Source organism: Psychrobacter submarinus, from assembly GCF_904846685.1.
GTDB classification, from domain to species: Bacteria; Pseudomonadota; Gammaproteobacteria; order Pseudomonadales; family Moraxellaceae; genus Psychrobacter; species Psychrobacter submarinus.
In genome coordinates, this window is record NZ_CAJHBQ010000004.1 from 173,014 (window position 1) to 230,684 (window position 57,671).

The window sequence follows — 57,671 nt, forward strand, 5'->3', positions numbered from 1 at the left end:
TAGCTGATTTTATTTAAACAGTCGCAACGACTAGGGCGATTTTAGCATCAGCCCTCACGACAACAACAGGGACAGGACTATTTTTTGCCGCTTTATTGATAAAAATAGACGCTTAGAACGACTAAACTTACCATTTTTATCTGCAAATCGCCTAAAAAATAGTCTCTGTCAGTGCCATGGTCGAATGTTTAACACGCCCTAATAATCGGTAAACTTTAGATAATGTTAACGCCTACAGACTAGGCGTTTTTTTGGGCGTTTTTTTACGCATTTTATTGGTTATACCGTAGGCTTTACTTTACAATAATGTCCTAAATATCACGACTTACTCTTCTTTTCTTATCATTCGGTGCGAAACGTCTATGCATATTCATATTCTTGGTATTTGTGGCACTTTTATGGGCTCACTAGCCTTATTGGCCCGCGAGCTTGGGCATGAAGTGACGGGCTCAGATGCCAATGTCTATCCGCCGATGTCCACTCAGTTACAAGAGGCTGGCGTGACGATTATGGAAGGCTATCATATCGAGCATCTACAGCCTGCGCCTGAGTTGGTCGTTGTCGGTAATGCGATGAAGCGCGGGATGGATGTGGTCGAGTATATGCTCAATCAAGGACTGCGCTATACCTCAGGGCCGCAGTTCTTATCGGAGCAAGTACTACAATCGCGCCATGTGATAGCAGTGGCGGGCACGCATGGTAAGACCACAACAACGACGATGCTCGCTTGGATATTACAATATGCTGGGATTGATAGCGGGTTTTTGATTGGCGGCGTGCCGTTAGTCGATACTGATGATAAGCGTCTACAACAAGTCTTCGCTCATAGTAGCTACTTAGGCGCTGATTTTACAAATACCTCGGATTTAGGTTACTTTGTTATTGAAGCCGACGAATATGATTCAGCGTTTTTTGATAAGCGCTCAAAGTTCGTACATTATCGCCCGCGTACCGCTATTTTGAATAATTTGGAGTTTGATCACGCTGACATTTTTGCTGATCTAGGAGCGATTCAGACGCAGTTTCATCATATGCTGCGTATGATTCCGAGTAGCGGACAAATTATTATGCCAGTCAATACGCCAAGTCTCGAAGATACCTTAGCTAAAGGCGTTTGGACGCCCGTTTGGCGCACCTCTATTGTCGATAATACTGATAAGAATCCGGCGCAAGCTCAAACCGCGGCAGCTGAGAGCGAGTGGCAAGCCCGACTTATCAGCGCTGATGGTAGCCAGTTTGAAGTGAGCTTTCATGGCGATAAAAGCGCTAAAAATACAACTGGTAATGAAGCGGCTAGTACCGATACGGCCGTAGTCGATTGGGCGATGAACGGCTTGCATAATGTCAATAATGCGCTAGTCGCTATTGCAGCGGCGTATGATATCGGCGTCGATATCGCAAGTGCCTGCGCCGCACTATCTGAGTTTGCCGGTATCAAACGGCGTATGGAGCTGATCGGTGAGGTGGGGGATATCTTAGTCTTTGATGATTTCGCTCATCATCCGACCGCGATTACCACCACGTTGGATGGTGCCAAAAAGAAAATGGCTAATCAAAAGGTTTGGGCCGTTATCGAACCGCGCAGCAACACGATGAAGATGGGTATTCATCAAGACAGCCTAGCGTCTTCGGCCGCGCTTGCCGATCAGACACTTTGGTACGAGCCTACAGGCCTTGAGTGGGGCCTCAAAGACGTCATAGCGCAAGCGCAGCAGCATAATAGCAACTTAAGCAGTCAGCAAGTGCTTGGTAGTACCGACGCTATAATCGAGCATCTCACTACTCATGCTAGAGCGGGTGATGCTATTATTATCATGTCTAACGGCGGTTTTGAAGGTATTCACCAACGTCTATTGGCAGCATTGGCAACGACTCAGCGCTAATAACCCTACTCTTAGCTCATGCCATAGTCTATGTAGCGCCCTCAGATTCCGAGTGGCGCTTTTTTATCGTTTTTACAAGCCCTTTACGCATTCAATTCAAATGATAGCAAATCAGGACTTTTTATCACACAGCCCCTACACTACTAACATTTCGTGCTTACTCTTCTGGCGAAGGAGTGACTACAATGTACTCATTCAATCAATTAGGAGAATAATAATGGGTTTTATATGGATGATTATTGTCGGTTTAGTCGCAGGTCTATTAGCGCGCGCTATTAAGCCAGGTAACGATGCGATGGGCTGGATTATGACTATTGTACTCGGTATTGTAGGTGCAATGCTTGGTGGCTTTATTGCCGGTCTAATCGGTATCGATGCTGATGGCGGCTTTATCGGTCTGATATTCTCAGTGATTGGCGCTATTATCTTACTCTTCTTGTATGAGATGATCGTCAATAAACGCCGCGTATAATATAAGCACTTTTATAACAGGTGTTTAGCTATACTCTCGATTTAAAAAAACCTTATTATTATAAGGTCTTTTTTTATGAAGGCTTTAGTTGCTGCCCATAAATCTACTAATACGAAATCGACCTCAAGTTGTTGATAATCGTTACTTTTGCCCCCATTTACCTTATAATAACGCCAATTCTATTTGCATGACTGAGGTAAGCCACTATGGCAGTACTCCCTATTTTAAGCTACCCTGATCCGCGCTTGCGCACTATCGCCGCCCCTGTAAAAGAGGTCGATGCTGAGATAAAAACATTAATCAGTGACATGATTGAAACTATGTATGCCGCTGATGGTATCGGTCTTGCCGCCTCGCAAGTGGATCGCCATATTCAACTGATCGTGATGGACTTATCTGAAAACAGAGATACTCCCATGGTCTTTATCAATCCTAAAGTGACGCCACTAGTCGAAGAAAAGCAGCCTTATGAAGAAGGCTGTCTGTCGGTTCCTGATGTCTATGATAAAGTTGAGCGCCCAAGCAAAGTGCGTATCGAAGCTTTAGACGCTGATGGTGAGGCTATTGACGAGATAGCAGAAGGCTTACTCGCTGTTTGTATTCAGCACGAAATGGACCATCTCAATGGGGTTATCTTTGTCGATTATCTATCACGCCTAAAACAAACTCGCGCCCGCGATAAAGTCAAAAAAGTGCTTAAGATACGCGAAAAGCAAAGCCAACAAGCCGCAAAACAGCCTGAAGCTACAAATGTCTAAATAGCGAACCTTTGAGTGCATGTCAAAACCTTCATGTTGACATGCATTTTTATGCCTCCTTTCTAAAAACCCCTTTCCTCTTTTTTATCTTTACTAAAGGCTTATTGCTATGACTATGATCAAAATTGACCAATATTTTGACCCTGCTGCTTGGGGCAAATTCACCAAAGCCGCTGAGGGTCGCGACACGCCTTTTTTGATCGTTGATCTGAATCGTATCAAACTGAAATTCAATGAAATGATTGGCCTGTTTCCCGAAGCAAAAGTCCATTATGCAATGAAAGCTAGCCCTGCGGTGCAAGTGATTGAGCTATTAGCAGAGCTAGGTTCAAACTTTGACTGCGCTTCCATCTATGAGCTGGATCGGGTGCTCGACTGCGGCGTTGCGCCCTCGCGTATCTCTTATGGCAATACCATCAAAAAAGCAAAGCATGTAAAATACGCCTTTGATAAAGGTATCGATCTGTATGCAACCGACTCAGAAGCAGATCTCAAAAATATCGCTGAGCAGGCTCCTGGCTCAAAGGTGTTTGTACGTATTTTGGTAGAAGGCTCAGACACTGCTGAATGGCCCTTATCGCGTAAGTTTGGTTGCCATCCTGATATGGCCGTTGATCTGCTCATCCAAGCTAAAGAGCTTGGCTTAGTGCCTTATGGAGTTTCGTTCCACGTGGGCAGTCAGCAAAAATCAGTGACCGTCTGGCACGATGCCCTAGTCATGGTCAAAGATATCTTTGATAAGCTTATGAGTGAGCAAGGCATTAAGCTACAAATGATTAACCTCGGCGGCGGCTTCCCTGCTCGGTATCTCAACCAAATCAATACCATACAAGACTACGCCGGATCGGTAAAACAATACTTAGTCGATAGCTACGGTATAGACGATATGCCAGAGATTATCCTGGAGCCCGGCCGCTCGCTGGTGGCAAGCTCTGGGGTCTTAGTCAGTGAAGTGGTGCTGATTTCTCGCAAATCGCATGAGGAGGAGACGCGCTGGGTTTATACTGATGTGGGGCTGTTCCAAGGGTTAATTGAAACGTTAGGTGAAGCGATTAAATATCCCGTTTATACTCCAAAAATGGCAACATCGACCACGTCAGGTACAGTGGTTTTAGCAGGGCCGACTTGTGACTCTGCTGATATCATGTATGAAGAGACCGACTATCAGCTACCCCAAGAGCTGGAGATTGGCGATAAAATTTATTGGCTCGCGACGGGGGCTTATACCAACTCTTATTCGTCTGTCGAGTTCAATGGCTTTCCGCCATTAGAAGTGGTTTATCTTGATTAATACTTGATTAGTTAGTTCATAAAAAAAGCGTAATACTGAAATTTAAAGTATTGCGCTTTTTTTATGACTTATATTTGGCGTAGGGTGCGCCCCGCGTACTTGAAAGTCGTTAAAACAAGGCAATTACTCGTTAACTTACTAAGATAACTTTTGATTAGAATGTTTAATAGACCTCTTGCAAAAGTCATAGTCTAAGCTCGGAATTAATGATACCAGCAAACAGCTTCATTCTAAGATCATAGCGCTGACGACGGTTGCGATATTTATGAGCCACGATTTTAAACAACTTGATTAAGCCTATTTTGTGCTCAACCACAATACGGAACTTTGCCAGATAGTGATTGGCCTGTTTGCATATCTCCAATAACTGACCACCACGAGGTTTCTTAAAAGGGGTGAAGGTTTGCTTATGTAGCTTTGCTATACCTTGATAGCCACTATCTGCTAGTAATTTAGCATTGTCAGGAAGCCAATCAGGACAAGTATCTTTATAGAGCTTAAAATCGTGGATTGACCCTTTGCAGGTTTGCACATCAAGTATCAAGCCGGTTTGCCAATGGACGATAACCTGCGCTTTTAAGGTGTGTTGTTTTTTCTTGCCGCTGTAGTAGTCGCTTTGGTTTTTTTTGGACGCTCAATAGGGGTTTCGGTGGCATCGACGATGACGACTGACCAATTGATGTCCTCATCGACACGACTAGGCAGCTTTTTAGGCAATTCAAACTTGCCAGAGTCAATCAGTGTGTCTTCTACTTTACGAATGATACGGCTAGCAGAAGACTCATGAATACCAAAGTCCATACTGATATGATAAAGCGTGCGGTATTCACGCCAATAAGTCAGGGCTAGTAGTATCTGCTCCTTAAGACTGAGCACACTTGGTCTGCCTGATTTGGTCTTAGATGCTTCATGCTCTTGCATGGCATCAAGCATCTCATAAAAGGTGGCTTTATGAATGCCAGTGTAGCGTTTAAAACCAGCGTTACTTTGTTTGAGTAGCTTATTTATGTTTGGCATATCTATTAAGTAAGTAGAGTTCAATAATATACGTTGTGTCTTACAACTACTTTTGCAAGAGGTCTAATCATCATATTTAAGTTAATGGTGTGCATGGCGCATCCTACAACATCTTAGTTCTGGAGAACTCAACTACTGAACCAATAGCTGAATCGGGGCACTGGTGCTAGTCATACTACGACGATTGCCAGCAAAGCCTGAGCTTTGGTTTTGAGCGCTTTGTATAACTTGTCCGATAGTGACCCATTGCCCGCGCGGTACGATAACTGTGCTATTTAGCCTTTGTGATTCAATAGCGTTTTTTTGGTAATATCGAGAATGGCTAGTGAGTAGCTTCTCTTCTGCTTGCGACAACTGCACTTCCACTTGTCCATTGGGCAGTAGTCTTGGGGTGACGGCAATGCTTCTCGTTGTCGGCAATAACACTTGCTGCTGAATAATAATCTGAGCTGACGGACTATGATAAGACGGATAGCGATTATTTCGATAAGCCGTCGCCTGATAGTTTTGCGTTAAGGAATATAGCGTATTGGTGCTAATGCTGGCAGCGCTACCTGAGAGCGTTTGCACTTGATATAAGCTATTGCTCTGCTGCTGACTATCGCTTTGGTTCACTATACCTGTCCCTTGAATACCACGCTTGCTGATAATCACTTGGCCTTGGCGGATATTACTTTGTATATTACCACTACTGCCTACTCGTACTGCGACTAGCAGCGGCTGCGGCTGAGTGTCTATTTGCGCAAGGAGCTGTTGCACCGCCTTGTAATTCGCCGCGCTGGTTTGTAGCACAAGCTTATCTTGATAACTACTTACTGTGCCGCCGTCACGGCTACTGTTTAGCTGTTGGCGTACGGCTGGCAGTAGAGCATCACCGCCGTAAGTATCGATGACATAGGTTTGGGCGCTTTTGTGAGCAGAGGCGGCTTGCGCAGGTACAATAAAGCTAGTACCTACACTTAAAAACAAAAGCGTCATCAGTGAGCGGTTCATCTTATAGCTATCCTAATTATTTAAAACTCGCTTATCCAACTCTACTCATTCAGCCTTACTCATTTAACCCAAGTACATCTTGCATATTATACTGCCCTGCTTTTTGCTGAATGACCCAAGTGGTAGCGCGTACCGCCCCTGCTGCAAAGGTCATGCGCGCACGTGCTCTGTGAGTAATCTCCACCACTTCGCCATCAGCGATAAACATTACCGTGTGATCGCCAATGATTTCGCCGCCGCGTATCGCATGAATGCCTATGCTACCTGCTTCGCGCGCGCCTGTTTGTCCTTCACGGCCATAGACTGCAACCTCTTTTAGGTTTTGACCTCGAGCTTCAGCGACGGCTTGGGCCATCATGTAAGCAGTGCCTGATGGCGCGTCAATCTTGTGTTTATGATGCGCTTCGATGACCTCAACGTCAGCCTCATTGCCAAAGGCTTTAGCAGCCATACCTAATAGCTTGAGCGATAGGTTGACCCCAGTTGAATAGTTGCCCGCATAGACGATAGGAATGTGTTTGCTGGCCTCGGTAAGCACTTGCTCCTGCTGCTCATTAAAGCCTGTTGTACCGATGACCATCGCGACTTTATGCTCAGCGCAAGTCTGCATATTTTGCTCAGTGGCATCCGGCAAGCTAAAGTCAATGAGCACATCGATATCATCGATCACTGAGACTAAATCATCGACGATTTTGATATTTAAGCGCTCGATAGCGGCGACCTCACCGGCGTCAGCGCCAATCAGACTTGATCCTTCACGCTCGATAGCAGCGCTGAGAGACGTTTGCGGATTGTCCTGTACCGCCTCAATCAACATACGTCCCATACGGCCACCGGCTCCGATAACGCCGATATTTATCATCTCTTTTGTTTGTGTCTTACTCATACTTTTGTCCTAAAGCTCATGGTCTATATTTATAGGTTAGCAGTGCCTTGTTAGCACGCGTTATGTTAATTATCATAGCATGAATTGTTTTTGCTGCGACTAACAAGCAGACATAAAAAAGCCTAATAGTTTCACATGAAACTATTAGGCCTGTTGATAACGTCAAAAAGCTCAAAAGTTAACGCTTAGTCGAATAGTTCGCCAATCTTTTTAAAGAAAGATTTTTTGTGTGGCGATTGTTGATGCTTGCTATCACCGTCCAAGGTATCTTGAAACTCACGTAACAGATCTTTTTGTTCGCGAGTGAGATTGACTGGCGTTTCGATAATGACGCGGCAAATCAGATCGCCTTTCATCGTCGTACGCACTGGCGTCACACCTTTACCGCGTACTCGCAGCAGCTTACCGCTTTGCGTGCCTTCGGCGACTTTGATTTTGACTTTGCCATCTAAAGTTGGGATTTCAACTTCTTTACCTAAAGCGGCATCGGTGATGCTCACTGGCACATCCATATACAGATCTGCACCTTGACGAGTAAAGACCTCATGCGGTTTCACGCGTACTTCAACATATAGATCGCCGTTTTGCACGCCAGCACCGCCCGCTTCGCCTTCACCTGCTAAACGCACGCGGTCGCCATCATCGACGCCGGCTGGGATAGAGACTTCAAGGGTGCGAGATTTTTCTTGGACGCCATTACCATGACAGTCTGGGCATGGGTTCTTGATTTGTTTACCGCTACCGCCGCACTGTGGACACGCTTGCTGCACAGCAAAGAAGCCTTGCTGCATACGCACTTGGCCTTGCCCATGACAAGTCTGGCACGTGACGATATCAGAGGCGTCTTTGGCCCCTTTACCATCGCAAGTATCACAAGGTGCAGGCGCGGTGAAGCTGATCTCTTTTTGGCAGCCGCGCACCGCTTCCTCAAGCGTTAGCTCGATGACATAACGAAGATCAGAGCCGCGGCGCGTACGACTACCACCGCCGCGAGCTTGACCGAAGATATCACCGAAGTTACCAAAAATATCACCAAAGATGTCTTGGAAGTTACCGCCGCCGCCGAAGCCGCCACCGCCGCCCATGCCATTCTCAAACGCAGCGTGACCCATACGGTCGTAGGCTGAGCGCTTATCTTCGTCGCTAAGCACCTCATAAGCCATCGACGCTTCTTTGAATTTTTCTTCGGCATCAGGGTCATCAGAGTTGCGATCGGGATGGTATTTCATTGCCAGCTTGCGGTAGGCTCTTTTTATCTCTTTGCTATCAGCCGTTTTGCTGACCCCTAACACTTCATAAAAATCACGCTTACTCATGAGCTCTCCTATCGTCATCACAGTGATGCTTGCTAATAGCCTTACGTCTACTACGCCTCAATCATCAAAAGTGTTTCATGTGAAACACAAAATCAATATCATAGCGTATCGGTAAAATCAGCAACGTACTGCGCTAACCAAATCAATTAATAAATAAAGGTATAAAGATATAAAAGTTTGGCCTGTTAATGGAGGTGGCTCAGCGATTTATCAAGCTTAATAATTGTGAAATTATTATCTGCGTAGTTTTATTCTGCAGATAATCGTACCTATAGTCAGTTTAAAGTAAAATTGTTATGAGATTAAGTGCGCTACAGGTATAAATTTTACTTGCGTGCTGCGTTCCTTCGATGCTGCATAAAATTCATCCCAGCAGCGCTATGTCATTTTTAGAGTGAATCGACTATATATCCTCTTAGCTTGATTATTCTCTAGTTTTTCATAACATCAAGCGCTAAAGTCGTGCTAATATTTAGCGCTCTATAAGCAGGCGTTCATACTTGAAATTCGGTGTAAGAGAGCATTGATTATGAAAAAACTAACGGCCTTTATCTTATTGATCATCGTTATGGCAGTCGTGGTCTATGCCGGCTCGCCCTATTACAGCGCTTATCAACTAAAGAACGCTTATGATGCTAAAGATGGCGCGACTATCGCAGCAGCCATCGATTACGAGCAAGTCCGTCCTAGCGTCTATAGACAGCTGACGGATAAATTTGCGCTGACCATGAGCAAGTATCCACTAGTCGCTGAGCTTGGCGGCGCGCCCTTAGAGCAAGCGGCTGATAGTTTTATCAGTCAAGCAGTGGCAGGCGCGATTACCCCTGACAATGTCAAAACCCTCATCAATACGCAAGGTCAAGCCAATACCGCGACCAAAGAGCTGGCTGCGGCTTGGGCCATCGCTAGTAATCAAGTCGATCTCAAAAACCTCATTCAAGATCTCATCATTCAGCGCGGTGATATCAATGCGGTAGTCAAAAACCAAATACAGCTGGTCATGCAAAAACAAGCCAGCGAGCTTGAGGAGCAAGCGGCGCAAGGAGAAGATAGCGAACCTAGTCTGAGCTATTGCGGTATCAATTGCTTTACCATTAGCGGGCAAGTCAAAGGCTATCCGATCACTGTTGAGATGCAACGTCAGGGCTTTATTGACTGGCAAATCGTCGATGTGGTATTGCCTTAAATCAAGATTCTCTATGAACTTTAAAGGCATAAGTGCTATTTAAGTTCTAAAACCAATTCGCACAAAAAGCGCGCTATAACTTGATAGTTTATAGCGCGCTTTTGCTATGGGGTTTTAGATTTTAAAATAGCTGTGAGTGAGCTAACTACTGAACGCCCAAAAACTCTAAGAATTCAGGACTCTCAAAGCTCGCTTGATATAAAACGCCATCCTCACGATATATCGCTGGCGTCGCTATCACTGCAAGTCCTGCCGCCCTTTCACGATTAGGTGTCACGTAATCCATATTACAACTGGCAGGCGCTGGCGTCATCTGGCCTTGTAGCATTGCCTTGTCTAGAGCGTTACGGCGACTGCCCTCATCCGCTTGACACCAGATCCCGCGCATCTGCGCAGGTGACGCTTCATATATAGGATAACCGATAGTCTTGACGGTGACGCCTTTGGCATTGAGATCTGCCATTTGCTTATGTAGCATTCGGCAGTACGGGCAATTCACATCAGTTGCAACATAAATAACGGCGCGCTCGGTAGTCGTTGCCGGATAAGTAATCAGCTGCGACTCATCTAGTGAGGCAAAGACAGATTTGTTTTTATTCGCCTCAAAGGTCTCATCAAGTCCTGTGAATTGACCATTCTCTATCACCGATATCTCGCCATCAGTAATGTATTGCGCATCATCTGAGAGTAAAAACGGCACGCCTTCTAATGTTGCGCCCCAAATCACGCCCGGCACTGCGGTATAAAAAAACGGCGTTTTAGCGCTCATGTTTTTCAGCGCACTCATATTCTCTAGTAGTGAGGATTTCACCGCCGCGCTGACATATTCGCCTGCTTGCGCACTAGTGGCTCGCGTTGGGGTTTGCTTCACTTTACGTGGGCTTGGATTTTTTTGTAGCTCGCCTTGGATGACATATTTGCCATCAGTGGTGATATGGAGTGGCGGCTGTCCTGCTAGATTGACCTGATACATATTAGGCAAATTAGAGGGTTCGATAGATAAGATTTGCGCTTTGATACCAACCTCGGTCAATACTTGGCGCAGATGGCTATCAGTGTCAGCACTGACGTTGTCCGCTGCCGCACTTTGCGTCATCTTAATATTCTCATCGGTTGAAGTTGCAGGCTGGGCGCAAGCCGTCGCCGTTAATAGCAGCGCACTAATAAAACTAATAGGTTTAAGTAGAGGTGGTTTCACAGCAGTCATCCTAGCAAGTAGCGTTTATATACCAATAGCAATCAGCATTTCGTCTTAAAACACTATCTAAAAAAGTAGAGTGAAAAGATATCAGGACTTTAGCACATTAGCTAAGTTTACGGAGGGTTTGCCAGTTACTTTTGCAATTCGCTACTTGAGCTTAAGGGAGGCGCAATAGAGAGCGATAAAACAAGTGATAAAGCTCAACTTAGACGTCAGGTGCGCGAGGCGCACCCTACCGTAAACCTAAAAATATACTTGTAAATATCCCTAAAACTTCTCTACTTCCTCGGGCGTTAAAAAGCGACTATCGCCACGCTCTAACCCGTCTAAAGTAATATGGCCAATGCTAGCGCGATGCAGCTCGACGACTTTATTACCGAAGTAGCCCATCATACGTTTGACCTGATGATATTTGCCTTGCTCCAAAGTTAGACGCGCATGTTTCTCATCGATAAACTCAAGGGTAGCCGGTTTGGTCGGCTCATAATCGCCCTCTAACAAGATACCTTCGCCCACCTTTTTGATTGCGCGGGCTTGCTCCTCCTCATTCATAGGATCAGCAAGCGTTAGCTCATAGACTTTGGCGTGCTCGTGCTTGGGACTTGTGACGCGGTGTAGCCAGCCGCCATCATCGCTAAGCAGCAGTGCACCTGTGGTATCGACATCCAAGCGGCCTGCGATACGTAAACTGCCTAGCTCTGGTACGGCAATCAATTCGGTGACGATAGGATACTCTTTGGCCTTTAACGTACACTCAAAGCCTTCAGGCTTATGCAGCAAGATATAACGATTACCCGTCGCCACCGAGAGCGGCTCGCCTGCCCACAGCACTTCATCATTGATAATATCGACATGTAGGCCAGGGTCTTTGACCACCTCATCATTGACGGTGACCTCAGAGGCGTGGAGGATTTTTTTGGACTCTTTGCGTGACAGCTCAGTGGCTTTACTGATAAATTTATCGAGACGCATACTTTTTACTACCTTTAGTCATATAGGGTTTTGTTATAGTGGTGTCAGTTTAACATATCCCATCTAACCCTAAGTGTACCATCGATGCAATATGAGCTATCAAACCTTAAAAAACCCCGTGACCGCACGGCTTGAGATTAAAAAATCCGAGTTTATTGCTTATGCCTATCCTGTAAATTCACGTGAGCAAGCGATGTTTCATGTGGAACAACTACGAGAAAAGTACCCTGATGCTCGGCATTGGTGCTGGGCCTATATCATTGGCGACCCTGATAATACTACGAGCGCAGGTTTCGATGATGATGGCGAGCCGAGTGGTACTGCAGGGCGACCAATACTAGGCGTGCTGCAGCATAAATCTATCGGCAATATTATCATTATCGTGGTGCGCTACTTTGGCGGTATTAAGCTTGGCGCAGGCGGTCTCACTCGTGCCTATGCAGGCTCTGCACAAGCAGCAGTCGATCAGATGATATTGCAACCTTTCGTGCCGATGATGCAAGTGCAAATACTAGCGGACTTCGCGACTGAAACTCAGTGTCGTTATGTGGTTGAGAGCTTAGAGGGCACTATCGAAGATGTCGCCTATAGCAAACAAGTCACCTTAACTGTCACTATTGCTGAGGTTGATATTGAGACCTTAAAAACTGAACTAGCGATGGCAGGTAGAGTAATAAAGCCCACAGATTAGTATGTTCTAAAGAAGTAAACTGAGCTTAATTAAATAATACAGTAATCATCTGTTCACTGAGCCGTTCACCGAAATCTATTGGAAGCTTGCTGCGAGCTTAGTATGATAATAAATTCGTTAAATTAACAATGTATAGACTCAGTCTTATAGAGCTGTTTTGTTTCACGTGAAACTAGCTATTTAAATCACACTCATATTTTTTATTTATACTTTTATTTTACAACTTTAGAAACCCTACTATGACGACCTTTACCTATAACGCATTTAAGCCGCCTTTTTGGCTGACTAATCCGCACTTGCAAAGCATCCTGCCAAAGTTTTTTGCGCCCAAAGCACCCAAATACAGACGAGTGGTGCGCAAAGATTCCTTGGACGAGAGTGATATTGCCTATGACTTTTATGATGCGCATCCTATAGAACATTCAGAAAACTTAGAAAATGGTGAACTTGAACAAACGCCATTAATCGTTTTGTTCCACGGTATGGAAGGCAGTAGCGATAGCCATTATGCCCGCGCTTTGGCTTATCAGATGCACGCGCAAGGGTGGCACTTTGTCGTCGCCCATTTCCGCAGCTGTGGTGGTATTCCAGCTAGTGGACGGGTGTTTTATAACGCGGGTGATACGGGCGAAGTGCACTACATGCTGCAAAACCTAAGCGAAAAATACGCCAATATGTATGCGGTCGGCGTCTCACTGGGTGGTAATGCCTTAGCTAAATACATGGGCGAATACGGCGAGAAAGCGCTCTGTAAAGGCGCGGCTGTCATCTCCGCCCCTGTCGATATGTCATCAGCGGCGCTGAGTATGCACAGCTTTTTGAGTCATCGCATTTATACGCCGTATTTGCTTAATCCGATTATTAAAAAAGCCCTTGCCAACGACATCAGCAAAGAGGAGATCGACTCTATCAAAGCGGTCAATCGTATCAGCGACTTTGACGATATCTTTACCGCGCCGCGTCATGGCTACCGCTCTAACAACGACTACTATCATAGCGCCTCAGCCCTGCCCTACTTGCGCGATGTCAAAAAACCCTTATTGTTGATTAGCGCCAAAGACGATCCGTTTTTGGGCTTTACCGCCACCGCGAACGATGTCTCCGACTGCGTCACTATTATCGATACCAAGCACGGCGGGCACGTCGGCTACATTCGCTATCGCTCGGATAGCAAACAAGCTCAGGGCCGTGATAAAAAATCCAGATTCGATATCAATTGGCTACCCGAAACCGTCAGCGCCTACTTTCAATCCATCGGTGTGGACGCTACCGTCAAGTCAAAATAAGCGTATCACGAGCCTACCCTTAAACTTTTGAGACTCTATTATGTATCCTTACTTGCGTTACACTAAGTCGATCGTTGATGCGTTTATCACTAATAAAAAAGCTCAACCGTTAGCGTTTGAACAGGTCAGCGAAGTCACTGTACGCTGTAGTATTACCGATATCGATCCGATGTTTGAGATGAATAATGGCCGTGTATTGACCGTCTATGATATTGGCCGTACAGATTTTATCATTCGCACGGGGCTTGCCAAGCAGCTGCTAAAGAACCGTTGGGGTATGGTAGTGGCAGGCAGCACCATTCAATACCGTAAGCGTATCCGCCTGTTTGATAAAGTGACCATTAAGACGCAGCTCGTCGGTATAGATGAGCGCTGGCTCTATCTTGAGCATTCGATGTGGGTTAAAGGCAAACCTTGTTCCTCGGTGCTATTACGCACGGGCGTCACCAAAGGCGGCAAAGTCATTGAAACCGCCAAAGTGTTAAAGGCGTTAGGTGAGCCTAATTTAGTCATGTCACCTGAGCCATGGGTGCAAGAGTGGATAGCGTCCAATAAGGATCATCGTTGGCCGCCGATGGCTAAGGACTAAAATACTCTACGATAAGTCTCTGACTACCTTATCCTCCTTTACCTTAAGCTTTGAGAGCAGACCATGTACCCCTTTATTCGTCATACCGTCTCACTTATACAAGCTGTTTCGCAAGTCAAAAAGGGTCAGAGGCTAGCCTTAAATGAGGTCAGTGAAATTGAGTTTCGCTGTCAGTTGACGGAATATCTTCTAAATCATATAGTCTAGACAAAAACGCGGTTTCATCTAATCTTCCAGCCCAATCAATACCTTCTACCTGCATAGCATCGAATATATGACGTCGAGTGATTTGAGTTATTTTGTTCATGAGATTCTAAATTCTTTCAAGTTTATAGGTTTAATTATATCGGTTTGGAACACTCAACTACAAAACCGTAGTCAAACATATTGACTACGGTTTTGTAGTCAAATTCTGTAAAAGTAGTAGAGGTTGACATGGGAAGCAGTTTAGCCTGAGCACCGTTAAAAAATTGCACTGCAATTTTAGGTGAACTTGGAGAGCGGTTTAGCCCCGATTGCAGCGGATATACTTGGCTGCACACTGTGTTGCGGGGACTTGGCTTTTCAGAAAATCATAGATTTTCTCTTGCGTCAGGGTAAGTGTCTCCCAGACACTTACTGTTTCCTTCCTCATATCGAGGCAACAGGAGCACGACTGCCTATTAGTCACCGCCACAGTGGCAGCTAAGATAGTAGCGTAAAGCGGGAATAGCTACTATTTAATCCCCTCCCGAAACCCTTTATAATCCTCAGCCGTTTGCTCTACTGCCTCTATCATCGGTACGTGACCGATATCTTCCATCATAATGACTTGCGCTTGCGGGATGATGTTTTTGATCACATTGACCGTTTCAGGTTTGATGACTTGATCCTTCTCACCCCAAACCACGAGCGTTGGAATATTATAGTCCGCGATGATTTGAGCGCGCTCCTCGACATTATCAGTGACGATTTGCTCAAGGATTTTGGCGTCCAACTCCTTATTATTGATACGCTCTTGCGCGAATACCGCTTTGACTGACTTGGGCAAATAAGGCGGCTTATACATGACAAAATCGTACATCTTATAGAAGTCCTCTTTGCTATTGATCAGCAATGGGTTGTTCTCAAGGGTTGCGCCCTCAAGCGATTTTGGCACGCCTGCTGACCAAAACCCTGCGCTATCGACAAGCCACAGACTCTTGACGTCTTTTGGGTACTTTGCGGCATAAGCCACACTGATCGCGCCGCCCATCGAGTTACCACCGATGTGAATATTGCTTGCTAAACCTTTAGCTTGTAGCAGCTCATGCAAGCGCGTGGCCTGTGCCTGTGAGCGATAGTCTGCGCTCATAGGTTTGCTCGACTCACCAAAACCAAGCAGATCAGGAATGATCAGATGATAGTCCTCTAACTCGTCAGCGATACGGGTGAAGTTGTCCTTATTACCGCCAAAACCGTGAATAAGGAGTAAGGGCTCGCCTGTTAGGTTGGCGTTTTCGGCATAAACTAACTTGTCGCCAGAAGTTAGCGTAAATGATTTGACATCCAGATCAGACTTATTGCGCTCATATTGAATGATTTTTTGGGTGGTGTTAACGGCAAGCGTATTGGGCGCTGTGGTACAGCCTACGATAGAGAGACTAAATAGTGCGGCAAGGCCTAAGCGTTTAAATAGCATGGAGGCATCCTTGTTTAGAATTAAGGTGGAAACAAAATCTGATTTTGATTTTAGCGCTAAACTTGTGCCTAGATTTTTTAATTTATAACTTTCTAGTCAAACCCTTATCTTCTATGTACATATACAAGATTATCGTTAGCTTTTGTTTACCTTTCTAGCCCAGATAGCTTAGGCATTGTTATTTATAATAGGAGCGTTTTATAGCAGTAGTGGTTATAACTACAACCCTAAGCTCACTATCTATTCTTAATTAAACCCAACTGACACTCATCAAAGCCCAATCAAAGTGGCATAAAAGGATGCACCTTGAGCGACACGAGTACGCCCTCCAGTAAATCGCGTGACCTTACCAAAGGGTCTATCGCCAAAACGACGTTTGCCGCTACTCGCTAATATCGTGCCCATCTGTGCCCACTCGCCTTTTGCTTGCAGCTCACCAATCGGCGCAAAGTCTAAGCTATGAATAAGCAGGTCCGCTGAATGCAGGCCACCTAACTCAGCCTTGACCCCTCCATTGATCAGTCGATAATAGCTCTCGGTACTCTCCCAACTCATGCCACCGATGATGCCTAATGTACGTTGTGGTCTAGCCTTATCGTTACTTTTCATAGTCTATTCTTATTGATTGGTCTGGTTTATTTATGCTATCGATATCGTTAACATTTAAAGAACTTGGTGTTTGATAATAACCAATTTACCTAGTTACATATAGGTTATATGATAGCTCTCTATAAAACCTTTAGGACAAAAATGCGTTATGGCACTACCGAAACTAAGAATACGTATGAGCCGCAAACTATATCGCCTAGTATTTACTGGACTGATGGCCATGATGATGTCGCTTATTATTTCAGCGGCGCTGATACTGGTCAAAGCAGGCTATAGTGATCATTTCTTCGCTGACCTACTTAGCTCATGGGGACTAGGCTTTGTATTTGCATGGCCAAGCGCCTATGTCTGCGCATACTTTATCCAAGAGCATGTACTGAGCCGTATTGAGTTTTATTGAACAATAAATGAGGATACTTGTGCGCTTATATGACAACAACAAAAAACTAAAATTGTGTTTTTTATACCATAGAACTTGACGCCTAAAACACCATAAGTAACTAAATTAATATTGCGTCAAACAGGTGGCGCTTGTTACTGTGGCTCACAACTTAACGATGAATAGTACTTTTATAAATAGTACTTTTATAAATAATACCTCCATAAATCAAGGAATATATTATGCGCAGCGCAACTTATAACGAATTTGGCAAACCCACCGAAGTCCTCAGCCTCGGCGATCGCCCTATCCCTGAGCCACAGGCCAATGAAGTCCGTGTCAAAACGGTACTCGCCTCTATCCACAACCATGATCTGTTAACCATTCGCGGTCAGTATGGCTTTAAGCCAGAGATGCCTGCTATTGCAGGCTCCGAGGCGGTCGGCGTGGTCGATGCTGTGGGTAGCGAGGTTAAAAATCTCAAAGTCGGTCAGCGCGTTGCTGCCGCTAGCGTGCAAGCGACTTGGGCGGAGTATTTTGTCGCTGACGAGGACATGGTGTTTGCCATCCCTGAGAGCTTGGATGATAAGATGGCCGCGCAGCTGATCGCTATGCCGCTTAGCGCGCTTATGCTGCTTGAGTTCTTAGAAGTAAAAAGCGGACAATGGATTATCCATAACGCGGCGAACGGCGCAGTCGGTAAATCGCTTGCGATGCTAGCAGCGGCGCGCGGCGTCAACACTATCAATGTGGTACGTAGCAGCGATGCCATAAAAGAGCTAGAAGCAATCGGCGCAGAAAATAACGTCAGCACTGATAATGAGGACTGGAAAGAGCAAGTCAAAGCCATCCTTGGCGAGAATAAAATCAGCGCAGCAGTCGATTCAGTCGGCGGCGACGCCAGTGGCGACTTATTATCACTGCTCGGTCATGGTGGCACCTTGGCGTCCTTTGGCATCATGTCAGGCCAGCCCATGACGCTCAATCCGACGCATCTTATCTTTAAACAAGCCATCGTAAAAGGATTTTGGGGCAGTAAAATCAGCCAAGAGATGAGTGTGGAGAATAAACAGCGCTTAATCGATGAGCTAATCGAACGCGCGACCAGTGGCAAGCTCCATCTGCCCGTTGAAGCGACATTTGATCTAGCAGATATCACAAAGGCCGTCGATGGCAAATTACAATCAGGCAAAAATGGTAAGGTGCTGTTAAAGCCATAAGGGCTATTAAAACCATAAGAATTTGCTACGCGTAAATTACCTGATCTAAAGTCCTTTAACAGCTCACTCAAAACAGTGCTTCTTATGATAGAAGCGCTGTTTTTTTATGCAGAATGTTAATTCTGGTGCAAAAGTAGCACTCGTTAAGAAAGCCTTATGCTTAATCTCGACTCCCTTACAATTCTAAGTCAGCCACAACGTTAAGTAACCAAAATCAAGTTGAGAACGCTTAGTCTGAGTTGTTATCGTTTATAAAAAGCAAATTGTTAAACTTAATTTCTTTGAGTACTCAATAATCTCTTTAAGTGCTCAAACTGATAAATAATAAAAAGGATACTTCTATGCGCACTGCAACTTACCATGAATGTGGCAAACCATCTGACGTGCTTGGCGTGAGTGACAGCCCGACTCCAGACCCCAAAGACAACGAAGTCCGTATCAAGACTGTCTTATCTTCCATTCATAATCACGACCTTGTTACCATCAAAGGCGAGTACGGTAATAAACCTAAACTGCCTGCGACAGGCGGTAGTGAGGCGGTAGGGACTATTGATGCTTTAGGCAGTGAGGTCACAGGCTTTGAAAAAGGTCAGCGCGTCGTAGTCTCAGGCGTACAAGGCACGTGGGCGGAGTATTTTATCGCCCCAGTTTCAAGCCTAATCCCGATACCAGACGCTATCGATGATGAGATGGCCGCTCAATTAATCGCTATGCCGATGAGCGCGCTGTTGCTCATTGAGTTTTTAAACATCAAGCCGGGGCAATGGATCATCCAAAACGCTGCCAATGGCGCGGTTGGTGAATCTATGGCGATGCTCGCCCCTACTCGTAAAATCAATACCATTAATCTAGTACGCAGCAAAAAATCTGAGCAAGAGCTTATCGATTTAGGTATCACTGACAACAACGTCGTGACTGATAATGACGACTGGAAAGAGCAAGTCAAAAAAATCGTTGGCGATGCTCAAATTAGCGGCGCAGTCGATGCCGTTGGTGGTCAGCCAGGCGGCGAGCTAGTATCAATGCTAGGTAAACATGGCGTCATGGCGTCACTCGGCGCAATGTCAGGTAAACCGCTGATGCTGAATCCTAGCAATCTGATTTTTAATTTGGCGCAAGTTAAAGGCTTTTGGGCGAGCGATATGATGCAAACCATCAGTAAAGAAGATATGCAGCGCTTAACTGGTGAGCTAATCGAAAATGCTGCTAATGGCACTCTAAAACTACCGACTGGCGGTGTTTACGATTTAAACGATATCCAAAAAGCGGTCTCTGATGAGGTGCAATCAGACAAAAAAGGTAAGATACTCATTAAGCCTTAATGTATCGCCGTAAAGTTTATTTACCAAAAGAGGAATAGGGTGTGTATAGAATTCAAATCAGGGGCAACCAGATAAAGACACAAGCGAGCATTACCGCCGCTGCATAGCTATCTTTGAGCTTATCATATCGCGTGGCAATGCCCCTAAAATGTTTCAATCTAGCAAAAGCGTTTTCTACCAAATGACGGCAACGATACAAATACCAATCTAGTGTGTCGTTACAGCTTTTAGAGTTCGACTTAACAGGTATGACTGACTGAGCACAGTGCGTGAAGATACACTCTCTAATATCGCTACTATCGTAGCCCCTGTCTGCAATCACCGCTTTAGTCTGGTTATTAATCGTGCTAAATATCAACGCCTTTGCCATCTTAGAGTCATGTACTTGCCCACCTGACAGCTCAACATGTATAGGGTTGCCACAAGCATCGACCACTAAGTGCAGTTTGCTGCTATTACCTGCAACGCTTTTACCAATGGCCTCATCAAGATGACTGGCTGCGCCTGTACTATGCTGATGAGCTTTGACCACGCTACCGTCTATAAATAACCATTCACTATCATAGTTTGCTGTGACTATCTTCATGAGCTTTTGCCATTTACCGGTTTTACGCCAGTAACGGTATTGATGATATATGCTAGACCAATGACCAAAATAAGAAGGTAAGTCTCGCCATGGACAGCCTACTCGTATGCGGTACAACATGCCTTCAACGGTACGTCTTAGATTGGGCTTGTTATATACGTTAATTTGTCGCAATATAATAAATAGCTTGTGCCAATGTTCATCGTTGAGCTTGGTGCGAGCCATAAGTGACGCCTTGTTTCTTTGTTGTGGTAAACATTAGAGTAAGGCGTTGCTTATTTTTTTCAATGTTTTCTCAATTCTATACAGCCCCTAATATTATGTCCAATCAAACAAACTCTGATAATAAAACCTTTAAAGCCTTAGTGGTTGAAGAAACCAGCGAAGGCACGTTCGCAAAAAACATTCAAGAACACCACGTCAGCGACCTGCCTGATAATGATCTATTGATCGAAGTACATTACTCCTCGCTCAACTATAAAGATGCCATGTCGGCCTCAGGCAATAAGAGCATCACCAAAAACTATCCGCACACCCCTGGTATTGACGCGGCAGGCGTGGTGGTCAGCGACAAGTCAGGCACTTTTAGCGAAGGTCAAGAAGTCGTGGTATTCGGCTATGACTTGGGGATGAACACCGCAGGCGGACTCGGGCAAATGATTGCCATCCCTGCCGACTGGGCATTGCCTTGCCCTGAAGCGCTGAGCCTAAAAGAAGCGATGATCTATGGTACAGGCGGCCTAACGGCGGCGCTAAGCATCCAAAAGCTGGAAAAAATGGGCGCAAAACCAAGCGATGGCCCCGTTGCTGTATCAGGCGCGACAGGCGGTGTGGGCACTATCAGTATCGCTATCCTCTCGCAGCTGGGCTACGAGTCTATCGCCTTCTCTGGTAAGCCTGAGCAAAGCGAACACTTGAAAGAGTTGGGCGCCACCGAAGTGCGCCACCGTGACACCATCAATGAAGTCGGCAATCGCCCTGTTGGCCGTCCGCTATGGGCCAATGCCATTGATACCGTCGGCGGTGACTATCTTGCCAACCTACTCAAGCAAACCAAACCAGGTGGCGCAGTGACGACCTGTGGCCTTGCAGCATCAGCATCATTTTCGATGACCGTGTTGCCGTTTATCACGCGTGCGGTATCGCTACTGGGTATCGACTCGGTATTTATCCCACTTGAGGACAAAAAAGCGATTTGGCAGCGCGTGGCAACGGATATGAAACTGCCCAATCTGGAGCAATACGCAGAAGAAATCACCCTTGAACAAACCCCTGAATACCTAGAGCGCTTTATTGATGGTAAGGCTGTGGGACGTTATGTGGTGAATGTGCGGGGTTAGGATTTGGTTTAAAGAATAGTTTTTAGATGATGGTAGCGCTCCTTTTTGGGAGTGTTGCTTTTTTAGAATTCAACATCATAAATATTACTAAGATTTTTAAGGTTAATTTTTTCTATATAATACTATTATCTTTAAATAATACTTCAACTTTAGGCTTAAAGTAAGCATGAGAAACTTTAGTAAGGAAGAAAAAAACATTTTAAACCAGTTAATTAACTCGAACACATTAAAAATTGAAGGTATGATTTTGTTTGAAGTTTTTTTGGAAGATTACTTTTTTGGAGATGAACACGATAGCAACATTTATGTTAATAGTGATACTCGGGAAGTATTTTTATCTATAAAGTCAAATGATGTAGTAAAACGTAGAAAGGAAACTGTTCGCGTGATAGTGATGGTTAACTTGCTAATGGAACTCATGAATTTAGGAATAATTTCTTTTATTGGCAAAGAAAACGAAATAAAAAAATGTAGTGGTCAGCAGTATAACAATGCTTTAGTCAAAATAGATCAACCCATATCAAGTTTTTTACTTGAAAAGCTAGGCAGTTTTATTCTCCCTAGTGAAGAGTTAAGAGTATTAGTAAATAATAATTTTAAAAACTCGGAAGAAATACGCCATCGTCAGACGATGATTTTAGCGATAGTAGCTATAGCGGTTTCTTTATTGATTGGATTGTTAGGTATTTTCTTTTGACTAAAGAGTATCAGCAATATACTTACTAAAATTTTTGAAAACATAATATCCTCTCTTAATTCGAACTCATTAAAAATTGGAGTATTTCATGCCACTTCAAATGGCTAGCGAGCTTAGGTTCCCTATGGGCACAACAGAGTCTTTAAATGACAATATTGTAGATGATTTTATCTCATTGATTAGAAAAGTATCGGGTTCAATAGGGCATCAACAAATAGCAGAGATATTTAAACGCCACTTTTGCAAAGTTTCCAACGATTATTACTCACGTAGTTCTTCTCTAGAATGGGCAGAGTCTGATATGGTTAGGCAGGCATATGATGCTGCAAAAGATGCACCCAATTTTATAGCAGCTGTATATGAGGCTTTAGAAGAACTCGAACATCAAAAAGCTACTGTACCAACAGTGCAGCATATTAATCAGATACTGAAAAATAATAATACTAATTATGAAATCGTTGGAGATCAACTAATCCAAAATGCAGGAAGTGTGGCTACTCCAGAATTAAGTGAATCAGTATCAACTATAGTAATGAGAGCCCTAGGTGATGCAAAAGCTTTAATAGGAACTGTAGACTCATCTAGCGCAATTGATCGTGCTCATACAGCGCTTCATGGTTACTTAGTACAACTCTGTACAGACAGTAGTATAGATCTACCAAATGATCCGACAGTATCTAAAGCTTTTAAAGAACTTAGGAAATATCATCCAGCATTAATAGCTTCTGGTAATCGGTCTGAAGAGATTACTAGAGTTTTGAACTCTTTTGCTGCGTCAATTGACGCTTTTTCTACATTAAGAAATAAAGCAAGCCTTTCACATGTGAATGAGCTTTTGGATGTTCCAGAAGCAACAGCTACAGTTAATGCTATGAATACTATATTTAGATATGTACAGGACTCTATACAGAGAAAAAATAATCAATCTTTTCAATCAAAAAATACTCGATAAGTTAAAGATTTTTGCCATTTTATCTAAAATTTAAATGAGCAATTACTTTTATTCAATTGTAGCAGGTGACTTACTCGAAAAACTCGCTTACTATATTTTAATCTAAGACTTATGAAACGTTTTAGCCTCGATTGCAGCGGTTATCCTTGTTGGATCACTAGATTGCAGCGACTTAGCCCGCTGTGGTATCGCGGTAGCAGAAACACAGCGGGCTTTAGTCGCGGCTCTAGTGGGCAGACAAGATAATAGCGGAAAGCGAGAATAGCTCCAGAAACTCTAAAACAAAAAAAACACCCAACAAGTTGAGTGTTTTACTGTTTTAGCTAAAGAGAAGTACTACTAAAGCAAATTATTTTTTCTTCTTTTTCTGCTTCTCGGCACGTTTTTTCTCAATCAGGGTTTGAGCGGTAGTATTTTCTTCCCACCAATCGCCCATATCTTGCCAGTAGAGATAAGCCTGCTCTTTACCACCAATTTCGATACCATAACTATTGATACCCATACCGCGTGGTCTAGGATGACGCTTTTTAAGAATTTCATGCGCCACTTCAGGCAAGTTATCTTTTGCGATATCCCACTCTTTTTCAGCCTTATCTAATTTATCTTGATAACAGTAAGCCAGCACCTTACCGAAAGCGATATTTGCAAGCATATCCTCTGGATAGTTGCCGCAAATTCGAATTATTTTCTGATACTCTTCGGTAAACATGTACCATTCTATCAGCGCTTCACGCATACCTAGGTTGTCATTAGGGCAAACTTGTAGCAGCCTTTCTCCCTGCTCGCAGGCTTCATCAAAGCTCATATTGTCAGCATAGACATTTGCCAGCTGAAACAGCGCTCGCAAAAAGGGACGGTTCTCCATGATGCCCCATGGCAGCTTACTTTTTTGCCAATTAAAGTTTTTGGGGAAATACTCTAAGTATAGGCGCATACATTCGCGGCTACTCAATAGTGCTAAAAAGCTGTCATCATGCTGCTCACACAAAAATGCTAAGTTAAAGTAAGCATCAGGGTCATTCATATTCTCTAATACTAAAAACTGAGCAATATCACGAGCCACTTCATAACCTTCTTTCTCCAGCGTCATCTGTATCACTTGGAATGAGGTTGGCGGCTGCTCATCAAAGTCTTGCACAATTTCATGCTGAAATTTGGTCATGACTTCATTCATAATATCGTTGATATCACGACCTCTTTTTACCTCGGCATCTACAAAGGCTTTTATTTTAAGATTAAGCGCTCTACCAGCGCCAAGCGCATTTGATCTATTGTCAGCCAACTTATCGCTAACGTCATCTTCAAACATCCACTCGTTTTGTCCCACATGAACCAGTTTCATAGTCCATCACTCCTTTGCGTTGATATTACAATCATAGCATATGAATAATTATTCCCACTCAATCGTCGCAGGCGGCTTGCTCGACACATCATACGTCACGCGTGAGACATCAGCGATTTCATTCATGATGCGATTCGATACTGTCTCAATCAAATCATACGGCAGATGAGCAAAGCGCGCGGTCATAAAGTCTACGGTCTCAACCGCACGTAGCGCGATGACCCACGCATAACGGCGGCCATCACCGACCACGCCGACCGATTTGATTGGTTGGAATACCGCAAAGGCTTGCGCGGTCTTGTCATACCAGCCAGAGCGCTCCAGCTCTTGCATAAATATCGCATCGGCAAGACGCAAGATATCAGCATATTCTTTTTTCACTTCACCAAGGATACGTACGCCTAGACCTGGGCCTGGGAACGGATGACGATAGATCATCTTCTCTGGCAGACCTAAAGTGATACCGAGTTTACGCACTTCATCTTTGAACAAATCACGTAACGGCTCAATCAATTTGAACGCCAAGTCATCTGGTAGACCACCAACGTTATGATGGCTCTTAATGACGTGTGCTTTACCTTGATGTGACTTAGCAGATTCGATCACGTCTGGGTAAATCGTACCCTGTGCTAAGAACTCAATGGTTTTGCCATCTCTTTGTGCGCTGATTTCGCGGGCACTATTGGCAAACACATCGATAAAGGTTTTGCCGATGATTTTACGTTTGGCTTCTGGATCAGACTCGCCTGCTAGAGCGTCTAGGAACAAGTCTTCAGCATCGACACGGATGACTTTGACGCCCATGTTTTCAGCAAACACTTGCATGACCTGATCGCCTTCATGCAGACGCAAGAGGCCATTATCGACAAACACACAAGTCAGCTGATCGCCAATGGCTTTGTGCAATAGTGCTGCAACCACTGAGCTGTCCACGCCGCCTGAGAGACCGAGCAGTACTTGCTTGTCACCGATTTGCTCTTTGAGTTGCGCCACGCGCATATCGACAATGTTGTCTGGTGTCCACTCACCAGCACAATCGCAAATCTGATGGACAAAACGACCTAGCAGCGCCTGACCTTGTAAAGTGTGCGTCACTTCCGGATGGAACTGGAGACCATAGTATTGCTTGTCGTCATTGGCCATAATGGCAATCGGGCAGCTTGGTGTGCTGGCGATGATATCAAAGCCTTCAGGCGCTTCGATGACCTTATCACCGTGGCTCATCCATACATTCAGCTTAGCTGACTTCCCTTCCGTGCTGCTGTCTTCAATACCTTCAGTGAGCTGCGAGTGCCCGTTAACGTCAATCGTCGCCGCACCAAACTCATGAATATGACTGGCATGAACCTGCCCGCCAAAACGATCTGCCATCGCCTGCATACCGTAGCAAATGCCAAGTACTGGCACGCCTAGCTCAAACACAGCGTCATTGATACGTGGGCTGTTTTCCGCATGCACACTCTCAGGGCCGCCCGATAGGATGACACCTTTGGCACCAAAATCTTTGATACGGTCGCTGTCGATATCATAAGGGAACATCTCACAAAAAACGCCAGAATCGCGCACACGGCGAGCGATGAGCTGGCTATATTGCGAGCCAAAATCAAGAATAAGAATACGGTCTTCTTTGATAGTAGGGATAGCAGCGGCAGTGGTCATAAATCGATGTCCATCAATAAGTAAAATTATCAGCCTATTTTAACAAGTTTAAGCCAATCATGGGCGACTAGATAACGTGGATTAGGTAAATAAACAAAAGCGTTTCATCTGCAAATAAATCATAAGCGTACCTACCCAATTAATTACATAAAGTCAAAAAATATTCGCTACTATAGTTAATTCACTTTAAAACCGATACCGTGCTACTGGAATACTTGTTTTGAATAACAGCTGCGTAGCATCGAAAAGTGCGAAGCGCACAGCAAGCAAGGAAAATTTGTACCAGTAGCACGGTATTATTAACGTATCGATTTTATTTCATATTGACTATATAAGCTTAAGTCTGAAAAAATAACGGAGATAAACCATGACTAGCCTACCCAAGCCCAAATTCGACGATCCAAAAGACTATATCCTAACTAAGTCCGATATCGCCGCGATTCCTGAAACCAAGCACGTGCATCAGTTTAACGACAACGCCATTCGTCATACGGTATCTCTAAGCGATATTGTTGGACTAAACGCCTTTGGCTTACACCTAGTACGCGTTGAGCCGGGCGATGAAACCACCCAGCACCACTATCATGAAGAGTCAGATGAGTTTATTTACGTATTATCAGGCGAGCTATCACTGCGCTATGGCGATAAGACTTATCCTTTAAGTGCGGGCGATTTTGTAGCTTTCCCCGCTCACGGCGCCGCGCACTCGATGCGTAACGATAGCGATAACGACGCTACCTACCTCATGGGTGGTAGTCGACCACCGATTGATATTACCCTCTATCCAGATATCAAACGTAAAATGTATAAGATTCACGGCGAAAAAGAGTATGTAGATTTAAAGGATCTAAAAAAGGTTGAGCAGGGTTAAAAACTGGTTCTTATCACCAATAGCTTTTTTACATTTTGACAATTTGAAGCGGTGAGTATGGCAGTCTAGATTATTAGCGTAAATGACTACCACCTTGACCCTGCGCGAACAAAGCTGGAATATAAAACCATATATAGATGCCAAGCAAAAACACAATCATCATTCGACAGGTATGTCCCTATGAGCACACTCAATGCCCTTCGCCGCAAAAATGCTAGTTCCGACAACGCCACATCTAACCATACGGACGCAACCCGTCTTGATATGACTGCAACCACTAATACCCCTATCGAGCAGACGCGCTGGAATGGCTGGGGTAACGTCAATATTAATAAAAAAGTCTCCCCGCACGGTGCAAAGCTGATCAAATCGCATATCGGCAAAACCAAAAAGCTCAAGTCGGTCAGCCTACAACAAGTCCTTAAAACGGTGCCTAAATCACGCTTGCCTAAAGCTATTACCAAGCTAAACATAGTCTCGACCGATCAAGAGATCAGACTCAGACACGCCCGTGGGCAAAGCTTCCCCGATTGGATCGCCATGCACAGCGGCGACTTTGAAGTCTTCCCTGATGGCGTCGCTTTTCCCGAATCGACTAGTGATGTCGAGCAATTACTTAAGCTTGCCTGCGAGCACGATCTGATTGTTATTCCTTTTGGCGGTGGTACTTCCGTAGTCGGACATATCAATCCGCAACAGGGCGCGCGGCCTGTATTGACGGTAGCGATGAGTCAAATGGACCGACTTATTGACTTAGATGATGAGAGCCAAATTGCCACCTTTGGTGCAGGTACACAAGGGCCAGCGGTTGAGGCGCAACTGGACGAGCACGGTTATCGCTTGGGCCATTATCCGCAGTCGTGGGAGCTATCGACGCTTGGCGGCTGGATTGCCGCGCGCTCTAGTGGTCAGCAGTCCTTGGGCTACGGGCGCATCGAGCAGATGTTTGCCGGTGGCACTTTAGTGACCCCGCAAGGCGTGCTAGAGATTGCTGACATCCCTGCATCCTCAGCAGGGCCTGATTTGCGCGAGATGATGATGGGTACTGAGGGCCGCGCCGGTATCTTTACCGAAGTCAAAATGCGCGTGCAACCGCAACCTGAAGAAGAGCTGTTTAAAGTGGCGTTTTTGCCGAATTGGGAAGCGGGCAAAGCGGTACTCAAACAAGCGGTGCAAAACAATGTTCGCCTCTCTATGCTACGCCTAAGCAACGCGGTAGAGACTGATGCACATTTGCATCTAGGTACGACGCCAAGCCAGTTTTTAGCCATTAGCACTTATCTAAAAGCGCGCGGACTCAGCTCAGATAAAGTGATGCTCACTTATGGTTTCTCAGGCGATAAAGCGCAGAATAAACTAGCAGTGACGCAGTTCAATAAATTGTTAAAGCAAAATGGTAGTGTCACGGGTAAAATCACTAATATTATGGGTAGTGTTTGGGCGCACGGGCGTTTTAAATTCCCATATCTGCGCGGTACGCTTTGGGATAAAGGCATTATGGTCGATACCTTTGAGACTGCGACCAACTGGAGCCGTATTGACGAGCAAATGGCGCAAATGCAAGACGCGGTAAAAACCTCGCTCGCTGATGAAGGCGAGGAAGTCATGGCCTTTACCCATATCTCGCACGTCTATAAACAAGGCGCAAGTCTATACACCACTTATTTCTTCCGCGCCGCCAAAGATCATGCCGCGACGTTAAAACGCTGGCAAAAAATCAAACATGCTGCTAGTACTAGCCTTGCGCATGGCAAAGCGACGATATCACATCAGCATGGCGTTGGCCGTGATCATGCCCCGTACCTTGCCGCTGAAAAAGGCGCGCTGGGACTACAAGTGACTCATGATATGCTCAAAAGTCTAGATCCTGAGCAGCGTATGAACCCAGGTGTATTGCTTGAAGATTAATTCTAATTAAGAGCTTTTTTTATAGCCAGTTTAGTGGAAGAGCGCTACAGCGTGACTAATATTTGTTTTGCGCTGCCTCTGTCGGCGTAAGCACAGCACGCAAGAAAAATGAATATCAGTCGCGCGTCATTATTCAACGTATTTATTTCATTGGGTGTCAAAGTAAATTGTTATTAAGAAGAAAATCTTATGAACCAAAGCAAACAACGCCAGCAAGCCCTTGCGCCCTTAACGAAATCTGAACCTTGGGATATGCTCATTATCGGCGGCGGTATCACGGGTGCCGGCATTGCCCGCGAGGCAGCAAGGCGCGGGCTAGCTGTATTATTAATTGAACAAAAAGACTTTGCTTGGGGCACCTCTAGCCGCTCAAGTAAAATGGTGCATGGTGGGCTGCGTTATATTGCATCCGGTGACTACAAAACGACACTGCTTAGCGTACGCGAGCGCGAACGTATGCTTAACGAAGCAGACGGTCTAGTTAACGAGATGCACTATGTCATGCCGCATTATAAAGGTAAGTTTCCGCCGCCGTGGATATTTAATACCTTGCTACGCGTCTATGACAAGATAGCGGGTAAGCGCTATTTTAAATACTTTAAGAAGGATGATTTTCTAAGTTTAAATCCTAATATCAAGCAAGATAAATTTTTGGGTGCCAGCCAGTTTAGCGATGCGATCACCGATGATTCGCGACTGGTCATGCGCGTACTTGACGAAGCCATTCATGACGGCGCGCACGCTATTAATTATCTTAAAGCCGAGTCGCTTATCACCAATGAGCAGGGCTTGGTGGTGGGTGCAACTTTAAAAGACACGGCGTCTAAAGACAGTGACAAGACTTTGGACGTTCACGCCAAAGTGGTGGTTAGTGCGACAGGCGCGTGGGCGGATAACTTGCGTATGCAAGCCAGTAATGAGCCCGAGCAAAGCTTTCATAAGCAAATTCGTCCTTCACGCGGCAGTCACTTAGTCGTCAGTCAAGAGCGCTTACCTACCTCGCAAGCCTATACCTTCTTGCATCCTGCTGATAAAAGAGCGGTGTTTGTCTATCCGTGGGAGAACCGTACGGTACTTGGCACCACTGACTTAGATCATCCGCCACTCAATGACGAAGAAGTCGGTATCACTAGCGCAGAGGTCGATTATCTACTAGCAGCGACTAACTCGTTATTTGATGATACCGATCTCAATCGAGAAGATGTCATCAGCACGTGGGCAGGCGTACGACCGCTGATAGCAGATAGCGGCAATGGCAAACGCGTCAGCCCCAGTAAAGAAAAGCGCGATCATAGCGTTTGGCTTGATAATAACTTAGTGACTGTCAGCGGTGGTAAGCTCACCACCTTTCGCCTGATTGCCCTTGATGTGCTGGCAAAATGTCAAGAAGTGCTCGACCTTGATGACTCTGCTACTCAAAACTTAAACACGAATAGCGATCAAGTCTTTAACAATCCTACGCCGACTCATGCCAAGTTTGTAACACTACCTGCTGACTTACAACAGCGCTTGCAAGGATTCTATGGTCTACAGCTCGATAACTTACTTGAGCTAGCACATGACGATGATCTCGCTTACGTCACCGATAGCAATACCCTTTGGGCGGAGATTCGCTTTGCCGCGCGCTATGAGCAGGTCATCCATTTAGATGATTTGCTGCTACGGCGTACACGCTTAGGCTTAATCCTACCGCACGGTGCGATGACACCACTGATTAGCGCCAGACTGAAGCAAATCTGTCAGCAAGAGCTTGGCTGGGATGAGCAAAAATGGCAACAAGAAGTCGCTCGCTATACCGAGTTATGGCAGCTTTATTATCATTTGCCTGTGGTTTAGAGTTTCTTCGAACTATTATAGGAATCAGTGTTAAGGATTAGTGCTATTGGTGCAAATTTTGCGCAGCCTCTGGAGTGACGGAGTCGCACAGCAAGCAAGGAAAATTTATACCAGTAGCACGTTCTAATGTTGATAAACATCTCACATAGTTAAGGACAACTATGACCACCTCTAACGACTCGATTTATTTCTTAGCCATCGACAATGGCACGCAAAGCGTCAGAGCGCTTATCTTTGATCAATTTGGTACTGAGATCGCTAAAGCCCGCGTACCTATCGAGCCGTATTTCTCTGAACAGCCCAATTATGCCGAGCAGCACGCCGACTACTATTGGCAAAAGCTATGTGAGGCCTACCAAAAGCTCTGGCAGACCTGCGAGATTAAACCTGAACAAATCGCTGGCGTCAGTCTCGCTACCCAGCGCTATACCATGATTTGCCTTGATAAAGACAAGCAGCCGCTACGTCCCGCTATCGTCTGGATGGATTTGCGCCGTGCTGAGACTGGTGATATCGGCTTTCTTGGCCCGCTTACCAAAATCATCGGCATGGGCGAATTAGTCAAGGACGCCCAACAAAAAGCGCGCTGTAATTGGCTCGCGCAAAACGAGCCTGAGATATGGGCAAAGACTGCGCACTACGTTAATCTCTCCGCCTACCTTACCTATCAGCTCACAGGCGAATTAATTGACTCAAACGGTCATGCCGTCGGCTATCTGCCTTACGACTACAAAGCGCAAACATGGCTCAAACCCAACACCCTGAAATGGCGACTGTTTAGCTGTACCCCCGAGCAAATGCCCAAAATCATCCCACCAAGCCAAACTCTTGGTGAGATAAGCGCCAAAGCTGCCAAAGTCACAGGTATCCCAGAGGGCACGCCGATGATTGCCGCCGCCAGTGATAAAGCCTGCGAAGCCCTAGGCGCAGCGGGACTGTCCGCCGATACTGCGTGTCTTAGCTTTGGCACCACCGCCACCATCAACACCATCTCCCCCGATTATGTCGAGATACTCAAACACATGCCCGCCTATACCGCCGCCGCCCCGCATTACTACAATCACGAGTACATGATTTATCGCGGCTTTTGGATGGTCAGCTGGTTTAAAGAGCAATTCGCCCATTTTGAGGCGCAACTTGCCAAAACCCAAGGCATCGACACCGAAAAGCTCCTTGACGCAGCCGTCAAAGGCATTCCAGCCGGCAGCATGGGACTTATCATGCAGCCCTATTGGTCACCGGGCGTGCGTCATCCGGGGCTTGATGGCAAAGGCGCCCTCATCGGTTTTGGCGATGTGCACACCCGCGCACACGTCTACCGCGCTATCTTAGAAGGGCTGGCTTATGAGCTTAAGCTTGGCTTTGATACGATTGAAAAGCGCACCGGCAAACCCATCAAACACCTGCGCGTCTCAGGCGGCGGCTCCCAAAGCGACGCCGCTATGCAGCTCACCGCCGACATCTTTGCCATGCCCGCCTACCGCCCGCACACTTTTGAAGCCACTGGCCTCGGCGCGGCCATCAACTGCGCGGTGGGTCTCGGCGTCTATCCTGACCACGCTGCTGCCAGCGACGCCATGACCCATTTAGGCGACGAATTCTTACCTATTGAAGCCAACGTGCAACTCTACAAGCGCCTGTATAACGAGGTCTATCTGAAGATGTACGAGCGCCTAAAACCCTTATACCAAAGCATTCAAGACATCACGGGATATCCCGCTAAGTAATCGCGCAAGTTTGAGGTGTGGATGTATTGGGAGTGGCCAAAAGGTGGGAGTATTGTGGCTGATAATATTGGGGAGCTAATCGCGCCTTCTGCTTGTCTCTGTACCCCTAAGCGTGGCGGGCACTAAAGCTAGAGGCGTTCCAACATTCGAGCGACCCCCTCTAGCCAAGTGCCCGCAACCCGCTTAGTCGCACAGGATACCGCGTCAGTCACGGCTAAAACGCGCCCCGAGGCGACTATTGTTAGTTTCCTAGAACATGCAATTGTAATCTTGTAGTAAGCACTTTTTGTCCCATTAGACTGCCTTTCGGCTTTTTAGCTTTCGGAACTTTTACTATCTGTACATTATTCAAGGCTTTTAATAAAGTCCGATTTTCTTCACTATTGTTAAACTCAACATCTTCACCTTTAGCTAATTTTTGATAAGGAACTTCTAATAGTTCCAGCACTTTTAGAATTTCATATTTATCTAAATACTTAATTTGTCTTAACAATAATTCTCTTAACTCCTTAAAGTTAGCATGTTTAAGAAGCTGCTCGTAAACAGGTAAAGACATTCTCTCATTTTCGTATATTTCAATAATTTTCTTACGAACAGTCTCATTACTTTCTATAAGATTAATAGCTTTAGACTCAGCTAAGACTTTTTTGTGTGCGTTACTAACTTCATTAGAGCAAAATAATTCTTCGATATCTTCTGGACGAAGCTCGATAGTATCCAAATCATGTATTAATGTATAATGATATTTAACTAAAAAAGCCAGCACAACCTCTTTAGATGCGTGTTCTTTGACTTGTTCCCAGTTTTCAGAAGTTAAACTTAGCTTTCCTAGAGATATTAGAGTCTGAACTTTCTCTTGACTGATATCCTCTAAGTTTGAGTTGTCCCAATTGTTGTCAGTGATATCGATTAGCTTTTTGTATGCTTCATCACTTAACTCACTACATAAAAAAAGATTTTTATCGAACTCAGCCTTAGTATCTTCCCAGTCTTCGATGTCTATAACAACTGACTCTGTATAATCAACTATTTGTAAGTAGTCTTGTCCATTTTCCAAGAATTTGATAAGCGAACCGTCTATCTCCCGATAAGCACCTTGATCATCCTGATCTTCATAAGACTCAGAAAAATACTTAAAAACGTTTGACCATGAGTATTGGACTTTTAAGCTGCCGATGAGATATTGTTGAATTTGATAGTTTTTGACTGCACCTATATCTTTGATCTTAGTAGAATTGAGGTCAATAAATTTTTCTGTTATCGAATTGCGACTATCAAGACCGTTGAGAGCTTTAATATAGATATCTTCATCTTCATGATATGAAGTATTATCATCCGCGTCTAATAAAATAACTCTTATATATTCTGATAGATTTTCAGACCAAATATCTTCAACTAAATAGTTGATTTCAGAATCACATATTGTTGTTAATGGTGCGTTTTTAAGCCTATTATCTAGTTCATCTGGTGATAGTGATAAATTACCCATCAAGGCAGCCTTGATTACATCCAACTCGACAGAAAAAAATCCTTGTTCACCAAGCCAGTTGAATAAATCAAGGTTTGTAGCATCTAGGCGAGAGAACTTAGGTTGTATGGAAAGACTGAGCTGTTTGAATTTTCCTTCATTCTTTGAAAGGGAGTTCATTACAAAATCAATATAATCGTTCCTTTGTGATAAAAATATATTAATTTTTTCAGATAGATAGCTAGACGTATCTAGAATATCAATACCATATCTGATAATTTTTGAGTAATTATTAGTTGTCTGTTCGTCTTCAATATCATCTAGTATCTCATCAAAAACAGTATCATCTTGCTTTATAAGTATAGGAATGAGTAAGCTTAGATAACTGACGTCCTTATTGAACAAAATAGCTAAAAACTCAATTGAGATATCTGATTTATCACATATTTTTTGTATGGAATTTTGCTTATGCTTTATAAAACTAGTAGTTTCTAACAAATATCCCAACATGCTAATATTTAAAACACTAGATGTACTCATCTCATCTTCTGATAAGTAACTTAATAACAGTTCGCCTTGATGAGTTAACTCTAGTTCAAACTTAGGCATTTGACGTCCATTGACAACCATCGCATAGTTCTTATCTGATCTCGATATAGAAGACTCAAAAAACAAAGAAATATAATCAGGATAGTTCTCGTTAATATAGCCATTTATAATAAAAAACATCAACTGTTCAGGAATATCTGGTATTTCTTCATCTTGAAGTAACTGCTTTATATCTATATCTTGAAGCAGTCTTTTTATCGTCTTATTTTTAATAGTGTAAAGCTCATCCTTGAGTCTGCTTAAATTATTAGATATCTGTTTTTTCTCCTCGTTGGTTTTAGCTCTTATAATAGCTAATCGCTCACTATAGATAAGCTGCGAATTAATTGAATCCTCAACATCCGAAAAAGACACACCACTAGAATCAAACCAGTAATGGCTACTATTTTCGGCGCTAAATTCAATTTTTTTATTTTTTAAACTTTCAAGCTTTAAAAATAAATCTTCGTCATATTTGTCAATATCAACCGGCTCACCATCTACCTTTATGTATTTAACCACATCATGTTTCTTGCGAATCAAACTATTTAAATAGTAGCTATAAACAGCATTAAGCTCATCAATAGACAATAGCATCTCATTTGAAAGCTCTAACTTTCTTCGTTCTAGTTCATGGATCTTTTCAGTAATTCCCGCTATCTTTTTATCTATTAAACTGTTTTTTACATTATTAAATATATCGTATATCAGACCTCTGTTTGAATTCAGTTTTGAAAAATCATTTGGATAGTAGTTTTTATATACAATTATAGCAAAAACTTGGTTCTTATCTAGCTGTAAATATTTTAAATGATTATCATAATCTTGATACTCATTTAAAATGTTTTTCACCAGTCTCATATCATCAAAATATAAACAAGTATTCCTTAAAAAACGTTTATCTATATCTTTTACCACTTCTTTATAGTTCTTTTGGATTAAGTCATACGCATTTGTTGGATTAATGATCGGAATAATAGGTATAATATATTCAAAGAATTTACTTCTTTCATTGTCAGTAAACATATCGTCTTTAATAGCATATATAAAAACCACTCTATCCTCACAATACTTGTTTATCATAGAGTTGAGTTCGCGTAGCCTTACAAAAATTTCGTTATTATTGAACCGATCTAAATCTTCGATAATGACAACATTTTTTCCAGTAGCCTCAAAAAAATATAAAATTTCATCTAAATGATCGTTAAGAATAGACTTATCTTTTTCATTCTTTATATTAAATTCTGAGTTATGAAAGCTAAGCTTAATCTCAGATAATTCAAAAGAGATATTCAACAGCTTGTAAAGTAATAGTATAGAACATACTAAAAAAAACCAAAATGCCAATTCTGGTAGCCAAGTAGGTAGAGAGTATATAGCTTCAATATAACCAACCTTATCAAAAACTATTAATCCACTTATAACTAGTATTATCACTGATAAGGCTGTAATCCTGTTGGTTAAGGCATTACCAGTAATTCTTTTAAATCTTGATAAGGGAATTTTATTTTGAGGTACAGCATAAAAGAACTGTTGTAGTATGCTTCTTTCTATAAGCTGAATCTGCTCAGGCGTTAAATCCTCTTTTATTTTTATATTATTATCGTTTTCATCAATAGTATTTAAGTCTTTGTTATCCGATAAGGTATCCTTATTAACCTGAAAAGAAGAAAGAGAAATATCTAAAAATTCCCATTGACTATTTTCTTTATATTTTTTCTTAAAGGTATTTAAGACACTACTTTTCCCTGAACCATATATTCCTGTTACAGCTATATTGAAGACACTTTCTTCATTCAGTGCAGATATTAATCTATTTTCATACCTTTCATAGCTCTCTTTTCCTTCTCCTTCATCTAAGTTATTTAAAGGAGATAGAGAATGAATTTGATGTTCATTCTCTACTTTAGAATTACTGATTTTTTCTAATTTTACTCTATGGTTGAGTATTATTTTTTCCACTAATTGAATTTCCTTTTTCAGGGGTTTGCTATAGAATTTCAAAGAAAGGTTTAATTTCACTGCGTTACAAACTTAGCCTTATAAAAACAGTAAGACTAAACCCCACCCGCAAACGCTGCATAAACCCGATTTAATCCCTCACGCAGCAGCGTTTTCGGACACGCCACATTAATACGCATTTTTAGACGTCCCTCGCTACCGTATTTAATACCCGCGTTTAGCTCAACTTTGGCGTCACGCAGTTTGTCATAAAGCGCCTGATTGTCCTCACCGTATGCCGAGCAATCGAGCCAAATCAAATACGACGCCTCAGGACGCATGACCTTGATATCCGGCAAATGCCCTGCTAAAAAGTCTATTGTGATCTCGATATTGTTCTCAATATAAGCCAGCACCTGTTCCAGCCACTCTCCGCCTTCTTCATAAGCGCTTTGCATCACCGTATAAGCAAATAGATTTAACTCGTATTCATCATTTAGCTGCTGCTGCTGACTGATCTTTTTGATTAAAGCGTCATCTTTGGCGAAGATTATTGAACCTTTGATACCCGCCACGTTAAAGGTTTTGGTCATCGAGGTTAGACTGACGACGTTATGCGCGTAATTTTCGGCTTCTGCTAGCTTTAATAAAGGCGTAAAGGTATGACCAGTCAAGGTTAAATCTTGATGAATCTCATCACTGACGATGGCGACATTGTACTTTTTACATAGCGCAAGTAGTGCTTTAAGCTCGCCTGCAGTCCAAACGCGCCCGCCCGGATTATGCGGATTACAGAATAAAAACAGCTTTACATTATGCTCGATAATTTTAGCTTCGATATCTTTTAGATCGAGTTGGTATTTACCCTCAACTTCCTTTAGCGCTGATGTCACAAGCGTGCGCTTATTTTGCTGCACCTTAGTCATAAACGGCGTATAAATGGGATCATTGACCAGTACTGCATCGCCTACTTCGGTAAATATCTGCATCATCAGCGCAAGACTTGGCACCACGCCTGGCGAAAATAAGATGTTATCCTGTGTCAAATCCAAGCCATAACGATTGCTATGCCAGTTGATAATCGCATCATACAAAGCGTCGGTAGGTTTGGTATAACCCAAAATACCGTGATCGGCCGCGCGCTGTACGCTAGCCAAGATAGGCGGCGCGGCTCTAAAGTCCATATCGGCGACCCATAGCGGAATGGTATCGTCACTATAGTGCCACTTAAGTGATCCCGTCCCGCGTCTATCGATGATTTCGTCGAAGTTATATTGCACTGGTATTGTCCTTGGTCGTACGGTTAAAGAAAGCTTTACATCATGCGTTCGGTAGCGTTACGAGTCTCTACCTACCCTTAAACTCAGGCTCGCGGCGCTCAACCATCGCCATCGCACCCTCCTTTGCGTCTTCTGAATGAAATAAATGCGGCAGATAACCATGAATATTAGCCAGCGCTGACTTTGCGCCATTACGACTGGCATCTTGCGCAGAGGATAGCAGCCCTTGCACGCCAAGCGGGGCGGAGGTGCTGATCTCTTTGGCAATCGTTAGCGCGCGCTCATACTCCTCACCATTGGGTACGACTTCACTGACTAGGTTTAGTCTATCGGCGGTTTGCGCGTCAAAGTTTTTACCTGTCAGCAAGTATGGCATGGCTTTTTGCCAGCCTGCCGCCGCGACAAAGCGTACCGTCGCCCCGCCAAACGGCATGATACCGCGCTGCACTTCCATTTGGGCAAAGTTGCAATTGTCGCTTGCGATAACCACGTCACTGTTAAGCATCAACTCAATTCCCGCGGTAAAGCAGGTGCCTTGTATCGCCACCACGACAGGTTTGGTGCGCAGCTTACCGCCGATACCCCATGGATCGATTTTATCGTCACTAAATTCAAACGCGCCTTTATTCCATTTATCTTGTAGCTCCATCAGATCAAGACCAGCGGTAAAGTGCTCGCCATGTGCGAAGATGAGCGCACAACGTAGATTATTGTCGTTCTCATAATCTGTTAACGCCTCGGATAACTGTTTGATCATATGGCTGTCAAAGGCATTGCGTTTGTCGGCGCGATTAAGCCCGATGAGACAAATGTAGCCGTCAGTTTCATAAGTGATGCGATTGCTTGTATCGTTTTGGGTGGTCATTGTTCAGTCCTTTTTATGTTTGCCGTTGTGTTAGAGTATGATCTCATTTTTTAAAATGACGCTACTGACTTTTAATATAGACAGCCTATCGCAATTACACAAGTGGCCGTACTAAACGCCGTACAAAATGAATAGCAGTTGACCGCGATTCTAATAACTGCCACCATCATGAGACTGTCGACAAAAATGACAATTTACGAGTATCTTATGGAATTTTGGCACGGCTTTTTACTGATCACCAGCGTTCACTTACTGGCGGCTGCCTCCCCTGGCCCTGACTTTGTTTTAGTTTCACGTGAAACGTTAACCAAAGGTCGACGTACAGGTCTGATTTGTAGTTTGGGTATTACCTTAGGTTTAGCTGTCCATATTATTTATTCGGTGCTAGGACTAGCGGCAGTGATAGCGCACTCACAGCCACTATTAACTGCTATCAAATGGTTAGGCGGCGCGTATCTGATTTATCTAGGTTGGCAAGGAATTGGCGCTAAACCTAAACAACCTGTAGACCTGGTTGATCAGTCAGCAAATCAAACTATTGATAGACAATCCCTAACTACAAGCCAAAGCGAATCTACCTTTACCATTCTGCGCCGTGGTTTTTTTTGCAACGTTTTTAATCCCAAAGCGCCAGTCTACTTTGTCGCTATATTTACCTTGGTATTGTCGCCTGATATTCCGCTTTGGCAGCTCTCTATTTACGGCGTATGGATGATGGTATTACAGATGGCCTGGTTTAGCACCGTGGTGATGCTATTGTCGACTCTTGTCATCTTCAAACGTTTTCAGCGTTTTGAGCATTGGATAGATCGCGTACTCGGTACAGCAATGATTGTATTGGGCTTAAACCTGATCTTCCGTAGCCGATAAACCATTTAGCGTTGATGAAATCTGCTAAACTAGACGGTTATCTTCAGACTTTATAGCCTACTACTATGACTAATCCCTCTTCTAGAAATAACCGTCCAAAACATAGAAATAGATCTCCAGCAACCGCGAAAAAACTTGGCAAGCTGCATCCGCGTAATCCGCATCAAGGTCGCTATGATTTTGAGCTATTGACCCGCGCGCTACCTGAACTTGCCGATTACACAATTACCAACCCGAAAGGCGAGCCAACGATTAATTTCTCCGACGCCAAGGCCGTACGCGTGCTTAATCAAGCACTACTCGCACACTATTATGGCGTCAAGTTTTGGGATATCCCTGAAGGTTATTTGTGCCCGCCGATTCCTGGACGCGCCGATTACATTCATTATATTGCCGACTTGTTGGCGCAGACTACTCATGTGAGCGAAGACAATACGCCGCCTACAGGCAAAGATATTCATGCACTTGATATCGGTACTGGTGCCAGTGCTATCTACCCTATTGTTGGCAGCCAAAGCTATGGCTGGCGCTTTACCGCGAGCGACATCGATCCAGTCTCAGTGAATACGGCGACGGTAATTAGCCAAGCCAATCCTAAGCTTAAAGGCGCGATTAAGGTCAAACTGCAACCTGAACCTAAGCATATCTTTAAAAATATTATCGGTCGTCAAGACTATTTTGACGTCGTCATATGTAACCCACCTTTTCATGCCTCATTAGAAGAAGCGATGCAGGCCAATAGCCGTAAACAGCACAACTTGCAGCGCCATCGCGGCAAAAACGAAAGCGCGCAAATCAGTCGTCACTCTACAAAGTCAGGCAATGCCGCGCAAAACTTAAACTTTGGCGGTCAACATAAAGAATTATGGAGTGAGGGCGGTGAGATTGCTTTTTTAAGTAATATGATAAGAGAAAGCCAGCAGTTTGCTGCACATGTAGGCTGGTTTACCAGCTTAGTGTCTAAGTCTGAAAACGTGAAACCGCTACAACTACTACTAAAAGATCTTGATGTGGCGCAAATGCGTATTATCGAGATGAGCCAAGGTCAAAAGAGCACGCGGGTCTTAGCTTGGCGTTTTGATACTGACGAAGCGTAATTATTGCTAAAGCGTACCTTTAGCGTTTCACGTGAAACAAAAAACCGCTTTGGCTATCAAAGCAGTTTTTTTTAATCCATTTAGATAACTATATAGATTGAATTGAGGGCATACCCTAGCCAACAAACATGACCTTTAAGCCAATGAGTATAAGTACAAAGCCGCCGAGCGCTTCTGCCTTATCCTCAAGATACGTACCTGATTTTTTGCCCAAGTAGATGCCGATAGCGCTAAAAACAGCTGTGACAATCGCGATGATTACACAAGCAAGCCACGCATTGAGAGCGAGTAAGTTTAAGGTAAAACCAGCGGCCATCGCATCGATGCTGGTGGCAATCGCTAGGGTAAACATGGTGCGATGACTGATGTTTTTCTTTCGGCTATCGTTTATAGAAGCCGCTTCATTATTTACTTGCAGCCCCTTATCTACGCTCTCTTCCTCATCTGCCAAAAAGACTTCATAGAGCATCTTGCTACCCAGTCCGATAAGAATAAATCCACCGATCCAAGGCGCAGCAGTGGCGAGCCAACCTAACAGTGCCGCGCCCAGCAAATAGCCGATAAGTGGCATCACACCTTGCGCCGCGCCAAAATATAACGCCGCATAAATAGCCAAACGCAAGATATAGCGCGGGCTCTGTTGTTGCGACTTAGCGCCCAGTCCTATCGACACCGCAAAAGCATCCATCGCTAGCGCAATAGCGAGTAACAGCACTTCGATCATCTGATGTCCATCAATTATAATTGCCAGCTTATGACAATTTACTTATAAAAGTTTCACGTGAAACAAACTTATTATTAAAAAAATACCGCAATGTGTATCAAAGCGGTATTTTATATTTAATGTAAACGCTAAACCTTAGATATCAAGGTTAGAGACCGTTAATGCGTTTTCTTCGATAAACACGCGGCGCGGCTCGACATGATCACCCATTAGACAGGTGAACATATGATCGGCAGCGATAGCATCTTCGATGGTGACGCGTAGCATACGGCGATTCTCTGGGTCCATCGTCGTGTCCCAAAGCTGATCAGCATTCATCTCACCTAGACCTTTGTAGCGCTGGATAGCTAGGCCGCGGCGCGCATCGAGCATCATTTGCTGCCATAGGTAATCAAAGTCGCGTATCGGAATATCTTTAGTAGTACCACTACCCGCTTCACGGCGAATAAAGGCGCTATCTTCTAACAGAGTATTCCACTCCGCTGATAAACGCAGCAGCTTGCTATACTCACCCGAGTTGATAAAGCTAGCATCGAGCAAGTAATGATGCGCCAGCTGATGTACATACACCGTGATACGCGGTAGCCACTGGGCCTTGGTCGATAAGGCATCGCTATCAGCCGCCTCACTTTCATCAGCAGTCAATGCGGGGGTCATACCCAGCAGATCAGCGGCAGCAGCATCCATATTTTCTGGTTGCGGCTCATGGATATTGACCAGTTCAATCTCAGGGCTTAGCTCATCACCGAATTGATTCAGCTGAGTTTGTAGCTGCGCCTGCCACTCCTGCATCGCTGACTTATCATAAGTCATGTCTGTGCTCAGTTTCGGCGTATGCGTTAGCGCATCTAATAGCGTCGCTGGGAAACGAATTTGCAAACGAGCTTTGATCAGCTGCGTTTGGTTATAGTCGTTAAGCAGTGTCTCAAGCGCTTGACCAGTAATCGCTGGCGCGTCTTCAGAGACGTGCAGCTTGGTATTATCAATCGTTGAGGACAATAGATAAGCTTTTAGTGCTTCATCGTCCTTTAGATACAGCTCTTGACGACCTTTTTTCACTTTATACAATGGTGGCTGTGCGATATAAATATAACCACGCTCAATCAGCTCCGGCGTTTGACGGAAGAAAAAGGTCAGCAGTAGCGTACGAATATGTGACCCATCGACGTCAGCATCAGTCATAATGATGATTTTGTGATAGCGAACTTTATCCGGATCATATTCATCAGGTCCGATACCACAGCCAAGTGCGGTGATTAAGTTACCGACTTCAGCTGACGATAGCATCTTGTCAAAACGTGCGCGCTCGACGTTCAAGATTTTACCTTTAAGCGGCAAGATAGCCTGAGTTTTACGGCTACGACCTTGCTTTGCCGATCCCCCCGCAGAGTCACCCTCCACGATGTAAAGCTCTGATAGTGATGGATCTTTTTCTTGGCAGTCTGCCAATTTACCAGGCAAACCTGCAATATCTAACGTGGTCTTGCGGCGCGTCATCTCACGTGCCTTGCGGGCAGCATCACGAGCTCTAGCGGCATCGATAATCTTATTGGCAATCGCTTTAGCCGCACTTGGGTTTTCAAGCAAATAATCATTAAACTTATCATGCATCGCCGATTCGACTGCTGACTTGACTTCGCTCGATACCAGCTTGTCTTTGGTCTGGCTAGAGAATTTCGGATCAGGCACCTTCACTGAGACAATCGCACTTAACCCTTCTCGTGCATCATCACCGCTGACGGCGACTTTTTCTTTTTTAAACAGATTTTCGCGGTCCATATAACTGTTTAGACCACGCGTGAGCGCTGAGCGAAACCCTGATAAGTGCGTACCGCCATCACGCTGCGGGATGTTATTGGTGAAACAAAACACCTTTTCGTTATAGGTATCCGTCCATTGCAGCGCCACTTCTACCGCGATACCGTCGTCTTGCTCACTGGTAAAATGAAAGACCTCGTTGATGCCTTCTTTGCCTGCGTTGATATAGCTGACAAACTCAGACAGGCCGCCTTTGTGCTCAAACTCATGGCGCTTATCGATACGCTCATCAGTCAAGACGATACGCACGCCAGAGTTAAGAAAAGACAGCTCGCGTAAGCGTTTCGCTAAGATATCATAATCAAAAACAGTACCAGTAAACACATCACTACTGGGATAAAAGCGGATTTGGGTCCCTGTCTTATCCGTAGCTTCCATCTGCTGGATTTCACTGTCCGGCACACCATCAGTATAAGTTTGGCTGTAATGGTAGCCTTCACGCCAAATATTCATTTCAAGCTTTTTTGATAAAGCGTTGACGACTGAAACGCCGACACCATGCAGACCGCCTGAAACTTTATAGCTGTTGTCATCGAACTTTCCGCCCGCGTGCAGCACCGTCATGATGACCTGCGCCGCTGACACGCCTTCTTCAGGGTGAACATCTACGGGTACGCCGCGACCGTTGTCACTGACACTGACCGACTCATCTTCATGAATGATAATATCGATCTGATCACAGTGACCGGCGAGCGCCTCATCGATAGAGTTATCGACAACCTCAAACACCATATGATGTAAGCCAGTACCATCATCGGTATCGCCAATATACATGCCTGGACGCACGCGCACTGCCTCAAGTCCGCGTAAAACACGGATGTCCTTGGAGCTATAATCAGAGGGCAAGCCTTCAGGGGTTACAGTATCAAGCATATCAGTCTCAAGCGTACTGTCTAAACTGGTTGTATCCAACTGCTCGTTATCGATAGGTAATGAATCACTCATGTGCATTCCTTAATCAAGCCGTGATCAGCTAATAATCGTGCGTCAGCTTTATACAAATCAGAATAAAGCCAGCATCTTTACAATATGTCTTAGATTTCAATTTTTAACTGTAGGAATTGACTTCCACGGTCTTATTACCAGTAATTTAGCACCTTATTGGTAATAAAAATTATGAAATAAAAGCTATAGAATAGTCGCTGAAAATAGGGCAAATATAAAGCCTTATTTTAACATTTTTTTGGCTGTAAGTCACTGTTTACTGGTGATTTATAGCACCTTTAGCAGTGTCTTTGACAGCAGCTTTGTCTGTAATTGAGTGATTAGGATTATAATCTACAATTAGTAGTTACTAGCAGGCTGTATAGTTATAAAAACAAGACAATAAACAGATCAAATGAGTAAAGCTCAATTAGGGCGTGTTGAACATTCGACCATGGCACTGACAGAGACTATTTTTTAGGCGATTTGCAGATAAAAATGGTAAGTTTAGTCGTTCTAAGCGTCTATTTTTATCAATAAAGCGGCAAAAAATAGTCCTGTCCCTGTTGTTGTCGTGAGGGCTGATGCTAAAATCGCCCTAGTCGTTGTGAAAATCTATCCAATGCAATAAGCATTATCTGCAATTTTCACTTAGACTAGAACTATTTTAGCGATCAGCAGTGCGCATTTGTGAATGTCCAACACTCCCTAGATCTGTAATTAATAAAACCCATAAGTCATTCAAAAGGTGTCAACTCACCTTGTTTCATGTGAAACATATTAGGAGACGACCAATATTGATCGACTATCGGTAACACATCCGCCGTCAAGCTAGTCATAAACACCTGACAAGGCAGCTTAGCCAAAGTGGATAACAAAATATCTATCGCTCTATCGTCTAGTTCAGCGGTGATATCATCTAATAGTACAACTGGTGTAGTTATGGCTTGGTTATCAGTTTGCAGGTTTTGACTGGCCGATTGTTCAGCAGAGTCATCGTTGAGCAATAGTGGTAATTGCGACAAGCGTAATGCGGTAATAAGTAGCTTCTTTTCGCCGCGAGATAAGACGTTCGCAGCTTGCTCTTTTAACGTAGGTAGCTTTTGCTCTTTTAACGCAGACAGCTCAGTTGTGCTCGTCTGATACTCCGTTACTGATTTAGACTTCTCATCTTTTACACCCATCTCACTCTGGGAGCGCCAATGCACATGAATATCGGCACGGTGGCTACCGATACGAGTATAGCCAAGCTGTAGATCTTGGGCAAGACGCTCGTCTAACTGTAAATCTAGTGGTATCGCGACATCGTAGCCTGCATGGTAGCTTAGACTGATTTGCTGAGCATAAGACGGTAGCAGCTGCGCAATGCTTTTCTCAAAATAAGGCTGCCAAGCTAGAAATACTTGCTCACGATAATGATGAATAAGTGCCGCATGGTTAGCTAGAGCTTTATTCCAGGACTTAATTTCTGCTAATTGCACTTGGGTTAGACTTCTACTTTGCTTAAGTAAACTGTTACGCTGTTTTAATAAGCGCTGATAAGCTATCCACTGGGGATGAAAACTTTGTTTCATGTGAAACACTAACCAATCGAGTAGCTGACGACGACTCGCACTGCCCTGCTCGAGCATGTCCATCGATGAGGGGTCTATCAGTAATGTAGGTAGTTGTTCGGTGAGGATACTTTGGTTATAAACGGTATTTTGATTGAGGCGCAGGACGGTAGTAGCGTCAGTCTGCTTTTGAATCGCTAAACTAGCGCCGTCGGTTAAGACAGCATGGACAATGGCCGATGGCCTATGGTGCTGAACATAGCGTTTAGGCTGACTATGACGAAAGCTCTTACCGCGTGACAATAAGAATATCGCCTCTAACAGCGACGTTTTGCCACTACCGTTTTTTCCGATGATGACATTGCATACTGCTGCTTGCAGTTTGACTTGTTGAAGGTTACGTAAGTCTGTCGCTTGTAAACGTTCAATCATAATGATTACGAAAACCTTATCAAGCTTAGATACGCATCGGCATAATAACGTATTGATGGAACTCATCGCCTAGCTGGTTGACTAGCACCGAGGCGTTAGATTGGCTCATATGCATCTGTACATCGCCTTGTACCACGCCGAGCACATCTTGCAAGTAAGCGGCGTTAAAAGACAGCTCCATAGGCTCGCCTTGATACTTAGCTTGTACCATCTCCACCGCTTCGTCTTGTTCGGCATTGTTAGCTCGTATCTCAACCATACCATCGCTAGCAAAGTTAAATACTACTCCGCGTGACTTCTCATTACTCAAAATCGCCACTCGGCGCAGTACGTCAGTCATCTTTTCTTTACTAAACAAAGCCAGCTTATCAGTATTACTAGGCATAACTCGGCGATAGTCAGGAAACTTACCATCAATCAGACGCGCGGTAAAAGTGACCATCAAGTCCGTGCTAACTTGTCCGGTGCTATCAACCTCACCGAACGGTAGACTAACTTGCAAAAACTCACGACCGAAACTTAAGGTAACATTATTGTCCTTATCTCCTAGCATCTTACCCAGCTCAGTAGCCAAACGCTCAAGCTCAATCACTGCCTTACGCGGCAAAATTGCCTGCATATTCAAATCGCTATCGATATCGATCACACTACGCGCTAGCGCTAACCGGTGACCATCAGTCGCTACGGTGGTTAGCTGCTGCTGCGACACATCAAAAAGCATACCAGTCAAATAGTAGCGAACATCCTGAATCGCCATCGCAAACTGAGTCTTATGAATAAGATCTATCAGTCGGCTACGGCTAATCGTCAAGGCAGTGATATTCTCAGGATTCCCTAAGCTCGGATAGTCCTCGCTTGGTAGAGTCCCTAAAGTAAAGCGGCTTTTACCACTCGTGAGTAAGCAGCGCTCGTTTTCTTGCGTCGTCAGATTGATCTGCGCTTGTGCGGGTAACGATTTGCAGATATCTTTTAGCTTTATCGCTGGCAAAGTCGTTGTACCCGCTTCAATACAAGCACCAGCAGGCAGCTTAAGTTTGGAAGTCAGCTCAACTTCTAGATCCGAAGCGGTCAGTATCAGCTCAGACTCAGAGAGTTGCAGTTTTATATTACCCAAAATCACCATATTATGGCGCTTATCAGCGGCCTTAGCGATTAAGTTAATAGCTTTTAATAACGACTCACGATTAATCGATAATTGCATGCTAGGTACTCTTATTTTAGAAAATCTGTTTTTTAGGAGTTTAGGCTCAAAGTGATATCGCTAAGACATCTATCCTTAGAATGACCTTAAGTTTAAGTGATTAAATAGTACTCATTATAAACTATATTTAGTCGCTAAAATACCGCGCTACTGTTTTGCCTGTTCCTGCTTATTGTGTTATCTAACTCATTCACGTTATCCGGCTTGTAGCATCAGCGCTAGCGCCTTGTAGTCTTTGTCTACCGTAGGATCCTCAGCGCGTAACTGCGCTACTTTTTCGCAGCCATGCATAACCGTTGTATGATCGCGGCCACCAAAAGACTGACCTATATCTGGGTAACTATCACCTGTCAACTCCCGAGACAGTGCCATCGCTATTTGCCGTGGTCTGGCGATACTACGAGTACGTTTGCGGCCCATTAGATCTTTGACGCTGATATCGTAGTATTCAGCGACTACTTTGCGGATATTATCCATATTGACCGCTTGTACGCGCATAGCCACGATATCTTTGAGCGCATACTGTACCATCTCAAGCGTCACTGGAGCTCCAGTCAAATTAGAGTTGGCAAATACCTGATTGAGTGCGCCTTCCAACCTTCTCACATTAGAGACTACATTCTGTGCGATAAACAAAGCGCATTCTTTGGGTAGTATCATCCCAAAAGAAGCAGCCTTTCTTTGTAATATTTGTACGCGAGTATCAATCTCAGGAGGCTCGACAGCGACTGTCAGTCCCCAAGAGAACCTCGAGCGAAAGCGTTCATCAAATTCAGTCATTTGTGACGGATGACGATCCGAGGCCAGAATAAGCTGTTTATCGCCACTAGTGAAATCTGCAAATAATGTCAAAAACTCATTACTACTTTTTGTCTTTCCAGCTAATACATGAATATCATCAACAATTAATAAATCCACTTTTTTTATTTTCTTTTTAAAATCTTCTATTTTATTATTTCTTAAAGAATATACTAATTGATTAATAAACTTCTCAGAAGTGAAATAATAAAAACTTCTATTATTTTTCACATAGCGCTGAGCAACAGAATGCATTAAATGTGTTTTTCCCAGACCTGAAGGGCCATATATGAATAAAGGATTATGCCTATTTTTTGATTGACGCTTGCTCAGCTCGTAGCAAGCCTTGTAGGCGAGGTTATTCGACTTGCCGGTGACAAAGGTTTCAAAGGTGAATTCAGGGTTTAGATAGCTAAGAGACTTTGCATCAGCAGAGTCATTGGACGCTGCATATTGTTGGTTATTTCCAGCATCTACTTTAGGGTCAGAACCAAAGTTACTAGTATTATTTTTTGATGACGCTGGGGTAGGGGAGGGGAGATGAGGGTCGTTATTAAACGAAGTATCTTGAGAGTTGGCATGTTCGCTAGAGTTGATATCTGTAGCGCCTTGTGCATGGTTCTGATCTTCGACTTGAGTGCTCTGGTTGGCATTATCGACACGGACTACCACATCTGAAATACTACCTTGGCTGTGTTTAGCGACCAGTTGACGAATGTCTTCTAAGTGGTTTTTTTTAATATAAGAAACAAAATAATCGTTAGGCGCTCTAATAACAAGGGTTTGCGCTTCCTCATGCGCAGACAAAGGTCTTAACCACATCGTAAAGACGTTATCTTTGACATGATAACGTAAATCGTCCAAGCATTTATCCCAAAGTGTCGCCGTGTCTATCATAAAAAACCAACCTCATTAGCTTGTACTCAACAAGTACCTTAGCGCTTATATTTAAAATAATAGCAGTATTCACAGCCAAAAATCCTAGCTACCACTTCTTGATAAGGACTGATATCTGCAAGCTTAGTAATAACAATTTAAATAGATCTCTTGCTAGAAACCTCGGTAGCCTAAGACGGCTAATTTACCATAAACGGCCTGTGGATAACATCCCATATTTTGGGGATAACTCTGTGGACAGTTTTGGGGATAACTCACAACCTTAACTTACCCACATTTCACCCACAGCTTATCCACAGGGTTACCCATAGCCTATCGTTTTGATAAATAACATTATAGTAGAGTTATCCTCAGAAAAACCGGCTCCCAATAACAACAATACTTATATATATTAATAGTTAATTATTATAGAGAACGCTGAAATCTGTGGATAACTTTTTAAAACAGTGACAAAAGTAACTGTAATAATAACGACTAGAACGACGCAGATAACTAGCAAAGTCTCTTTTGTTAACGTCTTTAACGACACTAAAAGAGCGCTTTGAGCTCTATTGGAATCTATCAACAGCGTAACGATCAAAAGCGCTAGGAAAACAATGCATTAGTTCGTTGACCTGAATTTGTGACAATGGTATAATCTTGCATTATTTTGAATTTAGTCCATTATTTTGATAGGTGAGTTATGAAACGTACATTCCAACCCAGCGTGATCAAGCGTAAACGTACTCACGGTTTCCGTGCACGTATGGCCACGAAAAAAGGCCGTCAAGTATTGGCACGTCGCCGCGCTAAAGGACGTCATCGTCTTACTGTGTAATTGGCAGATAATCTCAGCAGATAACTATAACTGAGAGATAGCCATCTATTAAAAGCGCCTATATTGGCGCTTTTTTTGTCTCTATATTTCGTATCTAATTTATACTTAAGACCCTCATCAAACGCTGCGGTAGTTGCTCATTTCATAACTATCGTAGAGCTCTCATTTTAGGCCTTACTATGTCCAACCCTATTTTAGCTACCGAGACCTTCTGCTTTACTAAAGAGCAGCGCCTACGCACTCCAGCGGCTTTTCGTGAGGTGTTCGATGCTCCTGAGCGTAAACTCCATCAAAGTCATCTTATGGCTTTTGTACGCAGCAACACTCTTGAGCAGCCTCGGGTTGGGATGGCGATTACTAAGCGTAAAGTACCTACTGCGGTGAGTCGTAATCTAGTCAAACGTTTAATTCGAGAAAATTTTCGTAAGCAAGCGGATAACCTAGAAAATAAAGATATCGTTTTCATCGTTAAAAAATCTATAAAAGGATTGGAAAATAAAGAGTTGATAAAAGAGATAAATAATATATTTAAAAAAATCGAAAAAAAATAAAATGATTTGTTTAAAGATTTTAGTTAATAGGGTTTTTTATTTGATTTTATTCAATTTTATTAATATCTATCAAAAAATAATAAGTCCGATGCTACCAGCACGCTGCCGCTATTACCCTACTTGTTCGAATTATGGCAAGCAGGCGCTCGCTTGGCATGGCGTTTGGAAAGGAGGTTGGCTGTTACTAAAACGCCTTGGCCGCTGTCAGCCTTGGGGTGGGCATGGCGTTGATTTTGTTCCTATTCCCTTAGCTAGCTATCACTACAAGCCTCTATGTTCAGCTGTGACAGGAACAGATGAGAAAAATGAGTTAAATGACGCTAATAGTCGTCGACTAACTAGTAGCGTCTATCGCGATAACAGTAGCTATGTCGCACGGCTAAACTACCTTATGCGCTAAAAAAGTCTTAGATATGGATAACTTTTCATCTCAATAACTTGTTATAGTTATCCACAGCTTATCCCAGAGATACTCATATCTCGATAGTTATCCACAATTTATCCAAGTTACTCCCAGTTATGCTCAGTTATCCCCAGCCTATCCACACTCTTGGTATCATTTAGGCTTAATTTTTAGTAAAATAATTCACATTTTATGTTAATGATTGCTAACACTGCTATTGCTAGCATCACGATTTAGTGAGTAATCGTGATGCGTGCTTTAATTTTAGTTCCCTAATATTTAATCTAGGACAGGTTTATGCAAAAGATATTACGGGTAATGATCATCATTGCGATGCTAATTACCGCTTATCTGCTGATTTTGGCATGGCGAGATGATTATGCTGATGCGCCAGCTGTAGAAACGACGCCGAACGCGGCGACTACAGTAGGAGGTGATATCCCCTCTACCACTGGCGCTGCAGGTGACATTCCGGCACAGACGATACCGGTTGACAATGGTCTTGCGACCACTACTCCGGCGCAAGACACCAATCTTATCTCTGTGACCACCGATCGTTATGATCTCAAGATCAATCCTGAAGGCGGCGACATTGTTTATGCTGCACTAAAGCAATACGATGCGACGCTCGATAGCGATGAGCCTTTTGTGTTACTAGAGAATAATAGTAATCGTGTCTATGTTGCTCAGTCAGGCTTAATCGGTCCAAACGGTATCGATACTGCTGATGGCCGAGCCAGTTATCGTTCTACAGCTGATAGCTATACGATGAAAGAGGGGCAACAGACCTTATCAGTACCGTTAACTTATCAACAAGATGGCGTCACGGTAACGAAAACGTATACTTTCACTCATGGCAAATATCCCATCGATGTTAGCTATCAGATTCAAAACAGATCAGAGCAGCCGTGGCAAGGGCAGATGTTTGCTCAGCTCAAACGTGATGATAGCAAAGATCCTGGAATGTCTGATAAAGGCGCGCTGAGTATGGCGACTTATCTAGGCGGTGCTTGGGGTACGCCGGATGATCCGTACAATAAGCTTAAGTTCAACAAGTTTAGTAATGATGAGCTCAATGTTGCTAGTGATGAGGGCTGGGTTGGTATCGTCCAGCATTACTTTGTATCGGCTTGGACACCGGATAACTTCACCGGTCAATTCTTCAGCCGCGAGACAGGTAACGACTATTTCATCGGTTTTAATAGTCAGCCTGTCAATATTGCTGCAAATAAGCAGCTAACTTTAGACGCCACTTTATATGCCGGTCCGAAAGTACAGTCTGAGCTCAAAGAAGTTGCGGTTGGTCTGAATCAAACTGTCGATTATGGTTTATTGTGGCCGATATCGAAGATACTTTTTGCTATTCTTGATGGTATTCATAAAGTATTAGGCAACTGGGGTTGGTCTATTATTGTACTGACTATCTTAGTGAAGATATCGCTGATGTGGTTCTCTAATAAGAGCTACTATTCAATGGCGAAGATGCGCTCGTTGGCACCGCGCTTAGCGGCTCTAAAAGAAGAGCATGGCGACGATCGGATGAAGATGTCGCAAGAGATGATGAGTATTTATAAGGAAGAGAAAGTCAATCCGATGGCGGGTTGCCTGCCGATTTTGATGCAGATGCCTATCTTCTTAGCGCTATATTGGGTACTGGTTGAGAGTGTTGAGCTGCGTCACGCGCCGTGGATTTTATGGATTCAAGATTTATCTGCAATGGATCCTTGGTTCATCTTACCGTTATTAATGGGCGTCTCGATGTACATCCAGCAGCAGTTAAATCCGCAGCCTGCTGATCCAATGCAAGCTAAGGTGATGAAGTTTTTACCCATTATCTTTACCGCCTTTATGTTGTTCTTCCCAGCGGGTCTAGTACTGTACTGGACAGTGAACAACTTGTTTAGTATGACGCAGCAATATATCGTCAATAAGAAAGTGGAAGAAGAACAAAAACGTCGTACCGTTAAGGTGCTAAGTTAATTAAGTTCTGATGATGTAGTCATCTAAAACCATCGCTTAGGCGGTGGTTTTTTTATAGCTGAGTTTATTATGATTGTTTACTAAGCAAAGCGAGAGTACCGAGACGGCCTATTTCAACTTTACTTTGTCAGTATTAGATAAGGCGTCTATAATAGAGGTTTTGGTTATTGAGAGTGGTTGTGAATGCTATGCAAATGCCAGTAAAAGCTCAATCAGGGTTGACTACGATTGCGGCTATCGCTACGCCATTAGGGCGCGGCGGTGTCGGTATTATTCGTCTATCTGGAGCAAAAGCTTATGATATCGCTTGTCAATTAACCGGTAAAAGTAGTTTTACACCGCGTCTAGCGAGTTTTTGCCGCTTTTATCAGGCTGACGGTACTATCATCGATGAAGGCTTGGTCTTATATTTTAAAGCTCCGCACTCATTTACGGGCGAAGATGTCATTGAGCTTCAAGGCCATGGCGGGGTAATACTACAGAGTCTGCTATTAGCTCGAGTGTTTGAGCTAGGCGCTAAGCAGGCGACGGCAGGAGAATTCTCTTACCGCGCTTTTGATAATGATAAGCTAGATTTGGTGCAAGCCGAAGCCATCGCTGACGCTATCGATGCTACTAGTGCTGCCGCTGCAAGCAGCGCTATTCGCTCATTGAGTGGTGAGTTTTCAGGTAAAATCAATCAGCTATTAGAGCAGCTTATTCACCTGCGTCTACACGTCGAGGCGGCGATAGACTTTCCTGATGAAGAGGACGTTGATTTCTTATCTGACGGTGTCATCCAAGACAAGCTTGAACAAACCCAAGCTCAAATACAGCAAGTACTAGCGACCGCTAAGCAAGGCCAAATGCTGCGAGATGGTATTCACGTAGTGTTAGCGGGCAGACCTAATGCCGGTAAATCAAGCCTGCTCAATCGCCTTGCTGGTCAAGAGCGCGCTATCGTCACCGAAGTCGCAGGCACTACGCGTGACACGCTAAGTGAGACTGTAGTACTTAATGGCTTAACCTTGCATTTGACTGATACTGCTGGTCTACGTGACACTGAAGATACGGTCGAGCGTATCGGTATTGAGCGTGCCCGTACGGCTATCATGCAAGCTGATATTTTGCTACTGGTCTATGATGTGACTCGTGATATTGAAGGCGAGAGCACGCCATTACAACTTGCAGAGCAACTGTTCGGCGAGTTACCAGAAGCTAAGCGTCTGTTGATTATTGCTAATAAAAGCGACTTATTAGCGACGTCTAGCAGCGATAGGCTATTAACAGCTGCACAAATTAAGATGCAGGATAAAGGCTATGAGCAGATCGAGGTTTCATGTGAAACAGGTGCGGGTATCGAAGACTTAGTAGACGCGTTATGTGCTAAAGTGGGCTTTCATCCACCTGAGAATAGTCTTATCGCCCGTACTCGGCATCTAGACGCTTTAAGACGTACTGCTAGCTATTTATCAGAAGCTCATGAGCAACTAATAGTATTTAAGGCAGGAGAGTTAGTGGCTGAGAGCCTACGACAAGCACAAGGCAGCTTAGGTGAGATCACCGGTGAGTTTAGCGCCGATGATCTTTTGGGTAAGATATTCGGCAGCTTTTGTATTGGTAAATAAATCCGCATGGGCAGATAAGTTAACGTAACAACCATACCAGTAGCACACCATTATAATCATACTCTTTTGTGTGAAGTCGCTGTAGCTTTCAAGCAAATATAATGGCTAGAATTGGAGAGGATAAATTATGCATTGCCCTTATTGTAACGCCTCAGAGACCAAGGTGATGGACTCACGCTTAGCTGCAGAAGGGGCGCAGGTGCGTCGCCGTAGGCTCTGTAGTAGCTGTCAAGAGCGGTTTACTACCTTTGAGATGGTAGAAGTGGTGATGCCGCGTATTATCAAATCTAGTGGCAAAATAGAGCCCTATGACAATGAAAAACTACGTCGCTCTATTTTATTGCCACTGCAGAAGCGTCCGATTACCACTGATGAGCAAGAGGCGATGATTAGCCGTATCGAAAAGCGCGTCAGACAGATGGGTGAGCGTGAAATCAGTAGTAAAGTGTTGGGCGAGATTATCATGAGTGAGCTAAAAGTTTTAGACGACGTCGCTTATGTGCGTTTCGCTAGTGTCTATCGTGATTTTCAAGACATCGATGCTTTTCAGCAAGAACTGGCTAATATACGTCCTGCTGATAAAAACGATTAGTTAGCTGCTATTCTGTGACTGGCTTTACTATCAGCTTCATGTGCTTTATTTACGTGAAACACTTTTATAGGTTTAACAGCGTCATTATTTATTAACAAACTTATCAACAAGCTTGCCAATACCTTTACCCACTCCAATCACACTAAGCTTTTATTATGTCTATATCCGATCATGCGCAGCATGCCCAAGATAACTACTTTATGATGTTGGCTATTGAACAGGCTAAACAAGGACTGTACACCACTAGGCCTAACCCTGCAGTAGGCTGCATTATAGTGCAGTCAAGGGAGATTGTTGGACAAGGCTTTCACCCAAAAGCTGGCGAGCCGCATGCCGAAGTATTCGCCTTAAGAGCAGCAGGATCGCAGGCAAAAGCAGCAACTGCTTACGTCACTTTAGAGCCTTGTAGTCATACCGGGCTTACGCCGCCTTGTGCGCTTGCGTTGATAAATGCCGGACTCAAGCGTGTCGTCATCGCCGGTCTCGATCCCAATCCTCAAGTGGCGGGACGCGGAGTAGCACTGTTAGAGCAGGCAGGCATAGAGGTCACAATAGGCATATTAGAGGAGCAAGCAGAGCAGCTAAACCTTGGATTCTTAAAAGCGATGCGCACGCAACTGCCTTATGTCCGGCTAAAAATAGCGACGAGCTTAGATGGCCGTACTGCGATGGCAGATGGAGAGTCGAAATGGATAACGGGTGCTGCTGCTCGCGAAGACGTGCAAAGACTTAGAGCGCGAAGCGGCGCCATCATTACCGGTAGTCAAACTATCATCGCCGATAACCCGAAGCTCAATGTGCGCTCATCGCAGTTAGGAGTTGATATCGGGCAAGTTCCTCAGCCTTTAGTTGTCGTGCTCGATAGGCGTCAGCGCTTAATATATGCTGCTGACTCCGCTTATGAGTTATGTCAGCAGCAACAAACGCTATATTGGCGCGAGGATGATCTACTGAATCTGCTTAAGCATTTAGTTAGCGAATATCAGTGCTACGAAGTGTTAGTAGAAGCAGGGGCTAGTGTGGCTGGTAGTTTTCTTAATCAGCGATTGGTCGATGAGTTAGTTGTTTATCAAGCTCCTTGTGTCTTAGGGTCGCAAGCACGAGCTATGGTTGAAGTGAACCCATTGTCCTTGGCTCAGCAGCTACGCTTTCAATATACTGAGTCTAAATTAGTTGGCAGCGACTTAAAGCTGACTTTACAACCTTTATAGCAGCCCCTTAATAAGATGGGGATAAATACTACCAGCCTCACTGTTTCACATGAAACTGATGTAAAGTGTGGATAACTTATGCTGGTTTGTTTCATATGAAACATTGTTTATTAAAAAATGATCATTATTTTGAAAAAATACTAGCTAAATCAATTGGTTGAATACAACTAAAAACGGTTAGAAGTAAATTAAAAAACAGCGCCTTTATTGTGGATAACTTCTTAAATATGCTTAGTTTCACGTGAAAATAGCTGTAACCTTATTAAGTTATCCACAGCTTAGCCTTGTTATCCACAGTATTGAAAATGATATTATTTGCTCAATTAAGGATAACTAAGTCAGTTCTATTTAATGTCATAAACTTATAGAGAAAGAGGGTCATATGTTTACAGGAATTATCGAAAGTGTTGGTCATGTCAAATCTATGCAACCTGTAGGTGGTGACATTCGCCTGACTATAGAGTCTGATGACTTAGACTTCAGTGATGTGAAATTAGGCGATTCTATAGCTTCGAACGGCATTTGTCTGACAGTAGTCGCTATGGGCAGTAATTATTATTCGGTAGATGTTTCACGTGAAACTATCGCTCGTACCGCATTAGAGTCCCTAAAACCCGGTCATATTGTCAATCTAGAAAAGGCTATGCTACCGACAACACGGTTCGGTGGTCATATTGTCGCAGGGCACGTGGATGGTGTTGGCGTCATTAGTAAAGTAGAAAAGGACGCGCGCTCCATCTACATTGAGATCGAGATTCCAAAGGAGCTGGCGCATTATACGGCAACCAAAGGCTCAATTACGGTAGATGGTATTAGCTTAACCACTAATTTAGTCCGCGATAATATCGTCAGTTTAAACATCATTCCGCATACCGCACAAGTGACAAATATTGGCAAACATTGGCTGTTAGGGAATAAAGTAAACATCGAGGTCGATATCGTGGCACGCTATCTAGAGCGCTTAATAAACAAAGACAACCGCTCAGCGAATACTATCTCTAACCCGCAAACGGATATCACTGAGGCTTTTTTGGCAGATAATGGCTTTATGAAATAAATCGTTGCAGTACGTCTTGGAGTTTGTCTCTTTGCACCGGCTTAGTCAAAAACTCGTTCATACCTACTTGTTGGCAGTTCACTCTATCCTCGGCGCTGTCATTAGCAGTTAAGGCGATAATAGCAATATCATCGCCTGCATCTCTGATAGCTTGGGTCGCTTCTAATCCATCCATCACCGGCATACGGCAGTCCATCAAAATAAGCGCAACCTCTTGACGATGCGTCTTTAATAAAGCGAGTGCCTGCTCACCGTTTTCTGCAACCACACTGCGATAGTTGAGCTTAGATAAAAGCTTGCAAGTGACTTTTTGATTGATTGGATTGTCTTCTACGACTAGTATCAGCG

General features: G+C 44.0%; 49 protein-coding genes and 1 pseudogene (1 of these 50 running past the window's edge). 28 read left to right on the forward strand and 22 right to left on the reverse strand.

The features are described from left to right. Nucleotides 1-362: 362 nt before the first annotated feature. From mpl to JMY03_RS11595, 4 genes are all read left to right on the forward strand, one after another. Nucleotides 363-1,883: a UDP-N-acetylmuramate:L-alanyl-gamma-D-glutamyl-meso-diaminopimelate ligase gene (mpl, locus tag JMY03_RS11580; RefSeq protein WP_201603844.1), complete on the forward strand. Its 1,521-nt coding sequence runs from the start codon at nt 363-365 to the stop codon at nt 1,881-1,883. A gap of 217 nt (nt 1,884-2,100) precedes the next feature. Next, nucleotides 2,101-2,355 (forward strand): GlsB/YeaQ/YmgE family stress response membrane protein, encoded by a 255-nt coding sequence (locus JMY03_RS11585; RefSeq protein WP_025645387.1) that lies wholly within the window; start codon nt 2,101-2,103, stop codon nt 2,353-2,355. A 206-nt stretch (nt 2,356-2,561) separates the two neighbouring features. Further along, nucleotides 2,562-3,113 carry a peptide deformylase gene (gene def / locus JMY03_RS11590; RefSeq protein ID WP_025645385.1) on the forward strand — a complete coding sequence of 184 codons (552 nt, stop codon included), beginning with the start codon at nt 2,562-2,564 and terminating at the stop codon, nt 3,111-3,113. 115 nt (nt 3,114-3,228) lie between these two features. Continuing rightward, nucleotides 3,229-4,404 carry a type III PLP-dependent enzyme gene (locus tag JMY03_RS11595; RefSeq protein ID WP_025645383.1) on the forward strand — a complete coding sequence of 392 codons (1,176 nt, stop codon included), beginning with the start codon at nt 3,229-3,231 and terminating at the stop codon, nt 4,402-4,404. Nucleotides 4,405-4,588: 184 nt separating this feature from the next. On the opposite strand, the pseudogene JMY03_RS11600 reads toward JMY03_RS11595, so the two are convergent. The 5 genes and pseudogenes from JMY03_RS11600 to dnaJ form a co-directional block, all read right to left on the reverse strand. Further along, nucleotides 4,589-4,972: pseudogene (locus tag JMY03_RS11600) on the reverse strand (transposase family protein); the annotation flags it as partial. Nucleotides 4,973-4,980: 8 nt separating this feature from the next. Next, on the reverse strand, nt 4,981-5,421 hold the full coding sequence (locus JMY03_RS11605) for a transposase family protein (protein WP_201600943.1): 441 nt from the start codon (nt 5,419-5,421) through the stop codon (nt 4,981-4,983). A 132-nt stretch (nt 5,422-5,553) separates the two neighbouring features. Then, nucleotides 5,554-6,414, reverse strand: a complete 861-nt coding sequence (locus JMY03_RS11610; RefSeq protein WP_201603845.1) for a hypothetical protein — start codon at nt 6,412-6,414, stop codon at nt 5,554-5,556. A gap of 55 nt (nt 6,415-6,469) precedes the next feature. Beyond that, on the reverse strand, nt 6,470-7,300 hold the full coding sequence (gene dapB, locus JMY03_RS11615) for a 4-hydroxy-tetrahydrodipicolinate reductase (protein ID WP_201603847.1): 831 nt from the start codon (nt 7,298-7,300) through the stop codon (nt 6,470-6,472). Between the two features lie 185 nt (nt 7,301-7,485). After that, nucleotides 7,486-8,616, reverse strand: a complete 1,131-nt coding sequence (dnaJ, locus tag JMY03_RS11620; protein ID WP_201559070.1) for a molecular chaperone DnaJ — start codon at nt 8,614-8,616, stop codon at nt 7,486-7,488. A gap of 529 nt (nt 8,617-9,145) precedes the next feature. Between dnaJ and JMY03_RS11625 the strand changes: the two genes are divergently transcribed. Further along, nucleotides 9,146-9,802 carry a DUF2939 domain-containing protein gene (locus tag JMY03_RS11625; RefSeq protein WP_201603849.1) on the forward strand — a complete coding sequence of 219 codons (657 nt, stop codon included), beginning with the start codon at nt 9,146-9,148 and terminating at the stop codon, nt 9,800-9,802. Between the two features lie 145 nt (nt 9,803-9,947). On the opposite strand, the gene JMY03_RS11630 is transcribed toward JMY03_RS11625, so the two are convergent. Further along, nucleotides 9,948-11,000, reverse strand: a complete 1,053-nt coding sequence (locus JMY03_RS11630) for a disulfide isomerase DsbC N-terminal domain-containing protein (RefSeq protein ID WP_201603851.1) — start codon at nt 10,998-11,000, stop codon at nt 9,948-9,950. A gap of 270 nt (nt 11,001-11,270) precedes the next feature. Next, nucleotides 11,271-11,975: a pseudouridine synthase gene (locus tag JMY03_RS11635; protein WP_201559067.1), complete on the reverse strand. Its 705-nt coding sequence runs from the start codon at nt 11,973-11,975 to the stop codon at nt 11,271-11,273. Between the two features lie 91 nt (nt 11,976-12,066). Between JMY03_RS11635 and JMY03_RS11640 the strand changes: the two genes are divergently transcribed. The 3 genes from JMY03_RS11640 to JMY03_RS11650 all read left to right on the forward strand — a co-directional run bounded on the left by JMY03_RS11640 (nt 12,067) and on the right by JMY03_RS11650 (nt 14,541). Further along, complete coding sequence (locus tag JMY03_RS11640) at nt 12,067-12,666, forward strand: YigZ family protein (RefSeq protein WP_201603853.1); 600 nt, start codon at nt 12,067-12,069, stop codon at nt 12,664-12,666. A gap of 239 nt (nt 12,667-12,905) precedes the next feature. Next, a complete protein-coding gene (locus tag JMY03_RS11645) occupies nt 12,906-13,952 on the forward strand; it encodes a YheT family hydrolase (RefSeq protein WP_201603855.1) in 1,047 nt (348 codons plus the stop codon). Between the two features lie 40 nt (nt 13,953-13,992). Further along, nucleotides 13,993-14,541 (forward strand): acyl-CoA thioesterase, encoded by a 549-nt coding sequence (locus JMY03_RS11650; protein WP_201603857.1) that lies wholly within the window; start codon nt 13,993-13,995, stop codon nt 14,539-14,541. Between the two features lie 148 nt (nt 14,542-14,689). Here JMY03_RS11650 and JMY03_RS13470 read toward each other — a convergent pair whose 3' ends face one another. From JMY03_RS13470 to JMY03_RS11665, 3 genes are all read right to left on the reverse strand, one after another. Then, the gene (locus tag JMY03_RS13470; protein WP_201603859.1) at nt 14,690-14,848 is read right to left on the reverse strand and encodes an AbiJ-related protein; all 159 of its coding nucleotides are present in this window, start codon (nt 14,846-14,848) and stop codon (nt 14,690-14,692) included. A gap of 408 nt (nt 14,849-15,256) precedes the next feature. After that, nucleotides 15,257-16,201, reverse strand: a complete 945-nt coding sequence (locus JMY03_RS11660; protein WP_201603861.1) for an alpha/beta hydrolase — start codon at nt 16,199-16,201, stop codon at nt 15,257-15,259. 270 nt (nt 16,202-16,471) lie between these two features. Further along, complete coding sequence (locus JMY03_RS11665) at nt 16,472-16,810, reverse strand: aspartate/glutamate racemase family protein (protein WP_201603863.1); 339 nt, start codon at nt 16,808-16,810, stop codon at nt 16,472-16,474. A gap of 175 nt (nt 16,811-16,985) precedes the next feature. Between JMY03_RS11665 and JMY03_RS11670 the strand changes: the two genes are divergently transcribed. The 3 genes from JMY03_RS11670 (at nt 16,986) to JMY03_RS11680 (ending at nt 19,731) form a co-directional block, all read left to right on the forward strand. After that, nucleotides 16,986-17,210, forward strand: coding sequence for a DUF2798 domain-containing protein (locus JMY03_RS11670; protein WP_227675620.1), 225 nt, complete (start codon nt 16,986-16,988; stop codon nt 17,208-17,210). Between the two features lie 221 nt (nt 17,211-17,431). Beyond that, the gene (locus JMY03_RS11675; RefSeq protein ID WP_201603867.1) at nt 17,432-18,409 is read left to right on the forward strand and encodes a zinc-binding dehydrogenase; all 978 of its coding nucleotides are present in this window, start codon (nt 17,432-17,434) and stop codon (nt 18,407-18,409) included. 341 nt (nt 18,410-18,750) lie between these two features. Continuing rightward, nucleotides 18,751-19,731, forward strand: a complete 981-nt coding sequence (locus JMY03_RS11680) for a zinc-binding dehydrogenase (RefSeq protein WP_201603869.1) — start codon at nt 18,751-18,753, stop codon at nt 19,729-19,731. 52 nt (nt 19,732-19,783) lie between these two features. Here the strand turns inward: JMY03_RS11680 and JMY03_RS11685 are convergent, their stop codons facing one another. Beyond that, the gene (locus tag JMY03_RS11685) at nt 19,784-20,542 is read right to left on the reverse strand and encodes an IS5 family transposase (protein WP_192529359.1); all 759 of its coding nucleotides are present in this window, start codon (nt 20,540-20,542) and stop codon (nt 19,784-19,786) included. 95 nt (nt 20,543-20,637) lie between these two features. Here JMY03_RS11685 and JMY03_RS11690 point away from each other — a divergent pair, with 95 nt between their 5' ends. The 3 genes from JMY03_RS11690 to JMY03_RS11700 all read left to right on the forward strand — a co-directional run bounded on the left by JMY03_RS11690 (nt 20,638) and on the right by JMY03_RS11700 (nt 23,306). Next, complete coding sequence (locus JMY03_RS11690) at nt 20,638-21,657, forward strand: YhdH/YhfP family quinone oxidoreductase (protein ID WP_201603871.1); 1,020 nt, start codon at nt 20,638-20,640, stop codon at nt 21,655-21,657. A 166-nt stretch (nt 21,658-21,823) separates the two neighbouring features. Next, nucleotides 21,824-22,354, forward strand: coding sequence for a hypothetical protein (locus tag JMY03_RS11695; RefSeq protein WP_201603873.1), 531 nt, complete (start codon nt 21,824-21,826; stop codon nt 22,352-22,354). 88 nt (nt 22,355-22,442) lie between these two features. Next, nucleotides 22,443-23,306: an abortive infection family protein gene (locus JMY03_RS11700; RefSeq protein ID WP_201603875.1), complete on the forward strand. Its 864-nt coding sequence runs from the start codon at nt 22,443-22,445 to the stop codon at nt 23,304-23,306. A 349-nt stretch (nt 23,307-23,655) separates the two neighbouring features. Here the strand turns inward: JMY03_RS11700 and JMY03_RS11705 are convergent, their stop codons facing one another. Both JMY03_RS11705 and guaA read right to left on the reverse strand, forming a co-directional pair. Then, nucleotides 23,656-24,648: a tetratricopeptide repeat protein gene (locus JMY03_RS11705; protein ID WP_201603877.1), complete on the reverse strand. Its 993-nt coding sequence runs from the start codon at nt 24,646-24,648 to the stop codon at nt 23,656-23,658. A gap of 48 nt (nt 24,649-24,696) precedes the next feature. Beyond that, nucleotides 24,697-26,307: a glutamine-hydrolyzing GMP synthase gene (gene guaA, locus JMY03_RS11710; protein WP_201603879.1), complete on the reverse strand. Its 1,611-nt coding sequence runs from the start codon at nt 26,305-26,307 to the stop codon at nt 24,697-24,699. A 367-nt stretch (nt 26,308-26,674) separates the two neighbouring features. On the opposite strand from guaA, the gene JMY03_RS11715 reads away from it, so the two are divergent. The 4 genes from JMY03_RS11715 to JMY03_RS11730 all read left to right on the forward strand — a co-directional run bounded on the left by JMY03_RS11715 (nt 26,675) and on the right by JMY03_RS11730 (nt 32,649). Beyond that, nucleotides 26,675-27,178, forward strand: coding sequence for a cupin domain-containing protein (locus JMY03_RS11715; RefSeq protein ID WP_201603881.1), 504 nt, complete (start codon nt 26,675-26,677; stop codon nt 27,176-27,178). Nucleotides 27,179-27,358: 180 nt separating this feature from the next. Beyond that, complete coding sequence (locus tag JMY03_RS11720; RefSeq protein WP_201603883.1) at nt 27,359-29,086, forward strand: FAD-binding oxidoreductase; 1,728 nt, start codon at nt 27,359-27,361, stop codon at nt 29,084-29,086. 189 nt (nt 29,087-29,275) lie between these two features. Then, on the forward strand, nt 29,276-30,922 hold the full coding sequence (locus tag JMY03_RS11725; RefSeq protein ID WP_201603885.1) for a glycerol-3-phosphate dehydrogenase/oxidase: 1,647 nt from the start codon (nt 29,276-29,278) through the stop codon (nt 30,920-30,922). Nucleotides 30,923-31,083: 161 nt separating this feature from the next. Beyond that, nucleotides 31,084-32,649 carry an FGGY-family carbohydrate kinase gene (locus tag JMY03_RS11730; protein ID WP_201603887.1) on the forward strand — a complete coding sequence of 522 codons (1,566 nt, stop codon included), beginning with the start codon at nt 31,084-31,086 and terminating at the stop codon, nt 32,647-32,649. Between the two features lie 241 nt (nt 32,650-32,890). Here the strand turns inward: JMY03_RS11730 and JMY03_RS11735 are convergent, their stop codons facing one another. The 3 genes from JMY03_RS11735 to JMY03_RS11745 all read right to left on the reverse strand — a co-directional run bounded on the left by JMY03_RS11735 (nt 32,891) and on the right by JMY03_RS11745 (nt 38,791). Then, nucleotides 32,891-36,667 (reverse strand): YobI family P-loop NTPase, encoded by a 3,777-nt coding sequence (locus tag JMY03_RS11735; RefSeq protein WP_201603889.1) that lies wholly within the window; start codon nt 36,665-36,667, stop codon nt 32,891-32,893. A gap of 95 nt (nt 36,668-36,762) precedes the next feature. Beyond that, nucleotides 36,763-37,926: a MalY/PatB family protein gene (locus JMY03_RS11740; protein WP_201603891.1), complete on the reverse strand. Its 1,164-nt coding sequence runs from the start codon at nt 37,924-37,926 to the stop codon at nt 36,763-36,765. A 67-nt stretch (nt 37,927-37,993) separates the two neighbouring features. Further along, nucleotides 37,994-38,791, reverse strand: coding sequence for a crotonase/enoyl-CoA hydratase family protein (locus tag JMY03_RS11745; RefSeq protein ID WP_201603893.1), 798 nt, complete (start codon nt 38,789-38,791; stop codon nt 37,994-37,996). Nucleotides 38,792-38,998: 207 nt separating this feature from the next. On the opposite strand from JMY03_RS11745, the gene JMY03_RS11750 reads away from it, so the two are divergent. Together JMY03_RS11750 and rlmF are read left to right on the forward strand one after the other, a co-directional pair. Further along, nucleotides 38,999-39,661, forward strand: coding sequence for a LysE family translocator (locus tag JMY03_RS11750; protein WP_201603895.1), 663 nt, complete (start codon nt 38,999-39,001; stop codon nt 39,659-39,661). Between the two features lie 65 nt (nt 39,662-39,726). Continuing rightward, nucleotides 39,727-40,758, forward strand: coding sequence for a 23S rRNA (adenine(1618)-N(6))-methyltransferase RlmF (gene rlmF / locus JMY03_RS11755; RefSeq protein WP_201603897.1), 1,032 nt, complete (start codon nt 39,727-39,729; stop codon nt 40,756-40,758). Nucleotides 40,759-40,873: 115 nt separating this feature from the next. Here rlmF and JMY03_RS11760 read toward each other — a convergent pair whose 3' ends face one another. The 5 genes from JMY03_RS11760 to dnaA form a co-directional block, all read right to left on the reverse strand. Beyond that, nucleotides 40,874-41,482 (reverse strand): manganese efflux pump MntP, encoded by a 609-nt coding sequence (locus JMY03_RS11760; RefSeq protein WP_201603899.1) that lies wholly within the window; start codon nt 41,480-41,482, stop codon nt 40,874-40,876. Between the two features lie 135 nt (nt 41,483-41,617). After that, nucleotides 41,618-44,173, reverse strand: a complete 2,556-nt coding sequence (gyrB, locus tag JMY03_RS11765) for a DNA topoisomerase (ATP-hydrolyzing) subunit B (RefSeq protein ID WP_201604005.1) — start codon at nt 44,171-44,173, stop codon at nt 41,618-41,620. A 788-nt stretch (nt 44,174-44,961) separates the two neighbouring features. Continuing rightward, nucleotides 44,962-46,209, reverse strand: coding sequence for a DNA replication/repair protein RecF (recF, locus tag JMY03_RS11770; protein ID WP_201603901.1), 1,248 nt, complete (start codon nt 46,207-46,209; stop codon nt 44,962-44,964). 25 nt (nt 46,210-46,234) lie between these two features. Then, a complete protein-coding gene (gene dnaN, locus JMY03_RS11775; protein WP_025645323.1) occupies nt 46,235-47,410 on the reverse strand; it encodes a DNA polymerase III subunit beta in 1,176 nt (391 codons plus the stop codon). Nucleotides 47,411-47,605: 195 nt separating this feature from the next. Further along, complete coding sequence (dnaA, locus tag JMY03_RS11780) at nt 47,606-49,105, reverse strand: chromosomal replication initiator protein DnaA (protein ID WP_201603903.1); 1,500 nt, start codon at nt 49,103-49,105, stop codon at nt 47,606-47,608. A 682-nt stretch (nt 49,106-49,787) separates the two neighbouring features. On the opposite strand from dnaA, the gene rpmH reads away from it, so the two are divergent. The 8 genes from rpmH to JMY03_RS11820 all read left to right on the forward strand — a co-directional run bounded on the left by rpmH (nt 49,788) and on the right by JMY03_RS11820 (nt 57,323). Beyond that, complete coding sequence (gene rpmH, locus JMY03_RS11785) at nt 49,788-49,922, forward strand: 50S ribosomal protein L34 (RefSeq protein WP_007394757.1); 135 nt, start codon at nt 49,788-49,790, stop codon at nt 49,920-49,922. Between the two features lie 179 nt (nt 49,923-50,101). Next, a complete protein-coding gene (gene rnpA, locus JMY03_RS11790; RefSeq protein WP_201603905.1) occupies nt 50,102-50,473 on the forward strand; it encodes a ribonuclease P protein component in 372 nt (123 codons plus the stop codon). A 1-nt stretch (nt 50,474) separates the two neighbouring features. Further along, complete coding sequence (yidD, locus tag JMY03_RS11795) at nt 50,475-50,873, forward strand: membrane protein insertion efficiency factor YidD (protein WP_201603907.1); 399 nt, start codon at nt 50,475-50,477, stop codon at nt 50,871-50,873. Between the two features lie 300 nt (nt 50,874-51,173). After that, nucleotides 51,174-52,856: a membrane protein insertase YidC gene (yidC, locus tag JMY03_RS11800; RefSeq protein ID WP_201603909.1), complete on the forward strand. Its 1,683-nt coding sequence runs from the start codon at nt 51,174-51,176 to the stop codon at nt 52,854-52,856. Between the two features lie 188 nt (nt 52,857-53,044). Next, a complete protein-coding gene (gene mnmE / locus JMY03_RS11805) occupies nt 53,045-54,463 on the forward strand; it encodes a tRNA uridine-5-carboxymethylaminomethyl(34) synthesis GTPase MnmE (RefSeq protein WP_227675623.1) in 1,419 nt (472 codons plus the stop codon). 127 nt (nt 54,464-54,590) lie between these two features. Continuing rightward, the gene (gene nrdR / locus JMY03_RS11810; RefSeq protein ID WP_025645312.1) at nt 54,591-55,055 is read left to right on the forward strand and encodes a transcriptional regulator NrdR; all 465 of its coding nucleotides are present in this window, start codon (nt 54,591-54,593) and stop codon (nt 55,053-55,055) included. Between the two features lie 161 nt (nt 55,056-55,216). Continuing rightward, nucleotides 55,217-56,266 (forward strand): bifunctional diaminohydroxyphosphoribosylaminopyrimidine deaminase/5-amino-6-(5-phosphoribosylamino)uracil reductase RibD, encoded by a 1,050-nt coding sequence (gene ribD / locus JMY03_RS11815; RefSeq protein WP_390880374.1) that lies wholly within the window; start codon nt 55,217-55,219, stop codon nt 56,264-56,266. A 382-nt stretch (nt 56,267-56,648) separates the two neighbouring features. Beyond that, a complete protein-coding gene (locus JMY03_RS11820; protein WP_201603913.1) occupies nt 56,649-57,323 on the forward strand; it encodes a riboflavin synthase in 675 nt (224 codons plus the stop codon). Here JMY03_RS11820 and JMY03_RS11825 read toward each other — a convergent pair. Beyond that, nucleotides 57,313-57,671 carry the end of a response regulator gene (locus JMY03_RS11825; RefSeq protein ID WP_201603915.1) on the reverse strand. 2,647 nt of this gene lie beyond the right edge of the window, so 359 of the gene's 3,006 nt are visible here — the last part of the coding sequence; the start codon falls outside the window, past its right edge; its stop codon occupies nt 57,313-57,315. The genes JMY03_RS11820 and JMY03_RS11825 overlap by 11 nt on opposite strands.

Excerpts from the sequence above, each read along its gene's own strand:
- mpl (WP_201603844.1), top strand. The coding sequence starts at position 363 with ATGCATATTCATATTCTTGGTATTTGTGGCACTTTTATGGGCTCACTA.
- JMY03_RS11585 (WP_025645387.1), top strand. The coding sequence starts at position 2,101 with ATGGGTTTTATATGGATGATTATTGTCGGTTTAGTCGCAGGTCTATTA.
- def (WP_025645385.1), top strand. The coding sequence starts at position 2,562 with ATGGCAGTACTCCCTATTTTAAGCTACCCTGATCCGCGCTTGCGCACT.
- JMY03_RS11595 (WP_025645383.1), top strand. The coding sequence starts at position 3,229 with ATGATCAAAATTGACCAATATTTTGACCCTGCTGCTTGGGGCAAATTC.
- JMY03_RS11605 (WP_201600943.1), bottom strand. The coding sequence starts at position 5,421 with ATGCCAAACATAAATAAGCTACTCAAACAAAGTAACGCTGGTTTTAAA.
- JMY03_RS11610 (WP_201603845.1), bottom strand. The coding sequence starts at position 6,414 with ATGAACCGCTCACTGATGACGCTTTTGTTTTTAAGTGTAGGTACTAGC.
- dapB (WP_201603847.1), bottom strand. The coding sequence starts at position 7,300 with ATGAGTAAGACACAAACAAAAGAGATGATAAATATCGGCGTTATCGGA.
- dnaJ (WP_201559070.1), bottom strand. The coding sequence starts at position 8,616 with ATGAGTAAGCGTGATTTTTATGAAGTGTTAGGGGTCAGCAAAACGGCT.
- JMY03_RS11625 (WP_201603849.1), top strand. The coding sequence starts at position 9,146 with ATGAAAAAACTAACGGCCTTTATCTTATTGATCATCGTTATGGCAGTC.
- JMY03_RS11635 (WP_201559067.1), bottom strand. The coding sequence starts at position 11,975 with ATGCGTCTCGATAAATTTATCAGTAAAGCCACTGAGCTGTCACGCAAA.
- JMY03_RS11640 (WP_201603853.1), top strand. The coding sequence starts at position 12,067 with ATGAGCTATCAAACCTTAAAAAACCCCGTGACCGCACGGCTTGAGATT.
- JMY03_RS11645 (WP_201603855.1), top strand. The coding sequence starts at position 12,906 with ATGACGACCTTTACCTATAACGCATTTAAGCCGCCTTTTTGGCTGACT.
- JMY03_RS11650 (WP_201603857.1), top strand. The coding sequence starts at position 13,993 with ATGTATCCTTACTTGCGTTACACTAAGTCGATCGTTGATGCGTTTATC.
- JMY03_RS13470 (WP_201603859.1), bottom strand. The coding sequence starts at position 14,848 with ATGAACAAAATAACTCAAATCACTCGACGTCATATATTCGATGCTATG.
- JMY03_RS11660 (WP_201603861.1), bottom strand. The coding sequence starts at position 16,201 with ATGCTATTTAAACGCTTAGGCCTTGCCGCACTATTTAGTCTCTCTATC.
- JMY03_RS11665 (WP_201603863.1), bottom strand. The coding sequence starts at position 16,810 with ATGAAAAGTAACGATAAGGCTAGACCACAACGTACATTAGGCATCATC.
- JMY03_RS11670 (WP_227675620.1), top strand. The coding sequence starts at position 16,986 with ATGAGCCGCAAACTATATCGCCTAGTATTTACTGGACTGATGGCCATG.
- JMY03_RS11675 (WP_201603867.1), top strand. The coding sequence starts at position 17,432 with ATGCGCAGCGCAACTTATAACGAATTTGGCAAACCCACCGAAGTCCTC.
- JMY03_RS11680 (WP_201603869.1), top strand. The coding sequence starts at position 18,751 with ATGCGCACTGCAACTTACCATGAATGTGGCAAACCATCTGACGTGCTT.
- JMY03_RS11685 (WP_192529359.1), bottom strand. The coding sequence starts at position 20,542 with ATGGCTCGCACCAAGCTCAACGATGAACATTGGCACAAGCTATTTATT.
- JMY03_RS11690 (WP_201603871.1), top strand. The coding sequence starts at position 20,638 with ATGTCCAATCAAACAAACTCTGATAATAAAACCTTTAAAGCCTTAGTG.
- JMY03_RS11695 (WP_201603873.1), top strand. The coding sequence starts at position 21,824 with ATGAGAAACTTTAGTAAGGAAGAAAAAAACATTTTAAACCAGTTAATT.
- JMY03_RS11700 (WP_201603875.1), top strand. The coding sequence starts at position 22,443 with ATGCCACTTCAAATGGCTAGCGAGCTTAGGTTCCCTATGGGCACAACA.
- JMY03_RS11705 (WP_201603877.1), bottom strand. The coding sequence starts at position 24,648 with ATGAAACTGGTTCATGTGGGACAAAACGAGTGGATGTTTGAAGATGAC.
- guaA (WP_201603879.1), bottom strand. The coding sequence starts at position 26,307 with ATGACCACTGCCGCTGCTATCCCTACTATCAAAGAAGACCGTATTCTT.
- JMY03_RS11715 (WP_201603881.1), top strand. The coding sequence starts at position 26,675 with ATGACTAGCCTACCCAAGCCCAAATTCGACGATCCAAAAGACTATATC.
- JMY03_RS11720 (WP_201603883.1), top strand. The coding sequence starts at position 27,359 with ATGAGCACACTCAATGCCCTTCGCCGCAAAAATGCTAGTTCCGACAAC.
- JMY03_RS11725 (WP_201603885.1), top strand. The coding sequence starts at position 29,276 with ATGAACCAAAGCAAACAACGCCAGCAAGCCCTTGCGCCCTTAACGAAA.
- JMY03_RS11730 (WP_201603887.1), top strand. The coding sequence starts at position 31,084 with ATGACCACCTCTAACGACTCGATTTATTTCTTAGCCATCGACAATGGC.
- JMY03_RS11745 (WP_201603893.1), bottom strand. The coding sequence starts at position 38,791 with ATGACCACCCAAAACGATACAAGCAATCGCATCACTTATGAAACTGAC.
- JMY03_RS11750 (WP_201603895.1), top strand. The coding sequence starts at position 38,999 with ATGGAATTTTGGCACGGCTTTTTACTGATCACCAGCGTTCACTTACTG.
- rlmF (WP_201603897.1), top strand. The coding sequence starts at position 39,727 with ATGACTAATCCCTCTTCTAGAAATAACCGTCCAAAACATAGAAATAGA.
- JMY03_RS11760 (WP_201603899.1), bottom strand. The coding sequence starts at position 41,482 with ATGATCGAAGTGCTGTTACTCGCTATTGCGCTAGCGATGGATGCTTTT.
- gyrB (WP_201604005.1), bottom strand. The coding sequence starts at position 44,173 with ATGCTTGATACTGTAACCCCTGAAGGCTTGCCCTCTGATTATAGCTCC.
- recF (WP_201603901.1), bottom strand. The coding sequence starts at position 46,209 with ATGATTGAACGTTTACAAGCGACAGACTTACGTAACCTTCAACAAGTC.
- dnaN (WP_025645323.1), bottom strand. The coding sequence starts at position 47,410 with ATGCAATTATCGATTAATCGTGAGTCGTTATTAAAAGCTATTAACTTA.
- dnaA (WP_201603903.1), bottom strand. The coding sequence starts at position 49,105 with ATGATAGACACGGCGACACTTTGGGATAAATGCTTGGACGATTTACGT.
- rpmH (WP_007394757.1), top strand. The coding sequence starts at position 49,788 with ATGAAACGTACATTCCAACCCAGCGTGATCAAGCGTAAACGTACTCAC.
- rnpA (WP_201603905.1), top strand. The coding sequence starts at position 50,102 with ATGTCCAACCCTATTTTAGCTACCGAGACCTTCTGCTTTACTAAAGAG.
- yidD (WP_201603907.1), top strand. The coding sequence starts at position 50,475 with ATGATTTGTTTAAAGATTTTAGTTAATAGGGTTTTTTATTTGATTTTA.
- yidC (WP_201603909.1), top strand. The coding sequence starts at position 51,174 with ATGCAAAAGATATTACGGGTAATGATCATCATTGCGATGCTAATTACC.
- mnmE (WP_227675623.1), top strand. The coding sequence starts at position 53,045 with ATGCAAATGCCAGTAAAAGCTCAATCAGGGTTGACTACGATTGCGGCT.
- nrdR (WP_025645312.1), top strand. The coding sequence starts at position 54,591 with ATGCATTGCCCTTATTGTAACGCCTCAGAGACCAAGGTGATGGACTCA.
- JMY03_RS11820 (WP_201603913.1), top strand. The coding sequence starts at position 56,649 with ATGTTTACAGGAATTATCGAAAGTGTTGGTCATGTCAAATCTATGCAA.